Raw genomic sequence first — 57,671 nt, 5'->3', positions numbered from 1 at the left:
TGAAACAGTAACTGTACTGAACGGGGAATCGAAAGAAAAGATAGTTGCTCTATTAAAGAAAAAACATTATAGAATCAGAGAAAAAGAGGGCAGCATTCTTGCTGAAAAAGGACGCTTTTCCCGCTGGGGCCCGTATGTCAACCATATTGGATTGATCATCTTTTTGATTGGTGCGATGCTGAGATTTGTGCCTGGCATGTACGTCGATGAGACGCTTTGGGTCAGAGAAGGCGAAACCGCAGCAATTCCGGGTACAGACGGAAAATATTATTTGAAAAACAATCAATTCAGCGTAGAGACCTATAACAGCAAAACGGAAAAAAAGGTATTTGCAGATGCCATTGACAGAGTCGGGGACGGTAGAGTGGCAAAGAACTTTCAAACCGAGGCCGTACTCTACAAGAGAGAAGGAAAAATTGTTTATGGCGAGAAGCCGAAGCTGAAAAAAGTAACAGAAGAAGACATCCGTGTCAATCAGCCGCTGCGTTTTGATTCTTTTTCCGTTTACCAGGTGGATTATAAAGAGAATCAGCTTGACCAAATGGTGTTCCAGCTGATTGATAAAAAAACAAAAAAATCCTTTGGGAGCCTGAAGATCAACCTTCTGGATCCAGATTCGGTCTATGATCTTGGCAACGGTTACAAAGTGGAAATCGCCAGCTACCTGCCAGACTTCTATTTTAATCAGGACGGAGAGCCGAGCACAAAAACAAAGATCCCTAACAATCCGGCTTTTGTCTTTAATATTATAACGCCGGACAAACCGAAAGGCGAAAAGAGCTTTGTCGCCATCCAAGAAACCATCGAAGGATCAGGCAATAATAAATACAAGCTGAAATTTGACCATGTCGAAACGAAAAACATTACTGGACTTACAGTCAGAAAGGATCTGACACTCTGGGTGCTTGCTGTCGGCGGAGCCATTTTTATGATCGGTGTTATTCAAGGTATGTACTGGCAGCATCGAAGAATTTGGCTGCACTCACAGGACGGTGCAGTTATGGTAGCAGGGCATACCAATAAAAACTGGTTTGGCCTGAAGAAGGATTTAGCATTTATATTGGCTGATTCCGGACTGACTGAACCGGTGGACCAAAAAGAATTAATCAAAACACAGAAATAGGCGAAAAGGGAGTGATGTCATGGCAGAGCTGAGCGGAAATTTTCTTTATGCGGCCTTTCTTGTGTATTTAATCGCTGTCCCAATCTTCGGCGGGGCCATACGCGGGAATAAAGATAAAAAGGGCAGGCCAAACCGATGGGCCAACATTGGAATCACCCTTTCTATTGTCGGTTTTTTCTGCCACCTAGGATATTTCATCACAAGGTGGGCTGCCAGCGGCCATGCGCCTGTCAGCAATATGTTTGAATTCACCACCGCTTTTGGCATGATGCTTGTTTTGGCGTTTATCATTCTTTATTTTCTCTATAGATTGCCTTCATTAGGCCTGTTTACGCTGTCAATTGCTTTATTGCTGATTGCCTACGCCAGCATGTTTCCGACAGATATCTCGCCTTTAATTCCTTCGCTCCAAAGTAACTGGCTGTATATTCACGTAACAACGGCCGCGCTTGGGCAAGCTATACTTGCCATCAGCTTTGTCGCTGGTGTCATCTTTCTTTTGAAGCATGTAGACCAGACAAAGCCAAGCAAAAAGACCTTCTGGCTTGAAGCGATTATGTTTATCCTGGTCACAACCGTCGCCTTTATTGCAATCACATCGGCATTTCGTCTTGCAGGCTATGAAGCGGAGTTTAACTGGGTGGACAAAAGTAAAGAAAAAAGCGTGATGGTGTACGAAATGCCCGCGCTTGTCGGTCCGCATCAGGGAGAGCTTTTGACCGAAGGAAGAATGGAACCGCTTGTTGATCTTCCCGCGCTTTTCTCAGGCAGAAAAGTGAACACTGTCATTTGGTCATTTGGAGCAGGTCTTGTGTTGTATGGGGCTCTCCGTCTGATCATCAGAAAAAGAATCAGCGCTCTATTACATCCGCTGGTGAAAAACGTCAATCTTGATCTGGTGGATGAGGTTGGGTACAGGGCCGTATCAATCGGATTTCCGATCTTTACACTCGGCGCGCTGATCTTTGCAATGATTTGGGCTCAGCTCGCGTGGACCAGATTTTGGGGCTGGGACCCTAAGGAAGTATGGGCGCTGATCACGTTTTTGTTCTATGCCGCTTACTTGCACTTAAGACTGTCAAGAGGCTGGCACGGTGAGAAGTCAGCATGGCTGGCCGTAATCGGTTTTGCTATTATTATGTTTAATTTAATATTCGTAAATCTTGTGCTTGCCGGACTTCATTCTTATGCATAGTCCTTTGAAAGCGACACAGTTCTCAAACTTTCTCACGATTTGATAAAATGAAAGTAACAGAAGGAAAGCAGGGGGAAAACATGGACCAAACGAACGAAACAAAAATATTAGTAGTTGATGACGAAGCCAGAATTCGCCGCCTTTTAAGAATGTATCTTGAACGTGAAAATTATGCTATAGATGAAGCGGAAAATGGTGATGAGGCCATTGCCAAAGGGCTTGAAGCCAATTATGACTTAATTTTGCTTGATCTGATGATGCCGGGGACTGATGGAATTGAAGTGTGCCGGCAAATTCGTGAAAAAAAAGCGACACCCATTATTATGCTGACCGCAAAAGGAGAAGAAGCAAACCGGGTGCAGGGGTTTGAAGCGGGAACAGATGATTATATTGTTAAGCCGTTCAGCCCGAGAGAAGTCGTGCTGCGTGTAAAGGCCCTTTTGAGAAGAGCATCCCAAACCTCTTATTTCAATGCCAATACACCGACGAAAAATGTGCTCGTGTTTTCACATCTGTCCATAGACCATGATGCTCACCGCGTAACAGCTGATGGAACAGAAGTGAGCCTGACGCCAAAAGAGTATGAGCTTCTATATTTCTTAGCGAAAACGCCTGACAAGGTGTATGATCGGGAAAAGCTTCTGAAAGAAGTGTGGCAATATGAGTTTTTTGGTGATTTACGGACAGTGGACACTCACGTCAAACGCTTGAGAGAGAAGCTGAACAAGGTTTCTCCGGAGGCTGCGAAAAAAATTGTCACCGTATGGGGTGTAGGTTATAAATTTGAGGTCGGCGCTGAATGAAATTTTGGAAAAGCGTAGTAGGCAAGCTGTGGTTTACGATCCTTTCACTCGTCTTGATCGTATTGTTCATTTTAACGGTTCTTTTGCTGGAGTTTATTGAAAACTACCATGTGGAAGAAGCCGAGAATGATTTAACACAGCTTGCGAATAAAGTTGCTGTCATCCTAGAAAATCACGAGGACCAGGCACTGGCAAGGTCAATCACTTGGGAGCTCGCTGATAACTTAACAAGCATTGCCATCATCCAGGATGAGAAGAACCACTGGTATTCTCCGAATGATAAAAATCGCCTGTCGTCTATTACGGTTGAGCAAATACAGCATGACAAAGACTTAAATAAAGCTCTCCAAGACCATAAAAAAGTAAGCAAACGGACGGGACTGAGCGATACAGACACGGATAATGAACGCCTGATTGTAGGTGTCCCGTATGAAAAAGACGGAAAGAAAGGCATGGTCTTTTTATCCCAGTCTTTGCTTGCCGTTAAAGATACAACAAAACATACGACCCGCTATATTTTTCTTGCCGCTGGAATTGCGATTGTGCTGACCACATTTTTCGCATTCTTTTTATCAAGCAGGGTCACGTACCCTCTCCGAAAAATGAGAGAAGGCGCGCAGGATTTGGCGAAGGGCAAGTTCGATACAAAAATCCCGATTTTAACTCAGGATGAAATCGGTGAACTGGCGACCGCTTTTAATCAAATGGGCCGGCAGCTTAACTTTCATATCAATGCGCTCAATCAAGAAAAAGAGCAGCTTTCTAACATTTTGAGCAGTATGGCTGACGGGGTTATTACCATTAATATTGACGGTACGATTCTTGTGACCAACCCGCCGGCTGAACGTTTTCTTCAGGCTTGGTATTATGAACAGAACATGAATATCAAAGAAGGCGACAACCTTCCGCCTGAAGCAAAAGAGCTGTTTCAAAACGCTGTCAGCACTGAAAAAGAACAAATGATTGAGATGACGCTGCAAGGCAGATCATGGGTGCTTTTGATGTCGCCGCTTTATGCGGAATCGCACGTAAGAGGAGCGGTTGCCGTACTGCGTGACATGACAGAAGAACGCCGCCTTGATAAGCTGCGGGAGGACTTTATCGCAAATGTCAGTCATGAGCTGAGAACACCGATCTCCATGCTTCAGGGATACAGTGAAGCAATTGTCGATGACATTGCAAGCTCTGAAGAAGACCGGAAAGAAATTGCCCAAATCATTTATGACGAATCGCTCCGAATGGGCCGTTTAGTTAATGATTTGCTTGATTTAGCCCGAATGGAATCAGGCCATACAGGCTTACATTATGAAAAAATCAATGTGAATGAGTTTTTAGAAAAGATCATTCGGAAGTTTTCGGGTGTTGCGAAAGAAAAAAATATTGCTTTAGATCATGACATTTCTCTCACAGAAGAGGAATTTCTGTTTGATGAAGACAAGATGGAGCAGGTATTTACCAATTTGATTGATAACGCGCTGCGGCATACTTCAGCCGGCGGCAGTGTCTCCATTTCAGTCCATTCTGTGAAGGATGGATTGAAAATTGATATCAAAGACTCCGGGTCCGGCATACCGGAAGAAGATCTGCCATTTATCTTTGAGCGGTTTTATAAGGCAGATAAAGCGCGGACAAGGGGCAGAGCAGGAACCGGTTTAGGGCTGGCTATCGTTAAAAATATCGTGGAAGCCCACAACGGATCAATTACTGTGCACAGCCGAATAGATAAAGGAACAACATTTTCTTTTTATATTCCGACAAAACGGTAAAATCGAGTCTGAATTTGCCGAAGAATCTTGTTCCATAAGAAACACCCGCTGACTGAGCGGGTGTTTTTTTAATAGCCAACATTAATAAAATTTAAGGATATGTTAATATAAATTCCCTTCCAAATTCCAGTTACTCGTAATATAGTTGTAATGTAACTTTTCAAGCTATTCATACGACAAAAAAGTGAACGGAGGGGTTTCAAATGGAAGAAACCTTTCAATTATTATATGATACATATCATCAAGATTTGTACCAATTTTTATTTTATATGGTAAAGGATAAAAACCAGACAGAAGACCTTCTTCAAGAGGTTTATATCCGGGTATTAAATTCTTATCATACGTTTGAAGGAAGAAGCAGTGAAAAAACATGGCTTTTGTCTATCGCACGCCATGTTGCGATAGACTGGTTCCGTAAACAGCAAACAATCAGACAGCGTATACTCGGTACATTTGACTGGGATACACAGGATGTCAGGGATCAGCAATTGCTGCCGGACGAACTTGCGGTTCAACATGAAAATGTCCGGGAAATTTATGCTGCGCTTGATCAATGTACAATCGATCAAAGAGCTGTGATTATCTTGCGGTTTATTCAGGGATATTCAATACAGGAAACAGCCAAGGCTCTGCGCTTCTCGGAAAGCAAAGTAAAAACGACCCAACACAGAGGGCTCAAAGTACTTCGGAAACATATGGAGCTTTTGAGGGAGGAGCTAATGGATGATGAAGTCAGAATGGAACGAAGAACAGATAAAGGAGTTGTTAAGTCAACTTCCGGCAGTTAAAGACCATCGTTCGCCTCAGGATATTTACAAGCGGCTGACGATGGCAAAGCGTAAAAATAAGCCCGCTGTCAGGTGGATTGGCCCCGCGTGTGCCGCTGCAATTGCGGTTTATATCGCCTTCATTATTTCTCCTCATTTCTTTGATCAGGCACAGCCTCAACAAAAAGAAGCGTCCCAAGAGAACGCAGTAACGAAAACTGAGACAGAAGACAGCCCAAAAGCTGCATCGTCCTTGGATCATACATCGTTTGTTGTACCTGAAAAGGAACAAGACAATTACATCACTGTAGCAGTTGCTGATGCCGATACATCCGCAATCATACCCGTCAGCATCCAAAAAACAAATGCACACCAAACGATCCAGGATATGCTGTTTGAAAGTAGTGAATTGGGCATCCTTGATCATGCCATTACAATTCCATCCTTCATAGATGAAGTAGAAATAAAAGAAAAACCAAAGCAGAAGGAATTAAGTATACGAGTCCATCAGCCAGCTACGGCATTTTCTGTAAAAGATGATACACTGTTAAAAAAATTGCTTAAAGAATCCTTAAAATGGAGTCCTTATGAAAAAGTCAAATTTCTATCGGATCAAAATGAGAGTGGGGTTCAGATTGGCTCATATGGCACTTTTACGGAAATTTCGATTTCCAAACAGTCAAAACGATCCTACTACTTGTACCAAAATAAACAAGGACAAGACTTTCTCGTTCCGTCAAATCATTCTTTTGATACAGTAAAAGAAGCGATTAAGGAAATGGAATCGAGCAGTCAAAAAGATACAACACCGCTTATTCAAGCGGGTACTGTCCAATCTGTAACGAAGAAACAGAAGCACTTATATATCCGTTTCTCAAAGGACTCAGAAGTTGAGGATTCTATTGCCAGTATTTTAATGATTGAGGGACTTCTTTTAACCGCAAAAGAGTTTGGCTTCACAGAAGTGACCTTTACCGAAACCAGAACAAACAAAATCGGCAAATATGACGTATCAGATGCAATTCCGGTACCGGCTGCTCCAAATCCGATTTTCTTAAACTAAAATGGGCCCTTTGAGGCTCTTTTTTAGTTGCTATTCATATAATAGAAATTTTCAAAAAAAAGTTGTACGTGTATAATAAAACAAGGTAACGATTGAAAGGATTTGAGATGAGTGAACGTGTTAACAATTAAAGGAGTTTCCATCGGGGAAGGAATGCCGAAAATCATCGTTCCGCTGATGGGAAAGACGGAAAAACAAATTCTGAATGAAGCAGAGGCAGTAAAATTACTGAATCCGGACATTGTTGAATGGAGAGTCGACGTATTTGAAAAAGCGAATGACAGAGAAGCGGTCACAAAGCTCATTTCTAAGCTTCGTAAATCTTTAGAAGACAAGCTATTTCTATTTACATTCAGAACCCACAAAGAGGGCGGGAGCATGGAGATGGACGAAAGCTCCTATCTTGCTTTGCTAGAATCGGCAATCCAAACAAAAGACATCGATCTGATAGACATCGAATTATTTTCAGGAGATGCAAATGTAAAAGCGTTAGTATCGCTGGCGGAAGAAAACAACGTCTATGTGGTGATGTCAAATCACGACTTTGAAAAAACACCTGTAAAAGATGAAATTCTTTCCAGACTTCGAAAAATGCAGGACTTAGGCGCGCATATTCCAAAAATGGCTGTCATGCCGAATGATACTGGAGATCTCCTAACACTGCTTGATGCGACGTATACAATGAAAACAAAATATGCAGACCGCCCCATTATTACAATGTCAATGGCTGCAACAGGGCTCATCAGCAGGCTGAGCGGTGAGGTTTTTGGATCGGCTTGTACTTTTGGAGCTGGAGAAGAGGCGTCCGCACCAGGTCAAATACCTGTTTCTGAGCTAAGGAGTGTCTTAGACATTTTGCATAAAAACACACGAGGATAGAACAATAAAAAAACTCAAGCTTTATAGCTTGAGTTTTTTTGATTAGGGCAGATCAATGAGCTTCACAGACACAATATCAGGGACATTTGTTAGTTCTTTCACAATTTTATCTTCCAGATGTCTGTCAAAGGAAAGCATCATGATGGCTTCTCCACCTTTTTCCTTACGGCCAACCTGCATAGTTGCAATGTTAATATCATTATCTCCGAGAATACGTCCTACTCGGCCGATGACACCTGTTGTATCTTGATGCTGGATATACACCAAGTGACCAGTCGGATAAAAATCAATATTAAATCCATTGATCTCGACAATTCGTTCTCCGAAATGAGGAATATACGTAGCCGTTACAGTAAAGGTGCTGCGGTCACCTGTCACTTTTACGCTGATGCAGTTATCGTATCCAGATTCAGAAGAGGAAATTTTTTCACTGAAGCTGATGCCGCGTTCTTTTGCGACACCCCCGGCATTGACCTCATTAACAGTAGAGTCTACGCGCGGTTTTAAAAAGCCTGACAGAAGGGCTTTTGTAATGAACGATGTTTCAAGTTTAGCAATTGTGCCTTCATATTGAATGGCAACATCCTGTACTGGTTCTTTCATGCACTGTGATACAAGGCTGCCAATTTTTCCTGCAATTTGATGGTAAGGCTTAATTTTAGCAAATTCATCTTTTGTCATGGCAGGCAGGTTGATAGCTGACATGACAGGCAGGCCTTTTGCGAACTGCAGAACTTCTTCTGACACTTGGGCGGCGACATTGAGCTGTGCTTCTTTCGTTGATGCTCCCAAGTGAGGAGTGGCAATGACTAACGGATGATCAACAAGTTTGTTGTCAACTGGCGGTTCAACTTCGAAAACGTCAAGAGCCGCTCCCGCAACATGCCCGTTTTCCAAAGCTTCGAGAAGTGCTGCTTCATCGATAATTCCGCCTCGCGCACAGTTAATTAAGCGAACGCCTTTTTTCGTTTTTGCAATCGTTTCTTTATTCAATAAGCCTTTTGTTTCTTTTGTTAAAGGCGTGTGAACGGTAATGATATCCGCACTTTCAAGCACTTCTTCAAATGTACGGCTGTTTACGCCGATTTTTTTCGCTCTTTCTTCCGTTAAGAAAGGATCAAAAACGTGCACAGTCATACCGAATGCTCTCGCACGCTGTGCAATTTCACTTCCGATACGGCCTAATCCTACAATACCAAGCGTTTTTCCATAAAGCTCTGAACCGACATAAGCTGTGCGGTTCCACTCTCTGGATTTCACTGAGATATTAGCCTGCGGAATGTGTCTCATTAAAGAAGAGATCATTGCAAATGTATGCTCAGCTGTCGAAATGGTGTTGCCGTTCGGAGCATTGATCACGATTACCCCGTGTTTCGTAGCCTCATCAATATCGATATTATCGACACCGACACCGGCTCTTCCGACAATTTTTAAAGAAGTCATTTTGTTGAAAAGGTCTTCTGTTACTTTTGTCGCGCTTCGCACCAAAAGAGCATCAAAAGTATGTAATTCATCTTCTGCATCTGCTACGTTTTTTTGAACGATTTCAATAAAGTCTGATTCAATAAGTGGCTGTAAACCGTCGTTGCTCATTTTGTCTGAGACCAATACTCGAAACATCGTTAGATTTCCTCCTAAATTGACAAACTAAATATCTGATAATTTAACATATTCTCAAAAGAGTGTCAACGTGTATTGACGCAGTAAAGGATAAAAGTAAAGCCTAATAAATCAATGATCTGACAGCTTGCAGGTAATATATTTAATTTGAAGCAATTCTCTATACAGCAAACCAGTTATCGTTTATAATGTAATTAAATTTCATATGATCAATCTTCGGGGCAGGGTGAAATTCCCTACCGGCGGTGATGAGCCAATGGCTCTAAGCCCGCGAGCTGTCTTTACAGCAGGATTCGGTGAGATTCCGGAGCCGACAGTACAGTCTGGATGGGAGAAGATGGAGGTTCATAAGCGTTTTGAAATTGAATTTTTCAAACGTTTCTTTACCTAGCCTAATTTTCGAAACCCCGCTTTTATATATGAAGCGGTTTTTTTATTGGCTGGAAAAGAACCTTTCCGTTTTCGAGTAAGATGTGATCGAAAAGGAGAGAATGAAGTGAAAGTAAAAAAATTAGTTGTGGTCAGCATGCTGAGCAGCATTGCATTTGTTTTGATGCTGTTAAATTTCCCGTTTCCGGGTCTTCCGGATTATTTAAAAATCGATTTTAGCGACGTTCCCGCTATTATTGCCATTCTGATTTACGGACCTTTGGCGGGTATTGCCGTAGAAGCGATAAAAAATGTTCTTCAGTATATCATTCAGGGAAGCATGGCCGGAGTTCCTGTAGGGCAAGTTGCGAATTTTATTGCAGGAACGCTCTTTATATTACCGACTGCTTTCTTATTTAAAAAACTCAACTCAGCAAAGGGCTTGGCTGTCAGCCTGCTTTTGGGAACTGCAGCGATGACCATTTTAATGAGTATTTTAAATTATGTTCTGATTCTTCCGGCATACACGTGGTTTTTACATTCACCGGCATTATCCGACAGCGCGCTAAAAACAGCAGTCGTCGCAGGTATCCTGCCGTTTAACATGATAAAAGGTATTGTAATTACGGTTGTATTCTCACTAATTTTTATCAAGCTTAAGCCATGGATTGAGCAGCAGCGAAGTGCACATATCCATTAAATAAAAAAGCTCCCGTTCGGGAGCTTTTTTTAGTTACTTCTATTCAAATTTAAGCGGGTCGCCTTCAAATGGCTCATCCGCCACTTTGATGGAATCAGTAGGGCATCCTTCAAATGCGTCAATCATATCTTCTTCCAGTACCTCAGGAACTTCGACAACACCTTTGTTTTCATCAAGCGTTACGAACGCGATGCCTTCATCATCGTAATCGTAAATGTCTGGTGCAGCAGCTCCGCAAGCGCCGCATGCAATACATGTATCTTTGTCTACGATTGTGTACTTTGCCATGAATAAAACCTCCCAGATTGTTCTTGGTGGAACAAATGGATCAATCTTTATATTTAATCAATTTAACACCTATTCCTCTTACTTATTGTAATGATGTTGCTGCCACATTTCAACAGAAAAATGATTGAGAATGCTTATCACATAAGGGGTTATCTACATAACATCCCCCTTAATGATGACTTTAAACGTCGATTTCTGTTTGAAATCTGTTAAAATAAAAAGAGCAAATCAACGATTTTTGTCAGGAAGAATGTAGGTGGATAGGTTGTCATTAAATTACTTCGATATTATGGTTCTCGATTGTCTTTGCAAAATAAACGGGGAACGGTCGGGAAGCGCTGTTTTTCACCTATTCAAAGGCAAGAGATCGTCACAGACCATTCAAGATGCCGGCTTATTTCAGACTGCAAAATACTTTGGAATGGCGGCAAAATGTTCGAGAAGCGATATTTCTGCGTCGCTTGACAAGCTTGAAAAGCATTCATATCTCGCGCCAATGTCTGAATCAGATACATACAAAGTGACAGCCAGCGGCGCAGCAGTTTTGAGACATGCCCTTAGCGAGCGGCCTTGGCCCGTTCATTGTCACGGCGCTCATTATCAGCAGGCTGCCGGCGTGCTTTGGAAAAGGCTTTCGCTGCTTGTGCAGGTCCTATCCCATAAACAGCAAGGGAGCAGGCAGTATATCCCTGTCACAAAGGATCATAAGACACTTCACTGGGTAAAGAAATACCTGTCCCGGCATACGGATCATATAGAGATGGCAAAAAGCCTTTTTGCCATGCTTGAGGCGCATTTGAAAAAGATTGAAAACAAAGCAGCGCAAATTTTTGTCTACTCCTTAACCTCGCACCATCGGATAGGTTATACGAGCAGGCAGCTTGCTGATACGCTGAAAGAAGACGAATGGTATGTCTATATCATGTTTTGGGCTTCGGTACATTATTTTATTCATTCTCTTCCGGAGTGTGAAGATGCTTTGTTAAAGGATCTCCTTTCTGATGTGCGCTTAGATAATGCCCTGACAGAGTCGACGAGGAAAACATGGCAGATGGTCAAACAAGGGTTTCCGATACAGCGAATTGCTGAAATCAGAAAGCTGAAAACAGCGACGATTGAAGACCACATTGTCGAGATTTCTCTCCATGAGCCTGCGTTTATGATTAATGACTATGTATCAGCAGAAGACCAGCTTCAAATCGCAGAGTTTGCCAAACGGATGCGGACGAATAAAATCAAACAAATTCGCGACGGGCTGGAACAGCGGTTCAGCTACTTTCAAATCAGACTGGCATTGACAAAGCAGGTGCAGCAATATGACTAAATTACAGCAAACGTTATATCAGTTTTTTGGTTTTACTTCCTTTAAAAAAGGGCAGCAGGACATTATTGAAAGCATACTCAGCGGGAAGGATACCATTGCAATGCTCCCGACTGGGGGAGGGAAATCGCTTTGCTACCAGCTGCCTGGTTATATGCTTGACGGCATGGTATTAATCGTTTCTCCACTGCTTTCTTTAATGGAGGATCAGGTGCAGCAGCTCAAAGCCCGGGGGGAAAAGCGTGCTGCAGCTTTGAACAGCATGCTTAACAGGCAGGAAAGACAATTTGTTTTAGAACATATTCATCGATATAAATTTTTGTACTTGTCTCCTGAAGCTTTACAGTCTCCATATGTATTGGAAAAATTGAAAAGCGTTCCGATTAGCCTATTTGTTATTGACGAAGCGCATTGTATTTCTGAATGGGGACACGACTTCAGGCCTGATTATTCAAAGCTCGGACAGCTGAGAAAAAAACTTGGACACCCGCCCGTTCTGGCATTGACCGCCACGGCTACAAAGGAAACGCTGCAAGATGTCATGAACCTGCTGGAGCTGCAGCATGCTGTACGCCATCTCAACTCAGTCAACCGCCCAAACATCGCACTGAGGGTTGAAAATGCGGCGGATACTGCCGAAAAAATAGATAGGGTCATTCAGCTGGTTGAAAACCTGCAAGGTCCGGGAATTGTTTATTGTCCAACACGGAAATGGGCCGAGGAATTAGCGGGTGAAATTAAAAGCAAAACGAGCAGCAGAGCCGACTTTTACCATGGCGGTTTGGAGTCAGGGGACAGGATTTTAATTCAGCAGCAGTTTATTCATAACCAGCTTGATGTGATATGTTGTACGAATGCGTTTGGAATGGGTGTCGATAAACCTGATATCAGATATGTAATTCATTTTCACCTCCCGCAGACGGCAGAAGCTTTTATGCAGGAAATCGGCAGAGCGGGACGCGACGGAAAGCCGAGTGTCAGCATTTTGCTGCGGGCGCCAGGGGATTTTGAATTGCAGGAACAAATTATCCAGATGGAGAGTGTCACAGCTGAAGAAATCGCCGACGTAATCCGTGTGCTAGAGAAGACGGAGGAGCGGGATGAGAGAAGGCTGCGTGACGTATTACTTCAGTATGGCGTCGGAGAGACACAGGCCCGTATGATGATTCATCTCTTTATGCAGGGAAAAACATCAGTTGAACTGATGAAGAAAGAAATTTCATATCGCATGGAGCTGAAGCTGGAAAAAATGCACCGTGTATCATTTTTGCTTCAGCGTGACGGCTGTTTAAGGCAGGCACTGTTAACCTACTTTGATGAATCATACGAGCCTGATGACGGAAACCTCCCGTGCTGTTCACATTGCGGTTTTGATTTATCCTTGTATGAACAAAAAGGGGAACGGAGTAAAATGGCGCCATTAGACAGCTGGAGTTCGGAATTGCACCGGATATTCAGCTTGCAGACTGTAGGTGAGCTGAACTGAAACAGCAAAAAGATTATATTCAGCATATGACTGACCATGATATGCTGAAGCAGTTATATTTGACGCAGCTACTCATCATCTTTGCCGCTGCTGCAGCAGGACTGTTCTTTTTTGAGGATGTACGGGACGTATTAAAGCTCTGGGACATTCGCGATATGCGAATCATCTGGTATGGTGTTTCTATAGCTGTTATTGTTATTTTAGCCGATATGGCAGTAATGAAATGGTTTCCGTCTCATTTATATGATGACGGCGGAATCAATAAAAAAATATTCAGTAAGAGGTCAATCCCTCATATTATATTTTTAACGCTTCTGATTGCTTTCGCGGAAGAAATGTTATTCAGAGGAGTGCTGCAGACTCATATCGGTTTATGGGCGGCCAGCCTTATATTTGCCGCTCTGCACTTTCGGTATTTGTCAAAATGGCTGTTATTTATTATGGTGACAGCAATCAGCTTTTTGCTCGGTCTGATGTATGAATGGACCGGCAACTTATTTGTTCCGATGACGGCGCATTTTATCATTGATGCCGTGTTTGCCTGTCAGATTCGTTTTGAACATGTGAGGAGGGATAAACATGACGAACATGTCGAGAGTAGAGAGAAGAAAAGCCCAGGATCTTTATGAAGATCAAAACGCCGCATTGGCGGACGATTATGTCGATGATGGAGAAAGCCTTCCGACAAGACAATCTGTAAAAAATCAAAGAGAACAGAAAAAAAAGCAAGGCAAAACAAAAACGCCATTATTCACAGTACTCGCAGTAATATTTGTATTTGTGCCGGTTATCGTTTTAGTCACCTTATTTTATCTAAAGAGCCACCCGGATAATCATGACGATTATGAAGATGTTTTTATTGACAGCAGCCAAAGCAAATATGAGGTTGTCCCGAAATCAGAGGATAAAAACGATACCGCAGACACTAAAGAGACCGCACTGCAGAAGGAGTCAAAAAAAGAGCCTGAAGATTCCAAGCCAAAAGAGCCGGCAAAAACCGCTGATGATAAGAAACAGACTGCTGTAGCAGAAAAAGAAGACTCGGCAAATAAGGAGGAAGCAACCGCCGCGGCTGCTTCCTCTTCCCAATCAACAGTACAACAGCAAGAACAGCAACAGCAGCCGGCTGAGCCAGTTCAAAATGTGCCGAATCGCGTTGTTAAGCACACCGTCCAAAAGAAAGAAACGCTATACCGCATTTCCATGAAGTATTATAAAAGCCGGACAGGAGAAGAAAAAATTCGAGCATATAATCATCTGAATGGAAATGATGTTTACACCGGACAAGTTTTGGACATCCCTTTAATGGATGAATAGGGTATTATTTTTATTTTACGTTCATATATTGTAGCAATGAAAATGGACAAGGTGTGAAGCGTATGGAATCCTTATGGAATCAGCTGGATCAGTTTACAGACGCGCCGACCAAACAGATGCTCCAAGCGCTGGTAAAACGAAAACAAAAATTCGAAAATTATGCAGCACAATGCCGCAGATGGCGATGGGCTTCACTTATCTGCCTAGGCTTATTATGTGTTATGATCATGATCAAAAGCCCGGAGCCTCAGCTTATACTTCAAGAAATACTTAGCCATACCTTTTATTTATTTTGGATGCTGGCAACCGCTTTTGCCTACTGCACTTCATATTATTTCAAGAAAAAGGAAGAAAAATCCGAGACCGATTTCCATAAACTGAGATGTGAAATTATTCAGAAAAGCACTGATCTCTGGCCGCAGCCCGATAAATGGAAGGCGAGAGAGTCTGTTTTTCATATGATGAAGCACAAATATGACATTAATCTATATTTTGAAAGTAAATAAAATGGGGCGTTTTCTCAAACGATAGAAACGTCTTTTTTTATTGTCCGTCTTATTGATAAGTTCTAAAAAGAATGGAGAGTTTTTTATGAAGCTATCAGTGAAAATTGCCGGTGTACTAACTGTTGCGGCAGCGGCAATGACGGCAAAAATGTATGCAACAGCAAAAGGCAATCATTTGAAGACACATACGTTTCCTTTATCAAAGATGAAGGGCAAGCCGCCTCTGACAATCTTTTTTATTTCAGACATTCACAAACGTCTCATCGATCAAGACCTTTTAGAAAAAGCGCGAAGCCATGCCCCCCACTTGGTTATAATCGGCGGTGATTTAGCTGAGGGCGGGGTGCCCAGTGCGAGAATCGAGGAAAACATCAAAAGGCTCGTACATTTCGGGGTCCCTATCGTGTTTGTGTGGGGGAATAATGATTATGAAGTCAGGCAGCATAAGCTGTATTCCATATTTAAAGCGCACGGCGTCATCACTCTGAGAAATGAGTCAGTCCCGTTTTCATACAATGGGCATACGATTGCGATTGCGGGGGTTGATGATATCAGGATGGAGATGGATCATTATGAGGAAGCCATCAAAGAACTTGATGAAAGCCAGCTGAATATTCTGGTTTGCCATAATCCGGAGATTCATGAACAAATCAATGAAGATGACGGTATTGATGTGATACTCAGCGGACATACCCATGGAGGCCAGATCAGGTTTGGAAAATTCGGCCCTTATGAACTGGGGAAAACAGGTATTGTTAAAAACGCGGCATATCTAATCAGCAACGGCTACGGCACGACAAAAGTGCCTCTTCGTTTAGGTGCTGAGCCTGAAACTCACATTGTGACTCTTTGCGGGCCAGAATAACTTCTAAAAAGCAAAAATCCGTATGGCAATAAAAACTGCATTGTGCTTGTCTTACTAGTGAACTCAGTGTAAACTGATAACAATTAAGAACCTATGACTCATCATCTCATATAATGTGTTATATGATTTGTGTGCAAGTAGAGGCAGGAGGGAACGTTATGCGGCTTGAGCGTCTGAATTATAATAAGATCAAAATCTTTTTAACCCTCGATGATTTGACAGACCGGGGATTGACAAAAGAAGACCTCTGGAAGGACTCATTTAAAGTCCACCAGTTATTTAAAGATATGATGAATGAAGCAAATACAGAGCTCGGCTTTGAAGCGAATGGACCGATTGCAGTGGAAGTGTATTCTCTCCAAGCACAAGGGATGGTCGTGATTGTAACAAAGAACCAAGACGCCGATTCAGAAGACGATGAGTATGATGATGATTACATCGAAATGCAAGTCAAGCTTGATGAAAGCGCGGACATCATATATCAATTCCATTCCTTTGAAGATATCATTCAGCTTTCAGAAAGCTTACAGCGAATCGGTATCACAGGGGGAACTGTCTACCACTATGACGGGCAGTACTTTTTAAGCCTTGAAGATCTAGGGTCACATACGGCTGAAGGGGTTGTGGCGGTTCTGGCTGAATACGGCAATCCGACAACTTTAACGATTTATCGCCTGCAAGAGTATGGTAAGCTCATTATGGACGGTAATGCCGTAGAAACGATACAAACTCATTTTTCATAAGAATGCAACGGAAAACTGCTGATTTCAGCAGTTTTTTTTCGTTAAAAAACATGGAAAAACATAACGTTTATTCTATGCACAGATCATATGAAGGTGTATACTATTCTCTGAAAGGGAGCATGTGAGAAACAGAAGATTCTAGGAGGTTAACTCAAATGGCAGCCGATCGAAACACCGGTCATACAGAAGAGGACAAACTTGATGTATTAAAATCAACCCAAACCGTAATACATAAGGCTCTGGAAAAATTGGGATATCCCGAAGAGGTATACGAATTGTTAAAAGAGCCGATGAGATTATTAACGGTAAAAATACCTGTTCGTATGGACGACGGTTCAGTTAAGATTTTCACAGGATATCGTGCGCAGCACAATGACTCTGTCGGTCCAACGAAAGGCGGGATACGTTTTCACCCGAATGTAACAGAAAAAGAGGTGAAGGCGCTTTCAATTTGGATGAGTTTAAAATGCGGCATAATTGATCTTCCATATGGCGGTGGTAAAGGCGGAATTGTTTGTGATCCAAGGGATATGTCGTTTAGAGAGCTGGAGCGTCTGAGCAGAGGGTATGTCAGAGCGATCAGCCAAATTGTCGGCCCGACAAAAGACGTGCCGGCACCGGATGTATTTACAAACTCACAAATCATGGCTTGGATGATGGATGAGTATTCAAGAATTGATGAATTTAATTCGCCTGGATTTATTACAGGCAAACCGCTTGTGCTTGGCGGATCTCACGGGAGAGAATCTGCGACAGCAAAAGGTGTTACCATCTGTATTAAAGAAGCGGCTAAGAAGAGAGGCATCGATATTAAAGGTGCGCGTGTCGTTGTCCAAGGCTTCGGAAACGCGGGAAGCTATTTGGCAAAATTTATGCATGATGCGGGGGCAAAAGTTGTCGGCATCTCAGATGCGTATGGCGGACTTTATGATCCGGAAGGCCTTGATATCGATTATTTACTCGACCGACGCGACAGCTTCGGTACCGTAACAAAGCTTTTCAACGATACCATTACCAACCAAGAGCTGCTGGAGCTGGATTGTGATATTCTCGTTCCTGCTGCGATTGAAAATCAAATTACAGAAGAAAATGCCCATAATATCCGGGCTAAAATTGTCGTTGAAGCAGCGAACGGACCAACAACGCTTGAAGGAACAAAAATTCTTTCAGACCGGGACATTCTGCTTGTACCAGACGTGCTGGCAAGTGCCGGTGGCGTAACAGTTTCTTATTTTGAATGGGTTCAGAATAACCAAGGCTTCTACTGGAGTGAAGAAGAGGTAGAAGAAAAATTAGAAAAAATGATGGTCAAATCATTTAACAATATTTACGAAATGGCTAACAACCGAAGAATTGACATGAGGCTCGCTGCATATATGGTCGGCGTTCGCAAAATGGCTGAAGCTTCGCGTTTTAGAGGCTGGATATAAGTTGATGATTTGCATAAAAATAAAAAATCTCCTATGATAAAATAGGAGATTTTTTTATTCGGAAATAGAAAATATGAAGTGAAATGCCAATCGCAGGAGTTGACAGAAATGATTCAAGAAAAAGCAATTATTATAGGCGGAGGACCTTGTGGACTATCTGCTGCCATTCACCTAAAACAAATTGGCATTGATGCCCTCGTCATCGAAAAAGGCAATGTCGTTAACAGTATTTACAATTACCCGACGCATCAAACCTTTTTCAGTTCAAGTGAAAAGCTCGAAATCGGAGATGTGGCATTTATTACAGAGAACAGGAAGCCTGTCAGAATTCAGGCTTTATCGTATTACCGGGAAGTCGTTAAACGGAAAAACATCCGTGTTAATGCGTTTGAAATGGTGCGTAAAGTGACGAAAACGCAAAATAACACATTCGTTATTGAGACGTCAAAAGAGACCTACACGACGCCATATTGTATCATCGCCACAGGCTATTATGATCATCCAAACTATATGGGCGTACCCGGTGAGGATTTGCCGAAAGTATTTCATTATTTTAAAGAAGGCCACCCGTATTTTGATAAAGATGTTGTTGTCATCGGCGGGAAAAATTCAAGCGTGGACGCCGCCCTTGAACTCGTGAAATCTGGGGCGCGTGTCACAGTTTTATATAGGGGCAATGAGTATTCTCCGAGCATTAAGCCGTGGATTCTGCCGGAATTTGAAGCTCTCGTCAGAAACGGTACAATCCGTATGGAATTTGGCGCTTGTGTCGAAAAAATCACCGAGAATGAAGTTGTGTTTCGCTCCGGAGAGAAAGAACTCATTGCCATTAAAAATGATTTTGTATTTGCCATGACAGGCTATCATCCCGATCATCAATTTCTTGAAAAAATTGGTGTTGAAATTGATAAAGAAACAGGGCGTCCATTTTTCAACGAAGAAACGATGGAAACGAACGTTGAAGGTGTCTTTATTGCCGGTGTTATTGCTGCGGGAAACAATGCAAATGAAATATTTATTGAAAACGGCAGGTTTCACGGGGGGCATATTGCAGCGGAAATCGCCAAAAGAGAAAACCATTAAAGATGAGGAGCATATGATGCATTCGTATGCTCTTTTTGTTTTTTTAAGTGCAGACAGATGTAAAATTTTAAACAACATGGTAGGATAGACGTAGGAATATAAAGGAAAGAGGTTGCCTGATGTTTGCAATCATCTCTGCAGGAATTGCCCCCGGCATCGCGTTATTAAGTTATTTTTATTTAAAAGATCAGTATGATAATGAACCTGTACATATGGTGCTACGGTCGTTTTTTCTCGGGGTTGTTCTTGTATTTCCCATCATGTTTATCCAGTATGTACTTGAAAAAGAGAATGTAGGAGGCGGAAGCTTTTTCGTTTCTTTTTTATCTTCGGGGTTTTTGGAGGAATCATTAAAATGGTTTATACTGATGATCAGTGTTTACCCGCACGCCCACTTTGATGAGCATTATGACGGGATTGTGTACGGTGCAAGTGTATCACTCGGTTTTGCAACCCTCGAAAATATTCTTTATTTAATTGGCCACGGCGTGGAGCATGCGTTTGTCAGGGCGCTGCTGCCTGTTTCATGCCATGCCTTGATTGGCGTTATAATGGGATTTTACCTTGGAAAAGCCCGTTTTTCCGCCGATAAGGCGCGTGTAAAGTGGCTTACTCTTTCTTTAGTTGTCCCATCCCTTTTGCATGGATCATATGATTTTATCCTAACAGCGCTTAGCAATTGGATTTATTATATGCTTCCATTTATGGTATTTTTATGGTGGTTTGGTTTGCGTAAAGCGAAAAAAGCCCGTTCCGTTAATATGATGCAAGTATAGAAGCCGCACAGCAACCGTGCGGCTTTTTTGTGTGCAGTTTTTACAAAAGAGTTTTTATGTTCTGAGGGATAACAAGGAAAGAGTGTATAAAAATAACCTCGTTACAGAAAATACGATTACACTTAAAAATTTGCAGTAGGAGGCTTGAAAAGATGAAGTCCAAAGGATCGATTATGGCATGTCTCATCCTTTTTTCCTTTACAATAACGACGTTTATTAATACTGAAACGATCTCTGCCTTTTCGAATCAGGTCATTCAAAGAGGGGCAACCGGGGATGATGTGGTCGAGCTTCAGGCGCGTCTTCAATACAACGGATATTATAACGGAAAAATTGACGGGGTTTATGGATGGGGGACGTACTGGGCAGTTCGAAATTTTCAGGATCAATTCGGGTTAAAAGAGGTTGACGGCCTTGTAGGAGCTAAAACAAAGCAAACCTTAATATGTAAATCAAAATACTATCGTGAATATGTCATGGAACAGCTCAATAAAGGGAATACATTCACGCATTACGGAAAAATTCCGCTAAAGTATCAGACGAAACCATCAAAAGCAGCAACACAAAAGGCAAGACAACAAGCAGAAGCACGGCAGAAACAGCCTGCGGAAAAAACAACGCAGCAGCCTAAAGCGAATGCGAATAAACAGCAAAACAATACACCAGCAAAAGCAAGAAAACAGGACGCGGTAGCAGCGAACATGCCTGGTGGATTTTCCAACAACGATATCAGGCTGCTTGCTCAAGCGGTTTATGGCGAAGCGCGGGGCGAGCCGTACGAGGGGCAGGTTGCTATTGCAGCAGTCATTTTAAACCGTTTGAACAGCCCGTTATTTCCAAATTCAGTAGCGGGGGTTATTTTTGAGCCGCTTGCCTTCACAGCAGTAGCCGACGGACAAATTTACATGCAGCCGAATGAAACGGCCCGAGAAGCAGTGCTGGATGCCATCAATGGCTGGGACCCATCAGAGGAAGCACTTTACTACTTTAATCCGGATACGGCTACAAGTCCGTGGATTTGGGGGCGTCCGCAGATTAAAAGAATCGGTAAACACATTTTCTGTGAGTAGCAGATATGAGAAAGCATAAAAAGAGGTGTGATAAATGATCAGAGGAATTTTAATCGCCGTGCTTGGTATTGCAATAGTCGGTACAGGCTACTGGGGATACAAAGAACACCAGGAAAAAGACGCAGTTCTTCTTCATGCTGAAAATAACTATCAGCGGGCGTTTCATGAGCTTACCTATCAGGTGGATCAGCTTCATGATAAAATCGGAACAACACTTGCCATGAACAGCCAAAAATCACTGTCGCCTGCATTGATCGATGTGTGGAGGATTACATCAGAAGCTCATAACAGCGTCAGTCAGCTGCCGCTTACATTAATGCCGTTTAATAAAACTGAAGAGCTATTATCAAAGATCGGCGATTTCAGCTATAAAACGTCAGTCAGAGATTTGGACCAAAAGCCGCTTGATAAAAACGAGTATACATCACTAAATAAGCTATATCAGCAGTCCGAAGATATACAAAATGAATTGCGTCATGTTCAGCACCTTGTCATGAGCAAAAACCTTCGTTGGATGGACGTAGAAATGGCCCTGGCTTCTGACGAAAAACAAAGTGATAATACGATTATCAACAGCTTTAAAACAGTCGAAAAAAATGTTGGTGCATTCTCCACTGGCACTGATCTTGGCCCGAGTTTCACCAGTACGAAAAAAGAAGAGAAAGGCTTCAGCCATCTGAAGGGAAAACAAATTTCCGAACAGGAAGCAAAACAAATTGCTGAGCGCTTTGCCCCAGATGACAATTATTCAATTAAAGTGGTAAAGAGCGGAAAAAAAACAAATCGCGATGTATATAGCATCAGCATGAAAGACCCAGACCATAAAGCAGTGATTTATATGGATATTACGAAGAAGGGCGGGCATCCGGTATACTTGATCCAAAACAGAGAAGTGAAAGATCAGAAAATCAGTTTAAATGACGGATCGAACCGAGCGCTTGCATTTTTAAAGAAAAACGGATTTGAAACAGATGATTTGGAAATTGATGAAAGTGCCCAATATGATAAAATCGGTGTATTTTCATATGTTCCTGTTGAAAATAAAGTCCGGATGTACCCCGAGGCAATTCGTATGAAAGTGGCCTTGGATGACGGTGAGGTTGTCGGCTTTTCAGCAAGAGACTTCCTCACATCTCACAGAAAAAGAACCATACCTAAGCCTGCAATTACTGAAGCAGAGGCAAAGTCTAAATTAAATAAAAATGTACAAGTGAGAGAAACAAGGCTCGCTTTGATTACAAATGAACTAGGTCAAGAAGTGTTATGCTACGAAATGCTTGGGACAATTGAAAATGACACATTCAGAATGTATATCAATGCCAAAGACGGATCGGAAGAAAAGGTTGAAAAACTAAAAAATGCAGAACCTATATATAAAGACCTATAAAAAACAGGAGGAAAGGACTAAATGTCTTTTCCTTTTTTTCATTACGTGCTTTAATAAAAACGTGAGTATATTGAATGCGAAAGAGTGAAGTCGATGATAGAGATTGGAGAAAATGTACTTTTAGAATATATAGAAGAAAATGAATTGAAAAAGGCAAAAAGCAAGGCGGTCAGCATTGAAAACAATGAACTTTTGATCGCGTATCCTGTTGATATAGTTACAGGGCGAACTGTGATTTTACATAACGATATGGAAGTAACGGTAGAGTTTGTGGGAAAAGACGAAGTTCCTTATCGCTTTACAAGCCGTATAAAAGGTAAAGTGAAGGACAAACTTCAAATGATCTGTCTTGAAGTGCCTCCACGTGAAAAAATGAAAAGAATCCAGCGCCGCCAATATGTAAGAACTGATGCGGTATTAGATGTGCAAATTCAGCCGGGAAATGAAGAAGAGATCCGCACACTATCCTATAACATCAGTGCAGGCGGCATCTCCGTGGTTTTAGCTGATGGCCTTTCTTTTCAATCGGGGGAATCATTGCGCCTGATCATCCGTCTTCCTGAAGAGGAGCACACACGTCAAATAGAAACAGAAGCAGTTGTCAGACGAATCTTTAATGACCCCAAGTCAGAAAAACGAAAAATGACTTTAGAGTATTCAGAAATTGCAGCAGGTGACCAGCAGGCTTTGCTTCAATACTGCATCAGGCGCCAGTTAAATAAGAGAAGAAAGGCCCGAATGGAATAAACATCGGCAAACACTTCCATACTATTTGTAATGGAGGTGCTCCAATGAAAACATTTGAACGGCTGCTGATCAAATTATTGTTCATTCAGGCCATCATTTTACTTGGTGTCCAATTTCTTTTTCACTATCAGCATATTGAACCATACGTATCAAAAGTGATTCAATATGAAGGGGTGGATAAAATGGAGGAAAACAATAGGATTGAAACCTTCAAACATTAATTATTCATCAATTTTTCACCCTTTTTCATAAAGTTCGTGATACAATCCATAGAGGAGAAAAGAGCAAGGAGAGGAATTATGGAAAAGAAATTATCGATTGCAATCGACGGCCCGGCAGCTGCGGGGAAAAGCACCGTTGCCAAAATTGTGGCTGAGAAAAAATCGTACATATATATTGATACAGGAGCGATGTATCGGGCGATTACGTACGCGGCTTTACAGGAAAACGTTGATCTGACAGATGAAGAAAAACTGGCTGAGCTGCTAAAGCGGACAGACATTGAGCTGATTACAACAAAAGATGGACAAAAAGTGCTTGTAAACGGCACCGATGTAACTGAGGCGATCAGAACAGATGAAGTCAGCAACCAAGTTTCAATTGCGGCCAAGCACAGAAGTGTCAGAGAAGAGATGGTGAAACGCCAGCAGCAGCTTGGGGAAAAAGGCGGCGTCGTCATGGATGGTCGTGACATCGGGACGCATGTGCTGCCAAATGCAGAAGTAAAAATCTTTCTTTTGGCATCTGTTGAAGAGAGAGCGAAACGTCGTTATGAAGAAAATGTGAAAAAAGGCTTTGATGTCAACTTCGAAACATTAATTGAGGAAATTGCAAGAAGAGACAAGCTTGATTCAGAGCGCGAAGTATCTCCGTTGCGTAAAGCAGAAGACGCTCTTGAAATCGACACGACATCGCTTTCCATTCAAGAGGTAGCTGATAAAATCCTCGAGGCTGTGGAGCAAAAGTCCCGCTGAGGATGGCAAATGCCACTTTTTTTGAATTTTTCAACGAAGATAGAATGTTATTGCTTGACAAACCTGTCCTTTTATTAGAAGTTAATACTAATAAAACTTTTTATTGATCATTCAAAAAACTTTTTTGGATGATTCTTTAATACATATTCGGCTAAAAGCGGGCATGTTATATGTTCAGCTTTCAAACCGTTTTAATTAAGCTGTGTAGGTTTGGACCAAGGAGGTTATTCAAATGACAGAGGAAATGAATCAAATTGATGTTCAAGTGCCAGAGGTTGGAGATGTAGTTAAAGGGATTGTGACAAAGGTAGAGGACAAACATGTAGATGTAGAAATCATCAATGTTAAACAATCCGGTATTATTCCAATCAGTGAATTATCAAGTCTTCATGTAGAGAAAGCATCGGATGTTGTTAAAGTAGACGACGAGCTTGACCTGAAAGTAACAAAAGTGGAAGACGATGCTTTGATTTTATCTAAACGTGCTGTTGATGCAGACCGCGCTTGGGAAGACCTTGAGAAAAAATTTGAAACAAAAGAAGTGTTTGAAGCTGAAGTGAAAGATGTCGTGAAAGGCGGCCTTGTCGTTGATATCGGCGTTCGCGGTTTTATTCCGGCATCACTTGTTGAAGCACATTTCGTTGAAGACTTCACTGACTATAAAGGAAAAACACTGTCACTGCTCGTTGTAGAGCTTGACCGTGATAAAAACCGCGTGATCCTTTCACACCGTGCTGTTGTTGAAAGTGAGCAAGCGAATAAAAAACAAGAACTTCTTCAGTCTCTTGAAGTTGGAAGTGTACTTGATGGCAAAGTACAGCGCCTGACTGATTTTGGCGCGTTTGTTGATATTGGCGGCATTGACGGACTTGTACACATTTCACAGCTTTCCCACTCTCATGTAGAGAAGCCGTCTGACGTTGTTGAAGAGGGACAAGAAGTAAAAGTGAAAGTGTTATCGGTTGACCGTGATAATGAACGTATTTCTTTATCGATCAAAGATACACTGCCTGGACCTTGGAGCCAAATCGGCGAAAAAGTGAAGCCTGGCGATGTGCTTGAAGGAACTGTACAGCGTCTTGTAAGCTTCGGTGCCTTTGTTGAAATCCTTCCAGGTGTTGAAGGTCTCGTTCATATTTCTCAAATTTCCAATAAACACATCGGCACGCCGCATGAAGTCCTTGAAGAAGGACAGACTGTAAAAGTGAAGGTACTTGATGTGAATGAAAATGAGGAGCGCATTTCATTAAGCATGCGTGAACTTGAAGAAACGCCTAAAGCTGATCAGGAAGATTACCGTCAATATCAAGCGAAGGAAGAAACAAGCACTGGCTTCCAGCTTGGAGATCTGATCGGAGATAAGCTGAATAAACTAAAATAATTGGTGATAAACGTGACTCGAGCAGAACGAAAAAGACAACACATCAATCATGCCTTGTCCACCGGCCAGAAGCGGGAAACAGGTCTTGATGATATTACGTTTGTTCACGTCAGTCTGCCCGATCTTGCATTAGAACAAGTAGATATTTCCACAAAAATCGGCGAACTTTCAAGCAGTTCGCCGATTTTTATCAATGCAATGACTGGCGGCGGCGGAAAACTTACATATGAGATTAATAAATCGCTTGCGCGAGCGGCTTCTCAGGCTAGAATTCCCCTTGCTGTGGGATCGCAAATGTCAGCATTAAAAGATCCATCAGAGCGTCTTTCCTATGAAATTGTTCGAAAGGAAAACCCAAACGGGCTGATTTTTGCCAACCTGGGAAGCGAGGCAACGGCTGCTCAGGCAAAGGAAGCCGTTGAGATGATTGGAGCAAACGCACTGCAGATCCACCTCAATGTGATTCAGGAAATTGTGATGCCTGAAGGGGACAGAAGCTTTAGCGGCGCATTGAAACGCATTGAACAAATTTGCAGCCGGGTCAGTGTACCGGTCATTGTGAAAGAAGTCGGCTTCGGTATGAGCAAAGCATCAGCAGGAAAGCTGTATGAAGCTGGTGCTGCAGCTATTGATATTGGCGGTTATGGGGGAACAAATTTCTCGAAAATCGAAAATCTCCGAAGACAGCGGCAAATCTCCTTTTTTAATTCATGGGGCATTTCGACAGCTGCAAGTTTGGCGGAAATCCGCTCTGAGTTTCCTGCAAGCACCATGATCGCCTCTGGCGGTCTGCAAGATGCGCTTGACGTGGCAAAGGCAATTGCGCTGGGGGCCTCTTGCACCGGAATGGCAGGGCATTTTTTAAAAGCGCTGACTGACAGTGGTGAGGAAGGACTGCTTGAGGAGATTCAGCTGATCCTTGAGGAATTAAAGATGATTATGACCGTGCTGGGCGCCAGAACGATTGCCGATTTACAAAAGGCGCCCCTTGTGATCAAAGGTGAAACCCATCATTGGCTCACAGAGAGAGGGGTCAATACATCAAGCTATAGTGTGCGATAAATGATAAAAGCCCAAAACCATATGTGGTTTGGGCTTTTTGTATTATGATTTTCGCTTTTTGAATTTTCCGTTTTGTTCAAGGCTTGTCGCCCCGTCATAGTGAATGGACTGGTCGCGGTCTGATTCGACTCTGCCTGAAGCTTTGAGTTTTTTCTCTTGTCTGTCTTTTCCCATGATCATACTCCTTAATGTGAGATCGATTGTTTAAAAAATGTGCTTGAACTCCATACTGGGAATATGGAGGAAGTAAAATGGAACAATTTTATTACTATTGGTCAATGTGGTTTCTGTGGGTTTTGACAACATTTATTTTTGAAAAGACGAAAAGACGAATTGCCGTCTCTGTCTTTATTTTAACTAATATTATTCTAAGCATACATGACATTGCTTTATATTTTTCCCTGAATGCTGCATATATGATGTTTTTCGTTTGCGGATGTGTCTATGCCGGGTATTTGGGAATGTATCGTTTTCGTTACATCATGGTCTATCTGACGCTTGTTGCCGCGTATGCGTTTGTTTATCTTTTTGCATTATATGACCCGGTTTGGTTCATCATAAAACCTGAGTGGGCTGCTGTTATATTAATAGTGCTTTTAACAGCTTCTGTTGAAAGGAATTTTGAGAAGCAGCTTGTCTTATTTGTCCTAGGGATGTGCCAAGGCGAACTGGTGTATTCATTTGTGATCCAGAAGTTGGCCGGGGCTATGGCTGTCGGCGGCTTTCAATGGCTGAATGCGTGTTCTGCGGGGATGATATTGCTGTTTGGCATATCTAAATACGAACACCTCGCAAGCCAGATTGGTCAGAAAAGCAAAAGATCAAACAAAGGAGCTACCAAAATGTCATGAGTGATTACATCTATCCGATTATTGCTGGGGTCATTGCCGGAATTGCGACAAGGCTTTATATGCTGAAAACGGATTACCGCCAGTATCCGACCTATGTTCATGGGAAAGTGATTCACATCGCACTGGGGTTGATAGCGGCTGGTTTAGGTGCAATTATTATGCCGGCGCTTTTGCAGGAGGAATTTACGGCCATCACATTTTTAACATTGGCAGCGACGCAATTTAGAGATGTCCGAAACATGGAGCGGAACACATTGACGCAAATGGATTCGTATGAACTTGTCTCAAGGGGAAGCACATATATTGAGGGGATTGCCATTGCGTTTGAAAGCAGAAATTATATTGTGATCTTTACAGCGCTTTTGACAACCTCTGCGTATGTGTTTTTATCCATCTGGGCTGCTGTCATAGCGGCTGTCGTTTGTTTTTTACTGGCCATGAAGTTTATGTCGGGCAGTGTGTTGAAGGATATTGTAGATATCGAGTACATAAAGCCGCGCTTTGACGGTCCGGGACTGTTTGTTGATAATATTTATATGATGAATATCGGGCTTCCAGAGAAACAGGAACTGATTTTAAAGCATGGCATGGGCTTTATTTTGACGCCGAAAAACTTTAATTCAGCAGCGACGATAGCAAATTTAGGGCAGCGTCAGGCCATTTTATTTGATGTTTCCAATGTGCTCGGGGTTTATCGGGATTCAGGAGAGCCATCTTTGACACCAATTGCAAAACGGGATTTAAATGATGGGAGAGTGGCAGTATTTGTTCTCCCGCAAATTCACCATCCCGAAACGGCTGTTCAAATTATTAGCAATGTTCCAACCCTGGAAAATGCGATTAGAATGCCGACTGAATTTATCAAGAATCAGGATAAGGTGATAGGATGAGTGAATCTCTTACGAAAGTGATTTTGTCTGTAATCACGACAAATCGAAATCGGGTTGCAGGGGGAGCACCTGTCTTTTTTTGCAATGACCAAAAGGAGATGGAGCTTTTCGCTAAAAATCTTGAGGCGATCCTTGATGGAATAGCTCACAGAATCGGAGATGACGTGTATTTGATCGTGAAACATTTTTAAGAATAGTTGTGATCCCAGTAAAAACTGATATAATAAATGAGTTAAGCCCTTCCTCTGAAGGGTTTCTTTTCATAAAAGTGAATGAAATGATTTTAATAACCGGTTGAAAATTTATGTAAAAATGAAAGCGGCTGGATTGAAAGGAAGGGTACTATGGGTAAACCTGTCGTAGCCATTGTCGGGAGACCAAATGTAGGAAAATCCACAATCTTTAACCGGATTGCGGGAGAAAGAATTTCAATAGTAGAAGATACCCCTGGCGTGACAAGGGATCGGATATACAGCTCGGCTGAATGGCTGAATTATGATTTTAATTTGATTGATACGGGCGGTATTGATATCGGTGATGAGCCGTTCTTAGCGCAGATTCGCCAGCAGGCTGAAATCGCCATGGATGAAGCGGACGTGATTATTTTTATGGTGAACGGCCGTGAAGGCGTGACAGCTGCTGATGAAGAAGTGGCGAAAATTTTGTACCGCACAAAAAAGCCTGTTGTTTTAGCGGTTAATAAACTGGATAACACAGAAATGAGAGCGAATATTTATGATTTTTATTCGCTAGGCTTTGGCGAGCCGTATCCAATTTCGGGAACACACGGACTCGGACTGGGTGATTTACTGGATGCCGTTGCAGAGCATTTTAAAAACATTCCAGAAACGAAATACAATGAGGAAGTTGTTCAATTCTGTCTGATCGGACGTCCGAATGTCGGAAAGTCCTCACTTGTGAATGCGATGCTCGGCGAAGAACGCGTTATTGTCAGCAACGTGGCTGGAACGACAAGAGATGCTGTTGATACGTCATTTACTTACAACCAGCAGGAGTTTGTCATTGTCGATACTGCAGGTATGCGAAAAAAAGGGAAAGTCTATGAAACGACTGAGAAGTATAGTGTACTGCGGGCGCTAAAAGCGATTGACCGCTCAGAAGTCGTGGCGGTTGTGCTGGATGGCGAAGAAGGCATTATTGAACAGGACAAGCGTATCGCCGGTTATGCACACGAAGCGGGCAAGGCCGTCGTCATCGTCGTAAACAAATGGGATGCTGTTGACAAAGATGAGAGCACGATGAAAGAATTTGAAGAAAATATTCGCGATCATTTTCAATTTCTGGATTATGCGCCAATCCTATTTATGTCTGCCTTAACGAAAAAACGGATTCATACGCTGATGCCTGCGATTATTAAAGCGAGTGAAAATCATTCACTTCGAGTTCAGACGAACGTCTTAAATGATGTCATCATGGATGCTGTGGCAATGAACCCGACACCGACTCATAACGGTTCTCGTTTGAAGATTTACTATGCGACTCAAGTGTCGGTAAAGCCGCCAAGCTTCGTTGTGTTTGTAAACGATCCGGAATTGATGCATTTTTCATACGAACGGTTTTTAGAAAACCGAATCAGAGACGCGTTCGGTTTTGAGGGGACACCAATCAAAATATTTGCAAGAGCTAGAAAATAAAAAGGTGTGAAGCAAATATGAAAAAAGTCACAATGCTCGGAGCGGGGAGCTGGGGAACAGCACTGGCTTTAGTGTTAGCTGATAATCATCACGGTGTAACCATGTGGGGGCACCGTGATGATCTGATCCATCAAATCAATGATCAGCATGAAAATAAAGATTATTTGCCGAACGTCAAGCTTCCAGAATCAATAGAGGCAACAACGGATATGAAGACAGCTGTTTCAGACGCGGATTTCATTATCGTTGCTGTTCCAACAAAAGCAATTCGGGAAGTGCTGAGACAGGCTGTCCCTTTTATAACGAAAAAGGCAGTCTTTGTTCATGTCAGCAAGGGTATCGAGCCAGATTCACTTCTGCGCATTTCTGAAATTATGGAAATTGAGCTCCCGAGTGATGTCAGAAAAGATATTGTTGTCCTTTCCGGCCCGAGTCATGCGGAAGAAGTAGGGCTGCGGCACCCCACAACTGTTACTGCATCTTCAAAGAGCATGAGGGCAGCAGAAGAGGTGCAGGATCTATTTATTAATCACAATTTTCGGGTATACACAAATCCTGACATTATCGGAGTTGAAATCGGAGGGGCTTTAAAAAATATTATTGCCCTTGCTGCAGGAATTACAGATGGTTTAGGGTACGGCGACAATGCCAAAGCTGCTTTGATTACACGCGGACTTGCTGAAATCGCGAGACTCGGAACGAAAATGGGCGGAAATCCCTTGACGTTCTCTGGATTGACAGGAGTAGGCGATCTGATTGTGACGTGCACAAGTGTTCATTCCAGAAACTGGCGCGCGGGCAATTTGCTCGGAAAAGGGTACAAGCTTGAAGATGTTCTTGAAGAGATGGGAATGGTAGTCGAAGGCGTTCGCACGACGAAAGCGGCTTATCAGCTTTCGAAGAAATATGATGTTAAAATGCCGATTACAGAAGCTCTCCATCAGGTTCTATTCAATGGACAAAAAGTGGAAACCGCTGTTGAATCTTTAATGGCGAGAGGGAAAACCCACGAGATGGAGGATTTGGTAAATACGTTTGAAAATCAGTGAAGTAAAAGTGTCAATCAAATGATGGATCGCATATCCTAATTGAACGAAAGCCCGAAAAACAGAAGAACACCCAAGTCTTGGGATCTCCTGAAACATTTTGCCGATTTAGGCAATAGAGGATGCATCTGTATGCCAAGTCGCATACTATAGCATCGAAGTCCAAGAGAGTGTTTCTTAAACGTGCAGGTGAATATAGTCAAGTTGACTGAAGCGAAGGTCCCCCTCTTTGCTTCAGTTTTTTTTGTTCTATCAAAGGATGGAAAATCTGGTTGATCTTTTCCGGCGCTGTATATTAAAATATAATATAACGCTTACATCATACATATCGGGGAGGCGCACGTCATTGAGTCTGGCATTGATGAAAATGTGGTTTGCTCTAGGGTCCATGGGTCTGATGTTTTTGGCTGTAGCTTCCATCTATTTAAGCCGCTTTAAGTGCCAAAACCGTTTTTTGAAGATTGCGATTTCATCATTCGCATACATGTGTATGCTCATATCTGGAATTATTGTGTTTGTCGTGGTTTTTAGCGGCCCTGTCAATGAATAAAGCTGTAAAAGGAAGTGCTGTATGGGTAAACTGAAGTGCGCAATTATTTTTGCGGCAGTCGTGTTTTTATCCGGATGTTTATATCCAAATGAACGGAAAAGCAGTGTGCATGCCATTCCTTATCAAGACCAGCTAAAGCAGGTTCAATCTGCTGTTGATGAATTTCAAAAGGCAAATGGAGGCCTGCTTCCCATTCAAACCAAAGATATGTCGACACCGCTATATCAAAAATATCCGATAGACTTTAATCGGTTAGCGCCAAGGTACATAGCTGAACCTCCAAGTACGGCATTTGAAAGCGGGGGAGACTATCAATACGTGCTTGTTGACGTAGAGAACGATCCGACTGTTAAATTAATTGATCTAAAGATGGCAGAAAAAATTCGCGATGTGAAATTGCGCATCCAAATGTACCGTCAGGAGCATCAATATCCGCCTTACAAGGATGTGCTATCTCGTGATTTATTTACACTCGATGAGAAGAAGCTTGGGGATGGAAGCTCTCTTGCAGTGACAAGCCCAATCTCAGGGAATTCCTTGCCGCTTATGATTGACGGAGACGGAGAAATATATGCCGATTACCGGACTGAGCTGGCTGCTTGCCTCAAAAAGAGCAAGAAAACGTTTAAACCCGGGACTGAAATCCAGGATATGATTTGGCAGGAAACCCCCTTTGTCCCCGCGTTTTCTGTAAAATATACGGTAAATGACAAACAGGAACCTGTTTTTTTAGAAAATGATATGAAAAAGGAATGAACCTTTCTCCCTTGCATACAAATAGGGAGAAAGGTTTTTTATATTAATAGATTGAGGATGAGAAATTTTCTAAAGATGTCATATTCAAATAGGACAACGTCATACACATATAGTGTCCTGTGTTTGATTGAAAGAGCTTAATAAAATTGAAAAGGATAGGAAGTCCGGGAGGGGATCACTTGGAAAAGGTCGATATTTTCAAGGATATCGCTGAACGAACAGGAGGCGATATATACTTAGGAGTCGTAGGTGCTGTCCGTACAGGAAAATCCACGTTCATTAAAAAATTTATGGAGCTTGTGGTGCTCCCGAATATCAGTAACGAAGCAGACCGGGCCCGAGCGCAGGATGAACTGCCGCAGAGCGCAGCCGGCAAAACCATTATGACTACAGAGCCTAAATTTGTTCCGAATCAGGCGATGTCTGTTCATGTGTCAGACGGACTCGATGTGAATATAAGATTAGTAGATTGTGTAGGTTACACAGTGCCCGGCGCTAAAGGATATGAAGATGAAAACGGGCCGCGGATGATCAATACGCCTTGGTACGAAGAACCGATCCCATTTCATGAGGCTGCTGAAATCGGCACACGAAAAGTCATTCAAGAACACTCGACCATCGGAGTTGTCATTACGACAGACGGCACCATTGGAGATATCGCCAGAAGTGACTATATAGAGGCTGAAGAAAGAGTCATTGAAGAGCTGAAAGAGGTTGGCAAACCTTTTATTATGGTCATCAACTCAGTCAGGCCGTATCACCCGGAAACGGAAGCCATGCGCCAGGATTTAAGCGAAAAATATGATATCCCGGTATTGGCAATGAGTGTAGAGAGCATGCGGGAATCAGATGTGCTGAGTGTGCTCAGAGAGGCCCTCTACGAGTTTCCGGTGCTAGAAGTGAATGTCAATCTCCCAAGCTGGGTAATGGTGCTGAAAGAAAACCATTGGCTGCGTGAAAGCTATCAGGAGTCCGTGAAGGAAACGGTTAAGGATATTAAACGGCTCCGGGACGTAGACAGGGTTGTCGGCCAATTCAGCGAGTTTGAATTCATTGAAAGTGCCGGATTAGCCGGAATTGAGCTGGGCCAAGGGGTGGCAGAAATTGATTTGTACGCGCCTGATCATCTATATGATCAAATCCTAAAAGAAGTTGTGGGCGTCGAAATCAGAGGAAGAGACCATCTGCTTGAGCTCATGCAAGACTTCGCCCATGCGAAAACAGAATATGATCAAGTGTCTGATGCCTTAAAAATGGTCAAACAGACGGGATACGGCATTGCAGCGCCTGCTTTAGCTGATATGAGTCTCGATGAGCCGGAAATTATAAGGCAGGGCTCGCGATTCGGTGTGAGGCTGAAAGCTGTCGCTCCGTCGATCCATATGATCAAAGTCGATGTCGAAAGCGAATTCGCCCCGATTATCGGAACGGAAAAACAAAGTGAAGAGCTTGTACGCTATTTAATGCAGGACTTTGAGGATGATCCGCTCTCCATCTGGAATTCCGATATCTTCGGAAGGTCGCTGAGCTCAATTGTGAGAGAAGGGATTCAGGCAAAGCTGTCATTGATGCCTGAAAACGCACGGTATAAATTAAAAGAAACATTAGAAAGAATTATAAACGAAGGCTCTGGCGGCTTAATCGCCATCATCCTGTAATACCGGTAGACCTCTTTATAGAATGGGAGGTCTTTTTTCTTTGCTCTTAATAATGGAAAAGGATCAAGGAATAGGATGAAAAAAGGAAAAAAAGGAATATTTGTTCGGTAAATCACCTTAAATCCTTGACGAGCAAGGGATTGACGCTTTAAAATGCTTGATATGGCTTTTTATATGTGTTACTCTACATACAGAAATTCTTCACTTTGTTGGACAAACATTCCTCAGAGTGCAGTTTTTCTTAAAAAGCCGTTTAATTGTCTTTCTCTTACTTGCTCTCATTTTTTTCTGAGACAGGTTTAGAATCAGACTGAACTGTGAAGAAATGATAATAAACGAACTGAATGTATCCTTTTGGGAGGAGGTGAAAGGCATGAACAAAACAGAACTTATCAATGCGGTTGCAGAAGCAAGCGAATTGTCTAAAAAAGACGCTACAAAAGCAGTTGACTCTGTTTTTGATACGATCTTAGATGCACTTAAAAACGGTGATAAAATCCAACTGATCGGTTTTGGTAACTTCGAGGTGCGTGAACGTTCTGCACGTAAAGGACGCAACCCTCAAACAGGTGAAGAAATCGAAATTCCAGCAAGCAAAGTACCTGCTTTCAAACCAGGTAAAGCGCTTAAAGACGCAGTTGCCGGAAAATAATTGTGAATATAGATCGTGTATGCATCTAGCTTACATACACTTTATTTCTTCACAGAAAAGCCCCTTTCTAAGGGGCTTTTCATATTTCAAGAGCATGGGCTTCCTGACAGGGCATTCACTTTGCTTTTAGCGGGGCATATGTGCTAGAATCGAAATTAAATGTATTCATTGGTGGAGGACATAGAACATGAAAGAAGTTAATAAAGAGCAAATCGAACAAGCTGTTCGTCAAATTTTAGAAGCGATCGGAGAAGACCCGAATAGAGAAGGGCTTCTTGATACTCCGAAAAGAGTCGCAAAGATGTATGCCGAAGTATTCTCCGGCTTGAATGAAGATCCAAAAGAACATTTCCAGACTATCTTCGGTGAAAACCATGAGGAGCTTGTTCTTGTAAAAGATATCGCGTTTCATTCTATGTGTGAGCATCACCTTGTTCCCTTTTATGGAAAAGCACATGTTGCATATATCCCGCGAGGCGGAAAGGTCACAGGACTCAGCAAACTGGCCCGTGCCGTTGAAGCCGTTGCAAAGCGCCCGCAGCTTCAGGAACGCATCACTTCTACAATTGCAGAAAGCATCGTAGAAACGCTTGATCCGCATGGCGTAATGGTAGTGGTTGAAGCGGAACACATGTGCATGACGATGCGCGGTGTAAGAAAACCGGGTGCGAAAACTGTGACTTCAGCAGTCAGAGGCGTTTTTAAAGATGATGCCGCTGCCCGTGCAGAAGTATTGGAACATATTAAACGCCAGGACTAATAAAGATAGAGGGTGCTATAAATGAACCAAAAGCATTCAAGTGATTTTGTCGTCATTAAAGCCGTTGAGGACGGAGTGAATGTGATCGGCCTGACAAGAGGAACAGACACAAAGTTTCACCATTCCGAAAAACTCGACAAGGGAGAAGTGATCATCGCTCAGTTTACAGAGCATACTTCTGCCATTAAAGTCAGAGGAGAGGCACTGATTCAAACCGCGTACGGAGAAATGAAAAGCGAAAAAAAATAAGCTGGCTGTCCCCGCTGTTAAAAGCAAATGCTCGCAAACAGCGGGAGGATACAGCCAATTTCTTTTTTTTATGCTATAATGATACCTGCGTAAGCGAATGAAAAGATAAAACTCATACATAGATTAAGAAATAAATGTGAATTTGGGGACAAGGGTGATATTTTTGCAAGACATCTACGGAACTTTAGCCAATCTGAACACGAAATTAAAACAAAAGCTGTCTCATCCTTATTTAGCGAAGCATATTTCCGCGCCGAAAATTGATGAGGATAAGCTTCTTCTTTTTCATGCTTTATTTGAAGAAGCTGACATAAAAAACAACGACAGAGAAAATTATATTGTAACAGCGATGCTTGTACAAAGCGCCCTTGATACCCATGATGAAGTGACGACAGCTAGAGTCATAAAACGAGACGAAAACAAAAACCGCCAATTGACTGTTCTCGCGGGCGATTATTTCAGCGGGCTGTACTACTCTTTACTATCTGAAATGAAGGATATCTACATGATTCGGACGCTTGCTACAGCCATTAAAGAAATCAACGAACATAAAATTCGTCTGTATGACCGTTCTTTCAAGGACGAAAACGATTTTTTCGAAAGTGTCGGCATCGTTGAATCAGCTTTATTCCATCGTGTGGCGGAACACTTCAACCTTCCGCGCTGGAAAAAGCTGTCGAGTGATTTTTTTGTATTTAAGCGGCTTATGAACGGGAATGATGCATTTCTGGATGTGATCGGCAGTTTTATACAGCTGGGAAAAACAAAAGAAGAGATATTAGAAGATTGTTTTAAAAAAGCGAAAAACAGCATTGAGTCACTTCTGCCTCTAAATTCACCTATTCAGAACATTTTAATAAACCGTCTGAAGACAATCAGCCAAGATCAAACCTATCATCAGAAAGTGGAAGAAGGGTAAACCATTATGCAGGACTCAAAAGAACAGCGCGTACACGGAGTATTTGAAAAAATATATAAAAATTATGACCAAATGAACTCTGTCATCAGTTTTCAGCAGCATAAAAAATGGCGCGACAAAACGATGCGCATCATGAATGTAAAAGAAGGCGCAACAGCACTTGATGTCTGCTGCGGAACGGCTGACTGGACGATCGCTCTTGCAAAAGCGGCCGGCAAAAGCGGCGAGATCAAGGGCTTGGATTTCAGTGAAAATATGCTGAGTGTCGGCGAGCAGAAAGTAAAAGACGGCGGATTCAGCCAAATTGAACTGCTGCACGGAAATGCGATGGAGCTTCCTTTTGATGATGATACATTTGATTATGTCACCATTGGCTTCGGGCTCCGCAATGTCCCTGATTACTTGACTGTACTGAAAGAGATGAGACGTGTAGTGAAGCCGGGCGGGCAGGTGGTATGTCTGGAAACGTCCCAGCCGGAAATGTTCGGATTCAGACAGGCTTACTTTATGTACTTTAAGTATATTATGCCGTTTTTCGGGAAACTGTTTGCGAAGAGCTATAAAGAATATTCTTGGCTTCAAGAATCAGCCAGAGATTTCCCTGGAATGAAGGAACTGGCAGGCCTGTTTGAAGAGGCGGGCCTGAAAAATGTTAAATATCATTCGTTTACTGGCGGAGTCGCTGCCACGCATATCGGATGGAAATGAAAACACAGATGTTTGGGTGAATGATATGAAATTTAAAATGGCCTACTCTTTTTTAAATGACGATATTGATGTAATCGAAAGAGAACTTGAACAAACCGTACGTTCCGATTACCCGCTTTTAAGCGAGGCAGGTCTTCACCTGCTGCAGGCCGGAGGGAAACGTATTCGGCCTGTTTTCGTGCTGCTTTCTGGCATGTTTGGCGATTACGATATTAATAAGATTAAATATGTCGCCGTCACTCTGGAAATGATTCACATGGCATCTTTGGTTCATGATGATGTCATTGATGATGCGGAGCTTCGCCGAGGAAAACCGACAATCAAAGCAAAGTGGGACAATCGTATTGCGATGTACACAGGCGATTATATGCTTGCGGGATCTCTTGAAATGATGACGAGAATTAACGAACCGAAAGCCCATAGGATTTTGTCACAGACGATCGTTGAAGTTTGTCTAGGGGAAATTGAGCAGATCAAAGACAAATACAACATGGAACAAAATCTCAGAACGTATCTCCGCCGTATCAAAAGAAAAACGGCTCTCTTGATCGCGGTCAGCTGCCAGCTTGGTGCTATTGCGTCTGGAGCTGATGAGAAGATTCATAAGGCATTGTACTGGTTTGGGTATTACGTCGGCATGTCTTATCAGATTATTGATGATATTCTTGATTTTACTTCAACTGAAGAAGAACTGGGTAAACCCGTTGGAGGAGATTTGCTTCAAGGAAACGTCACATTGCCAGTGCTGTATGCCCTGAAAAATCCTGCATTAAAAAACCAGCTTAAATTGATTAACAGTGAGACAACGCAGGAACAGCTTGAACCAATCATTGAAGAAATCAAAAAAACAGATGCAATTGAAGCATCTATGGCAGTAAGCGAAATGTATCTGCAGAAAGCTTTTCAGAAATTAAACACGCTTCCTCGAGGGCGCGCACGCTCGTCTCTTGCAGCCATCGCAAAATATATCGGTAAAAGAAAATTTTAATTTTTGTAGATATTAAGAAATTTCTCCGCCCCGGATTGATTAATTATCAGAAAGATGTTACGATTTCGGTGTGCAGTGTGAAAGCCTATACATACATAATGATGGGGTGGAGAATATGATGGAAAAGACTTTTATCATGGTGAAACCAGACGGTGTCCAACGTCAGCTCATTGGGGACATTTTATCTAGATTCGAACGTAAGGGCTTACAATTAGCTGGCGCCAAGTTAATGAGAGTGACTGAACAAATGGCTGAGAAACACTACGCCGAACATCAAGGAAAGCCTTTCTTCGGAGAGCTCGTTGAGTTTATTACTTCAGGACCTGTATTCGCAATGGTGTGGGAAGGCGAAAATGTCATTGAAGTGACGAGACAGCTGATCGGGAAAACAAACCCTAAAGAAGCTTTACCTGGTACGATTCGTGGGGATTATGGCATGTTTGTCGGAAAAAACATCATCCACGGCTCTGATTCTCTCGAAAGTGCAGAACGCGAGATTAACATTTTCTTTAAGAATGAAGAATTAGTATCATATCAGCAGCTTATGGCAGGCTGGATCTATTAATCATTGTGAAAATAAGTAACAGAGCCGGCATCATATAACGCCGCCGGTTTTTGATCTGTTTTGTAAAGGTTTACATTAAAGTGAATAAAGGGTTGAATGGTAGTGTGCATCAGACCTCTGCCTTTCCCAACGATCTAAAATCAGCTGAAAAGCTGATTTTTTTATTGAAACAATACAATTTCCTGATAAAACAAGCTATACTAGGACAAAAAGACAGCGAGACTGGGAGAGTAGAGATGGATACATACAGCGTATTTACAACGAAATGGAAACAATTAACCGGAGTCGATTTAACACTATATAAAGAAGCACAAATGAAGAGAAGGCTAACGTCACTTTATGAGAAAAAGGGGTTCCAAAGCTTTAAGGACTTTGCTGCGGCATTGGAAAAGGATCAAGCTCTCTTAAATGAAACATTGGACAGAATGACGATCAATGTTTCAGAATTTTATCGTAATTATAAAAGATGGGAAGTTCTTGAGACTGCAATTCTGCCGTTAATCAAGACCTCTAGACCTTTAAAGATTTGGAGTGCCGCCTGCTCAACGGGGGAGGAGCCATACACGCTTGCCATGCTTTTGGACCAGCAAAAAGGTCTTCCGGGCTATCAGATTTTGGCGACGGATATTGATGAAAAAGCATTGGAAAAAGCGAAAAAAGGTGTTTATCAGGAGCGGTCTTTACAGGAAGTGCCGCTATCTGTGAAAGATCGTTATTTTACGCAAAACGCAAATAGAAGTTATGAAGTGAAACCGGAAATCAAAAAGAATATTACATTCAAAAAGCACAATTTGCTGGCGGATCGTTATGAACAAGACTTTGACTTAATCGTGTGCCGCAATGTATTTATTTATTTTACAGAAAGCGCGAAGGAAGAGCTGTATTTAAAAATGGCACATAGCTTGAAGAAGAATGGAGTTCTTTTTGTCGGCAGCACCGAGCAAATCTTCAATCCCGAGAAATTTGGCCTAGTCCCAGCCGATACATTCTTTTATCAAAAAAGATAGACTGACTTTTTGCTGAAAAATATGTTATAGTAGTCTTACTTAAAAGCGTTAATGCGATGAAGGGAGAAGAAGTCATGAGATATTTAACAGCCGGAGAATCACACGGCCCCCAACTGACAACCATTATTGAGGGTGTACCTGCCGGGCTTTACATAACGGAGGAAGATATCAATTTTGAGCTTGCCAGACGCCAAAAAGGACACGGCCGCGGCCGCCGCATGCAGATCGAAAAAGACCAGGCCAAAATTATGAGCGGGGTGCGCCATGCACGTACACTCGGTTCACCAATTGCTCTCGTAGTTGAAAATAACGATTGGAAGCATTGGACAAAAATCATGGGCGCCGCTCCAATTACAGAAGATGAAGAAAAGGAAATGAAGCGCCAGATTTCCAGACCTAGACCTGGGCACGCTGACTTAAACGGTGCAATTAAATATAATCATCGTGATATGAGAAATGTGCTTGAGCGTTCTTCAGCAAGGGAAACAACTGTCAGAGTGGCGGCAGGGGCTGTAGCTAAAAAGATTCTTTCTGAGCTTGGCATTAAGGTGGCGGGCCACGTGTTGCAAATTGGCGCTGTTAAAGCTGAAAAAACAGAATATACGTCAATTGAAGACCTGCAGCGCGTAACGGAAGAGTCTCCTGTCAGATGCTACGATGAAGAGGCAGGCAAAAAAATGATGGCTGCCATTGATGAAGCAAAGGCAAACGGAGATTCCATCGGCGGAATAGTAGAAGTCATTGTCGAGGGAATGCCGGTAGGCGTGGGCAGCTATGTCCATTATGACCGCAAGCTGGATAGCAAGCTTGCTGCCGCTGTACTGTCAATTAATGCATTTAAAGGTGTGGAATTCGGGATCGGATTTGAGGCGGCAGGCCGAAATGGAAGCGAAGTCCATGACGAGATCATTTGGGACGAGGAAAAAGGATACACTCGTGCTACTAACAGACTTGGCGGACTGGAAGGCGGCATGACGACAGGGATGCCGATTGTTGTCCGCGGAGTCATGAAGCCGATTCCGACTTTGTATAAACCGCTGAAAAGTGTCGATATTGAAACGAAAGAACCGTTTTCTGCCAGCATTGAACGTTCAGACAGCTGTGCTGTTCCTGCGGCAAGTGTAGTCGCTGAAGCGGCTGTCGCTTGGGAAATTGCGAACGCAGTCGTTGAACAATTCGGATTAGATCAAATTGACCGCATTAGAGAAAATGTGGAGAATATGAGAAAACTGTCGAGGGAATTTTAATGAAGACACTGCATGTTCAAACTGCTTCCTCGTCATATCCTGTTTTTATCGGACAAGGTATCAGAAAAAAGGCTTGCGAACTATTAACCTCTTTAAACAGGCCTTTAACAAGGATTATGCTTGTTACGGATGAAGAAGTGGACCGCCTGTATGGTGATGAAATGCTCCATTTGCTGCAAGAAAAATGGCCTGTGAAAAAAGTGACGGTACCGAGTGGAGAGCAGGCAAAATCCATGGACATGTACACAAAATTGCAGAGTGAAGCGATTCGATTTCATATGGATCGCTCCTCATGCATCATCGCTTTTGGAGGCGGTGTTGTAGGAGATCTTGCCGGTTTTGTGGCTGCCACTTTTATGCGCGGCATTGATTTCATCCAAATGCCTACGACGCTCTTGGCGCATGACAGCGCAGTCGGAGGAAAAGTAGCCGTGAACCATCCGCTTGGAAAAAATCTAATCGGTGCGTTTTATCAGCCGAAAGCCGTGCTCTATGATACAGATTTCCTGCGTTCCCTGCCTGAAAAAGAGCTTAGGTCCGGAATGGCAGAAGTGATTAAACACGCTTTTATCTATGACAGAGCGTTTCTGGAGGAGCTGCTGAATATCCACTCACTGCGTGATATCACTAATGATCAGATGAATGACATGATTTTTAAAGGTATTTCAATTAAAGCGTCTGTCGTTCAGCAGGATGAAAAAGAAGAGGGGATAAGAGCTTACTTAAACTTCGGGCACACGCTCGGTCATGCCGTTGAGGCGGAATATGGATACGGGCAGATCACTCACGGTGATGCCGTAGCCCTCGGAATGCAGTTTGCTTTATATATAAGCGAAAAGACTGTAGGCTGTGAAATGGACAGAAAACGTTTGGTCAGCTGGCTAAAAAGCCTGGGTTATCCAAGTCAAATCAGAAAAGAGACGGAAACTTCGGTTCTCTTGGACCGTATGATGAATGATAAGAAAACCCGTGGCGGGAAGATTCAGTTTATTGTGCTCAACGAATTAGGAAAAGTTGCTGATCATACATTTTCCAGAAATGAACTTGAGAGCTGGCTGAACAAATGGCGATTGGAGGAGACATCATGATGATTCGCGGAATTCGCGGAGCAACTACAGTTGAACGGGATACTGAAGAAGAAATTTTACAAAAAACAAAACAGCTGTTAGAGAAAATCATAGAAGAAAATCATACAAAACCGGAAGATGTTGTTCAAATGCTTCTGTCGGCTACACCTGATTTGCACGCTGTTTTCCCGGCAAAAGCTGTTCGCGAGCTTTCAGGATGGCAGTATGTACCGGTAACATGTATGCAGGAAATGGACGTAACAGGCGGTCTGAAAAAGTGCATAAGAGTCATGATGACGGTCCAGACAGATGTCCCTCAGGATCAGATCAGACATGTATATTTAGAAAAAGCCGTCGTATTAAGGCCCGATTTATCATTGACAAAAAATACTGAATTGTAATACGATAAGAACAGCTTAGAAATACACAAGAGTGTGTATAAAGCAATTAGAATGAGTTGAGTTAGAGAATAGGGTAGCAGAGAATGAGTTTAGTTGAGCTGAGACATTATGTTTATTCTACCCAAAAGAAGTCTTTCTTTTGGGTTTATTTGTTATATAGTATTTTATCCTCTCATGCCATCTTCTCATTCTCCTTGCCATAAGGAGTGAGAGCAATGAATTTCCAATCAAACATTTCCGCATTTTTAGAGGACAGCTTGTCCCACCACACGATACCGATTGTGGAGACCTTCACAGTCGATACACTGACACCCATTCAAATGATAGAGAAGCTTGACAGGGAGATTACGTATCTTCTTGAAAGCAAGGACGATACATCCACTTGGTCCAGATATTCATTTATCGGCCTGAATCCATTTCTTACAATTAAAGAAGAGCAGGGCCGTTTTTCGGCCGCTGATCAGGACAGCAAATCTCTTTACACAGGAAATGAACTAAAAGAAGTGCTGAACTGGATGAATACCACATACAAAATCAAAACACCTCAGCTTGGCATTCCTTTTGTCGGCGGAGCTGTCGGGTACTTAAGCTATGATATGATCCCGCTGATTGAGCCTTCTGTTCCTTCGCATACAAAAGAAACAGACATGGAAAAGTGCATGCTGTTTGTTTGCCGGACATTAATTGCGTATGATCATGAAACCAAAAACGTCCACTTTATCCAATATGCAAGGCTTAATGGAGAGGAAACAGAAAACGAAAAAATGGATGTATTCCATCAAAATCATCTGGAGCTCCAAAATCTCATCGAAAAAATGATGGACCAAAAAAACATAAAAGAGCTGTTTCTCTCTGCTGATTCATACAAGACACCCAGCTTTGAGACGGTATATTCTAATTATGAAAAATCGGCTTTTATGGCTGATGTAGAAAAAATCAAAAGCTATATAAAAGCAGGCGATATCTTCCAGGGTGTTTTATCACAAAAATTTGAGGTGCCGATAAAAGCAGATGCTTTTGAGTTATACCGAGTGCTTAGGATCGTCAATCCTTCGCCGTATATGTATTATATGAAACTGCTAGACAGAGAAATAGTCGGCAGCTCTCCGGAACGGTTAATACACGTTCAAGACGGGCACTTAGAAATCCATCCGATTGCCGGTACGAGAAAACGCGGTGCAGACAAAGCTGAAGATGAGAGACTGAAGGTTGAACTCATGAAGGATGAAAAAGAAAAAGCGGAGCATTACATGCTCGTTGATCTTGCCCGAAACGATATCGGCAGAGTAGCAGAGTATGGTTCTGTTTCTGTGCCGGAGTTCACAAAAATTGTTTCCTTTTCACATGTCATGCACATTATCTCGGTGGTTACAGGCCGATTGAAAAAAGGGGTTCATCCTGTCGATGCACTGATGTCTGCTTTCCCGGCGGGGACTTTAACAGGCGCACCCAAAATCCGTGCCATGCAGCTTTTGCAAGAGCTCGAGCCAACACCGAGAGAGACATACGGAGGATGTATTGCCTACATTGGGTTTGACGGGAATATCGACTCTTGTATTACGATTCGCACGATGAGTGTAAAGAACGGCGTTGCATCGATACAGGCAGGTGCTGGCATTGTTGCTGATTCTGTTCCGGAAGCCGAATACGAAGAAAGCTGTAATAAAGCCGGTGCGTTGCTGAAAACGATTCATATTGCAGAAGACATGTTTCATAGCAAGGAGGATAAAGCTGATGAACAGATTTCTACAATTGTGCGTTGATGGAAAAACCCTTACTGCCGGTGAGGCTGAAACGCTGATGAATATGATGATGGCAGCGGAAATGACTCCTTCTGAAATGGGTGGTATATTGTCTATTCTTGCTCATCGGGGGGAGACGCCAGAAGAGCTTGCGGGTTTTGTGAAGGCCATGCGGGCACACGCTCTTACAGTCGATGGACTTCCTGATATTGTTGATACATGCGGAACAGGGGGAGACGGTATTTCCACTTTTAATATCTCAACGGCCTCGGCAATTGTTGCCTCGGCAGCTGGCGCGAAAATCGCTAAGCATGGCAATCGCTCTGTCTCTTCTAAAAGCGGAAGCGCTGATGTTTTAGAGGAGCTAGAGGTTTCTATTCAAACGACTCCCGAAAAGGTCAAAAGCAGCATTGAAACAAACAACATGGGATTTCTTTTTGCGCCGCTTTACCATTCGTCTATGAAACATGTAGCAGGTACTAGAAAAGAGCTAGGTTTCAGAACGGTATTTAATCTGCTTGGGCCGCTCAGCAATCCTTTACAGGCGAAGCGTCAGGTGATTGGGGTCTATTCTGTTGAAAAAGCTGGACTGATGGCAAGCGCACTGGAGACGTTTCAGCCGAAGCACGTCATGTTTGTATCAAGCCGTGACGGTTTAGATGAGCTTTCAATTACAGCACCGACCGACGTGATTGAATTAAAGGACGGAGAGCGCCGGGAATATACCGTTTCACCCGAAGATTTCGGTTTCACAAATGGCAGACTTGAAGATTTACAGGTGCAGTCACCGAAAGAGAGCGCCTATCTCATTCAGAATATTTTTGAAAATAAAAGCAGCAGTTCCGCTTTATCTATTACGGCTTTTAATGCGGGAGCTGCGATTTACACGGCGGGAATTACCGCCTCACTGAAGGAAGGAACGGAGCTGGCGTTAGAGACGATTACAAGCGGAGGCGCTGCCGCGCAGCTTGAACGACTAAAGCAGAAAGAGGAAGAGATCTATGCTTGAAAAAATCATCAAACAAAAGAAAGAAGAAGTGAAAACACTGGTTCTGCCGGTAGAGCAGCCTTTCAAGAAACGTTCATTTAAGGAGGCGCTGGCAAGCCCGAATCGGTTTATCGGGTTGATTGCCGAAGTGAAGAAAGCATCGCCGTCAAAAGGGCTTATTAAAGAGAATTTTGTGCCTGTGCAGATTGCAAAAGACTATGAGGCTGCGAAGGCAGATGCGATTTCCGTTTTAACAGACACCCCGTTTTTTCAAGGGGAAAACAGCTATTTATCAGACGTAAAGCGTGCTGTTTCGATTCCTGTACTTAGAAAAGATTTTATTATTGATTCTCTTCAAGTAGAGGAATCAAGAAGAATCGGAGCGGATGCCATATTGTTAATCGGCGAGGTGCTTGATCCCTTACACCTTCATGAATTATATCTTGAAGCAGGTGAAAAGGGGATGGACGTGTTAGTGGAGGTTCATGATGCATCAACGCTAGAACAAATATTGAAAGTGTTCACACCCGACATTCTCGGCGTAAATAATCGAAACCTAAAAACGTTTGAAACATCTGTAAAGCAGACAGAACAAATCGCATCTCTCGTTCCGAAAGAATCCTTGCTTGTCAGCGAAAGCGGAATCGGTTCTTTAGAACATTTAACATTTGTCAATGAACATGGGGCGCGAGCTGTACTTATCGGTGAATCATTGATGAGACAAACTTCTCAGCGTAAAGAAATCCATGCTTTGTTTGGGGAGTGAGGTTGTGAAGAAACCGGCATTAAAATATTGCGGTATTCGGTCACTAAAGGATTTGCAGCTTGCGGCGGAATCACAGGCTGATTACCTAGGATTTATTTTTGCTGAAAGCAAACGAAAAGTATCTCCGCAAGATGTGAAAAAATGGCTGAACCAAGCTCGTGTCGAAAAACAGGTTGCAGGTGTTTTTGTTAATGAATCAATAGAGACGATGTCACGTATTGCCAAGAGCTTGAAGCTCGACGTCATTCAGCTTCACGGTGATGAAAAACCGGCGGATGCTGCTGCTCTTCGCAAGCTGACAGGCTGTGAAATATGGAAGGCGCTTCACCATCAAGGTAACACAACTCAAGAAATAGCCCGCTTTAAAGATAATGTTGACGGCTTTGTGATTGATTCATCTGTAAAAGGGTCTAGAGGCGGAAATGGTGTTGCATTTTCTTGGGAATGTGTGCCGGAATATCAGCAGGCGGCTATTGGTAAACGCTGCTTTATCGCTGGCGGCGTGAATCCGGATAGCATCACCAGCCTATTGAAATGGCAGCCAGAAGGAATTGACCTTGCCAGCGGAATTGAAAAAAACGGACAAAAAGATCAGAATCTGATGAGTCTTTTAGAAGAAAGGATGAACCGATATGTATCCATATCCGAATGAAATAGGCAGATACGGTGATTTTGGCGGAAAGTTTGTTCCGGAAACACTCATGCAGCCGTTAGATGAAATAGAAACAGCATTTAAACAAATCAAGGATGATCCCGCTTTTCGTGAAGAGTATTATAAGCTGTTAAAGGACTATTCCGGACGGCCGACTGCATTAACATACGCTGATCGAGTCACTGAATACTTAGGCGGCGCGAAAATCTATTTGAAACGAGAAGATTTAAACCATACAGGTTCTCATAAAATCAATAATGCGCTAGGTCAAGCGCTGCTTGCTAAAAAAATGGGCAAAACGAAAATCATTGCTGAAACCGGTGCCGGCCAGCATGGCGTTGCCGCTGCAACAGTTGCAGCCAAATTCGGCTTTTCCTGTACTGTGTTTATGGGTGAAGAGGATGTTGCCCGCCAGTCTCTGAACGTTTTCCGCATGAAGCTTCTTGGAGCGGAGGTAGTGCCTGTAACAAGCGGAAACGGAACATTGAAGGATGCCACAAATGAGGCGATCCGGTACTGGGTTCAGCATTGTGAGGATCACTTTTATATGATTGGATCAGTTGTCGGCCCGCATCCTTATCCGCAAGTGGTCCGTGAATTTCAAAAAATGATCGGAGAGGAAGCGAAGGATCAGTTGAAACGTATTGAAGGCACTCTGCCTGATAAAGTAGTGGCATGTGTAGGCGGAGGAAGCAATGCGATGGGTATGTTTCAGGCATTTTTAAATGAAGATGTTGAACTGATCGGCGCTGAAGCAGCAGGAAAAGGAATTGATACGCCTCTTCATGCCGCCACTATTTCGAAAGGAACCGTAGGGGTTATTCACGGTTCATTGACTTATCTCATTCAGGATGAATTCGGGCAAATTATTGAGCCCTACTCTATTTCAGCCGGTCTCGACTATCCTGGAATCGGTCCGGAGCACGCATACTTGCATAAGAGCGGCCGTGTCACTTATGACAGTATCACTGATGAAGAAGCGGTGGATGCATTAAAGCTTTTGTCAGAAAAAGAGGGGATTTTGCCGGCAATCGAATCTGCCCATGCGTTAGCGAAAGCATTCAAACTCGCCAAAGGAATGGATCGCGGTCAACTCATTCTCGTCTGTTTATCAGGCCGGGGAGACAAGGATGTCAACACATTAATGAAGGTATTGGAAGAAGAGGTGAAAGCCCATGTTTAAATTGGATCTTCAACCATCAGAAAAATTGTTTATCCCGTTTATTACGGCGGGCGATCCAGTTCCTGAGGTTTCGATTGAACTGGCGAAGTCACTCCAAAAAGCAGGCGCCACTGCATTGGAGCTTGGTGTTGCATACTCTGACCCGCTTGCAGACGGTCCGGTGATCCAGAGGGCTTCAAAGCGGGCACTTGATCAAGGAATGAATATCGTAAAGGCAATCGAATTAGGCGGAGAAATGAAAAAAAACGGAGTGAATATTCCGATTATCCTCTTTACGTATTATAATCCTGTGTTACAATTGAACAAAGAATACTTTTTCGCTTTACTGCGGGAAAATCATATTGACGGTCTGCTTGTTCCGGATCTGCCACTAGAAGAAAGCAACAGCCTTCAAGAGGAATGTAAAAGCCATGAGGTGACGTATATTTCTTTGGTTGCGCCGACAAGCGAAAGCCGTTTGAAAACCATTATTGAACAAGCCGAGGGCTTCGTCTACTGTGTGTCTTCTCTGGGTGTGACCGGTGTCCGCAATGAGTTCAATTCATCCGTGTACCCGTTCATTCGGACAGTGAAGAATCTCAGCACTGTTCCGGTCGCTGTAGGGTTCGGTATATCAAACCGTGAACAGGTCATAAAGATGAATGAAATTAGTGACGGTGTCGTAGTGGGAAGTGCGCTCGTCAGAAAAATAGAAGAATTAAAGGACCGGCTCATCAGCGCTGAAACGAGAAATCAGGCGCTGCAGGAGTTTGAGGATTATGCAATGGCGTTTAGCGGCTTGTACAGTTTAAAATGAGGTGACTGATTTGCGTATCAAAGAACATTTAAAACAGCTGAAGCCTTATCAGCCTGGAAAGCCGATTGAAGCAGTGAAATCAGAATATGGCTTGGATAAAGTTGTGAAGCTTGCTTCAAACGAGAATCCTTACGGCTGTTCAGAGGCTGCAAAAGAGGCGCTTCATCATGAGATTCAACAGCTAGCCCTTTACCCGGACGGGTATAGCGCCGCTTTGCGGACAAGGCTCAGTAAGCACCTCAATGTCAGCGAAACATCACTTATTTTCGGCAACGGTTCTGATGAAATCATTCAGATCATCTGCCGGGCATTTCTAAACAATAAAACCAATACGATCACTGCTGCCCCGACTTTTCCGCAATATAAACATAATGCGGTTATTGAAGGTGCTGAAGTGCGTGAAATTGCACTTCGTCCCGACGGCTCACATGATTTAGACGCCATGTTAGAAGCCATCGACGAACAGACACAAGTCGTTTGGATATGCAGCCCGAATAATCCGACTGGCACTTATACATCTGAAGGAGAATTACTCGCATTTCTGGAGCGCGTTCCTTCACGTGTCCTTGTTGTTCTTGACGAAGCATATTATGAATATGTAACAGCAGAGGATTACCCGGAAACCGTGCCGCTCTTAAGCAAGTATTCCAATTTGATGATTTTGCGCACATTTTCAAAGGCATACGGTCTGGCAGCGCTCAGAGTCGGATACGGAATTGCTGACGAGAGCCTGATTCGCCAGATTGAGCCGGCGAGAGAGCCGTTTAATACGAGCCGTCTGGGCCAGGCTGCGGCGATTGCAGCACTTGATGATCAAGCGTTTATTGCTTCCTGTGTCGAGCAAAATAATGCAGGCCTTCAGCAGTATTATGATTTTGCGAAAACTCATGGTTTAAAGTGTTACCCTTCACAGACAAATTTTGTGTTAATTGACTTTAAACGTCCTGCTGATGAACTGTTTCAGGCTCTGCTGGAAAAAGGCTATATCGTCCGGTCAGGAAACGCATTAGGTTTCCCGACATCACTCCGGATTACGATCGGAACAAAAGAGCAAAATGAAGAAATACTTGCCATTTTAGCTGAAATTTTATAAGAGGTGATCAAATATCACCTCTTTAGTCTATAAACCAGGTGATGACGTATGAATCAAATGAAAGATACAATATTGCTCGCCGGTCTCGGATTGATAGGCGGTTCGATTGCCCTAGCCATCAAAAAAAATCATCCCGGCAAATGGATTATCGGAATCGACATCTCTGATGAACAGGCGGTAGCGGCATTAAAATTAGGTGTGATAGACGATCGTGCTGATTCGTTTATTAGCGGTGCGAAAGAGGCAGCTACAGTAATCATTGCGACACCTGTCGAACAAACACTGGTTATGCTTGAAGAGCTGGCTCATTCAGGAATTGAACATGAGCTTTTGATTACGGATGTAGGAAGCACAAAGCAAAAAGTGGTTGATTACGCTGATCAAGTGCTGCCTAGCCGCTATCAATTTGTCGGAGGGCATCCGATGGCGGGTTCACATAAATCAGGAGTGGCCGCTGCGAAGGAGTTCCTGTTTGAAAATGCATTTTATATTTTAACGCCAGGCCAGAAAACGGACAAACAAGCTGTGGAACAGTTAAAAAACCTGCTGAAGGGGACGAATGCCCATTTTGTGGAAATGTCGCCAGAGGAGCATGATGGTGTTACAAGTGTAATCAGTCATTTTCCGCATATTGTAGCAGCTAGTCTTGTTCACCAAACCCATCATTCGGAAAACCTGTATCCGCTTGTTAAACGTTTTGCTGCCGGCGGATTCAGAGATATTACAAGGATTGCATCAAGCAGCCCGGCAATGTGGCGGGATATTTTATTACATAATAAAGATAAAATCTTAGACCGTTTTGATGAGTGGATTCGTGAAATTGACAAGATCCGTACATATGTAGAACAAGAAGATGCGGAAAATCTATTTCGTTATTTTAAAACCGCCAAGGATTATCGTGACGGGCTGCCGCTTCGGCAGAAGGGAGCGATACCTGCATTTTATGATTTATATGTGGATGTACCCGATCATCCGGGTGTAATATCCGAGATAACAGCGATCTTAGCTGCGGAGCGCATCAGTATCACGAATATCCGCATTATCGAAACACGAGAGGATATTAACGGGATTTTAAGGATCAGTTTTCAGTCTGATGACGACCGCAAAAGGGCAGAACAATGCATTGAAGCCCGGGCGGAATATGAAACTTTTTATGCTGATTGAGGTGGAAAAAATGAAACGAGAAAAGGTGCAGACCTTACATGGAGAAATACATATTCCCGGTGATAAATCCATTTCTCACCGCTCTGTTATGTTTGGCGCGCTAGCGGCAGGCACAACAACAGTTAAAAACTTTCTGCCGGGAGCAGATTGTCTGAGTACGATCGATTGCTTTAGAAAAATGGGTGTTCACATTGAGCAAAGCGGCAGCGATGTCGTGATTCACGGAAAAGGAATCGATGCCCTGAAAGAGCCAGAAAGCCTTTTAGATGTCGGAAATTCAGGTACAACGATTCGCCTGATGCTCGGAATATTGGCGGGCCGTCCTTTTTACAGCGCGGTAGCCGGAGATGAGAGCATTGCGAAGCGCCCAATGAAGCGTGTGACTGAGCCTTTGAAAAAAATGGGGGCTAAAATCGACGGCAGAGCCGGCGGAGAGTTTACACCGCTGTCAGTGAGCGGCGCTTCATTAAAAGGAATTGATTATGTATCACCTGTTGCAAGCGCGCAAATTAAATCTGCTGTTTTGCTGGCCGGATTACAGGCTGAGGGCACAACAACTGTCACAGAGCCCCATAAATCTCGGGACCATACTGAGCGGATGCTTTCTGCTTTTGGCGTTAAGCTTTCTGAAGATCAAACGAGTGTTTCCATTGCTGGTGGCCAGAAACTGACAGCTGCTGATATTTTTGTTCCTGGAGACATTTCTTCAGCCGCGTTTTTCCTTGCTGCTGGCGCGATGGTTCCAAACAGCAGAATTGTATTGAAAAACGTAGGTTTAAATCCGACTCGGACAGGTATTATTGATGTCCTTCAAAACATGGGGGCAAAACTTGAAATCAAACCATCTGCTGATAGCGGTGCAGAGCCTTATGGAGATTTGATTATAGAAACGTCATCTCTAAAGGCAGTTGAAATCGGAGGAGATATCATTCCGCGTTTAATTGATGAGATCCCTATCATCGCGCTTCTTGCGACTCAGGCGGAAGGAACCACCGTTATCAAGGACGCGGCAGAGCTAAAAGTGAAAGAAACAAACCGTATTGATACTGTTGTTTCTGAGCTTCGCAAGCTGGGTGCTGAAATTGAACCGACAGCAGATGGAATGAAGGTTTATGGCAAACAAACGTTGAAAGGCGGCGCTGCAGTGTCCAGCCACGGAGATCATCGAATCGGAATGATGCTTGGTATTGCTTCCTGTATAACGGAGGAGCCGATTGAAATCGAGCACACGGATGCCATTCACGTTTCTTATCCAACCTTCTTCGAGCATTTAAATAAGCTTTCGAAAAAATCCTGAAGTTTTACTTCAGGATTTTTTATGCAGATCATAATTTGAGGCAAAAAAACATAGCTTGTCTTATAGAGGGGATAGAAAAACGAAAAGGGGGGATGTGCTTTACTTACAAGCCGGCAGGTCAAAGAGCTGCTTTACTGTACAGAGGGCGATCTTCCTTTTTTCATTTTCTATCTCAAGATCTTTTGGTAAACTAATAAGACTCAATAATTCCCTTCCGTACAGAAGCATCTTATTTGCCGGAGGCATTCGTCTGAATTATGATAAGATTAACCCGAACAAATAAAGCTTTTTTGTATGGTTGATGTTGTATAGGAAAAGAAAGGACCGGTCCGATTTGAATACATTGATTCAAGAAGCCATAAAATTAGTTGAAGCAGGTGAAACAGAAAAAGGCCTCAACACACTCTCGAAGGCTGAAAAACAGCTGCATGATGAAGATAAAGCCATTGCAGCCCAGCTTTATTACGAGTGGGGCGATGTAGAAAAAGCAATTTCACTGATTAGTGATCTACATGATTTATATCCAAATGAAACAGAACTGACGAATTTCTACGCTGAACTTTTAATAGATATTGACGAAGAAGAAAAAGCCCTCGCTGTGCTGGAGACTATTCCGGAAACAGATCCATCATATCCGGAAAGTTTGCTGCTTATGGCGGATCTTTATCAGATGCAGGGGTTATTCGAAGTCAGTGAACAAAAGCTTTTACAGGCAAAGTCCATTCTGGACAATGAACCTGTTATTGATTTTGCACTGGGAGAACTTTACTTTGCTCAGGGAGCCTATGCAAAAGCGGTTCAATATTTTAAAACAACGGCTGAGGAGCAGAGTGAGATCGGAGGCGTTAATGTCCATCAAAGACTGGCAGAATCGTTAAGTGCCTCAGGTGAATTTGAGGATGCCATTCCATGGTATGAGAAAGCTGTTGATGAGAATCCTGATCCTAATACGATTTTCGGCTATGGTTTTACAGCCTTACAGGCGGGGCTTGTGAAAACAGCTATTAAGCAGCTGTCTGATTTAAAGGAGCTTGATCCATCTTATACTTCACTTTATATGCCGCTCTCGAAAAGCTATGAAGCTGAAGGAATGTATGAAGAGGCATTAAAAACGGCAAAAGAGGGGATCAGATATGATGAATATAACAAAGAACTTTTCCTTTATGCCGCCAAAATGGCCTTAAAAATCGGGAAGTCAGAAGAGGGGAAAAAGCTGCTTCAGGAGGCGCTTGCGCTTGATCCGGGCTTTGTCGAGGCGCTTCATACACTTCTTGCCGTGTATCACAAAGAAGAGGATTATGATCAGATCATTGATCTTATTCAAGAGGTTCGAAGCTACGGTGAAGAAGATCCGAAATACAATTGGTATCTTGCAAGCGCATATACTGAATTAGAGCAATACGAGGAAGCAAAACAATCCTTTGAGGCTGCCTATCTTCATTACCGGGAGGATAGAGATTTCTTATATGAATACGCAAGCTTCCTATTAGAAGAAGGTCTTCAAAAAGAAGCGCTGCCGCTTTTGAAAAAGGTTCTTGAAATGGACGGAGCCAATGAAGAGCTGGAAGAAACGATTTTGCGAATCGAGGATGAATTTTCTAGATAAGCAGGAATATTAACCATTCATGTGGAACATATAAGTATATAGATTATACGAACGATAGAGGAGGGAATTACATGCAGACCCCTGTTTCTGTCAATGAGAAAAAAGATTTTATCCGTTGGTTTTTAAACCATTATCAGTTAAAGCGCCGAGAGTGCGTTTGGATCTTGAACTACTTAATGAGCCATGATTCTCTCATGGAGAAGGTTCATTTTGTGGAGCAGGCTGAATTTTGCCCGAGAGGCATTATAATGTCAACACATTGTGTTGAAGAAGTTCCGTTCCGGTTCTATAAAGAGAATGTCATGACTACCGACGCGGAAAAATCTTTTCATGATATTAGATTAAATAAACAGCAGGATTTGTTTATCCAGCTTAATTTCCGTTCGGCTTACAGCTCACCTGAATATGCGGCGGTGCTGGAGTCCAACCCGCATATTCCGAAAGATCTTTTTGAGAATAAAAAAGATCAGGGATTGGCGGAACAGATTTTAGAGCACGCTATTTCCACATTCCAAAGAGAAAAATTATTAAAAGACATTGACGACGCGTTAGATCGTCATGATAAAGAGGCATTTGAACAATTATCGCGCCAATTAAATCAGCTCACATAATATGACCAGCCTTGCAGTGAATTGCAAGGCTTGTTGCCGTAAAGGGGGAGAACGATGAGGTGGAGAATCACTGATGCCAAGGACTATTTACAAGCTAAGGATTACATTGATACCGCTGTCATACCATTAATTAACATAAGGGTTAATAACCATTTTAAAATGGCGGCGGAGAAAGGCGAGTTTACGCAGCTGATCTCAGAAGAACTTGAAAGGCAATTAAAGGGACGGGTATATTTACTTCCGCCTTATACATATGTTGATAGAAATGAAATAACCGTTCAAGGGCTTAAGGATTTGCGGGAAGAGCTGATAACGGAATTTCCGCATGTTGTCCTGCTCACATCTGACGAAAGTTGGAGAGCTGAGGAGGCGTTAGGCAAAATGATTGTTACACCGTCTGTTCCATTAGAGCATTTAAATGACTCTTTAAAAAGAAAAATATTGGATGAACGCACTGCTGAAATTTTGAACGTTTTGTTACAGTTATGGAGCACTTCATAAAAACACTTACATTTCCTTATAAACAATATTTTGGCTATATTGACCTTGCTGAGAGATTCATATATTATGAGGGTGTCTAGAGTTATTGCAATATTTTCTATTTTAGTCAGTTTGCAGGGGTGACCTAGAGGGGGGAGAAGAGATGGGCGGAAAACATGATATATCCAGACGTCAATTTTTGAATTACACGCTCACAGGCGTAGGTGGTTTTATGGCGGCTAGTATGCTCATGCCTATGGTTCGCTTCGCACTCGACCCGGTATTAAAATCGACGGGGAAGCAGGATATGGTTCAGGTTGTCAGCGTTGATGAGTTGACAAAAGAGCCGCAGCGCTTTGATTTTAAAATTAATCAAGTCGATGCCTGGTATGAGTCAGAAGAGTCAAGATCAGCCTGGGTCTTCAAAAACGGGGATGAAATTGTAGCACTTTCGCCAATTTGTAAACATTTAGGGTGTACGGTGAACTGGAATAGTGATCCTAAAAACCCGAATAAATTCTTTTGTCCATGCCATTACGGACTCTATGAAAAGGACGGCACCAATGTCCCTGGCACGCCGCCGCTTGCGCCTCTTGATCATTATGAGCAAGAAGTAAAAGACGGCTTCCTGTATCTTGGAAAAGCAAAGCCTAAGGGGGAAGGGTGACATGCTGAACAAAATTTATGACTGGGTAGACGAGCGGCTTGATATTACACCGATGTGGAGGGATATTGCCGATCACGAAGTACCGGAACATGTGAATCCCGCCCATCATTTCTCTGCGTTTGTGTATTGCTTTGGGGGACTGACGTTTTTTGTAACCGTTATCCAAGTATTATCTGGAATGTTTTTAACGATGTATTATGTGCCTGATATCAAAAATGCCTGGGAATCGGTATATTATTTGCAAAATGAAGTGGCATTCGGCCAGATTGTCAGGGGGATGCACCACTGGGGTGCGAGCCTGGTCATTGTGATGATGTTTTTACATACGCTGAGGGTCTTTTTCCAAGGCGCGTATAAAAAACCGCGCGAGCTGAACTGGATTGTCGGTGTGCTGATCTTTTTTGTTATGCTCGGTCTTGGCTTTACAGGCTACTTGCTTCCTTGGGATATGAAGGCTCTGTTTGCAACAAAAGTCGGGCTGCAGATCGCCGAAGCCACGCCTTTGATCGGAACGCAAGTTAAAACGCTCCTTGCAGGGCATCCGGATATTGTAGGCGCCCAAACGCTGACTAGGTTTTTTGCGATCCATGTATTTTTTCTTCCTGCCGCATTGTTCGGGCTGATGGCTGCACATTTTATTATGATCCGGAAGCAGGGGATTTCAGGACCGCTTTAAACTCTTGATCTGCGAATAAAAGGGAGGGGATGACATGCACCGGGGCAAAGGGATGAAATTTGTAGGCGACTCAAGGATACCGGCTGAAAAAAAGCCGAATATACCGAAGGATTATTCGGAGTATCCCGGTAAAACAGAGGCTTTCTGGCCAAATTTCTTGTTAAAGGAATGGATGGTTGGAGCTGTCTTTCTCATCGGTTTTCTCGTTTTGACGATTGTGCATCAGCCGCCTTTGGAGCGGATGGCGGACCCGACTGATACTGGTTATATTCCGCTGCCGGATTGGTATTTTCTTTTCTTATACCAGCTGTTGAAGTATGAATACGCCGCTGGAAGCTTTACAGTGGTCGGCGCCATGATTATGCCAGGTCTCGCTTTTGGGGCCCTGCTTTTGGCTCCATTCCTGGACAGAGGGACAGAAAGAAGGCCGTGGAAGCGTCCGGTCGCTGTCGGTATGATGCTTCTGGCCATTTCCGCTGCTGTATTTTTGACGTGGCAGTCAGTTGCTACTCATGATTGGGCCAAGGCAGAGGAACAGGGGAAAATTACAAAAGAAGCCGACATTGACACCAATGCAGAAGGATATAAGGTTTTTAAGGAACAGGGCTGTATTTCTTGCCATGGGGATAACCTTCAGGGAGGAGCGGCCGGACCTTCATTGGTTGACAGCGGGCTGAAACCGGATGAAATCAAAAAAATCGCTGTAGAAGGGAAAGGCAAAATGCCGGCGGGTGTGTTCAAAGGAAATGATAAGCAGCTCGAAGAACTTGCAAAATTTATTTCTGAAACAACCGCAAAATAACGTATTGTGAATTGTCAAATGGAAGGATATACTTTTAATATCAAAAGCTGACCCGGCGTCAGCTTTTTTATATGGACTTATTATTTTTACAGACTGAGAGTTGATTCGATGTGAAATGGTTTCAATATGTATTAGGGCAGCGGCCGATGCTTATTCTTGTCTTAGCCATTAATTTTCTGGGAACGGTTTACGGCTACTATTGGTACTTGCCGCAGCTTTTGGAGACACCGGCACGTTTCCTGATTTTTGTTCCGGACAGTCCGACAGCAACGTTTTTCTTTCTGTTTGTGCTGCTTGCTTTTCTCATGAAACGGAATGCTCCGTTCTTTGAGGCGCTTGCGCTAGTTACCCTCGTAAAGTATGGCCTATGGGCGGTGGCTATGAATTTTCTTGTGCTTGCAGTAACTGGTGACTTGCCGTGGGAGGGCTACATGCTAATTGCTTCGCATTTTGCAATG

General features: G+C 42.9%; 63 protein-coding genes and 1 riboswitch (2 of these 64 only partly in view). Of the genes, 60 read left to right on the top strand and 3 right to left on the bottom strand.

Going from position 1 to position 57,671, the window contains the following annotated elements; translation table 11 throughout:
- From resB to aroD, 7 genes are all read left to right on the top strand, one after another.
- Window positions 1–1,123, top strand: partial view of a cytochrome c biogenesis protein ResB gene (gene resB / locus NSQ83_RS11695; RefSeq protein ID WP_086344030.1) — the 3' portion only. The gene continues 506 nt to the left of window position 1, outside the view; 1,123 of the gene's 1,629 nt are visible here — the last part of the coding sequence; the start codon falls outside the window, past its left edge; its stop codon occupies window positions 1,121–1,123.
- A 19-nt stretch (window positions 1,124–1,142) separates the two neighbouring features.
- Window positions 1,143–2,318 carry a cytochrome c biogenesis protein ResC gene (gene resC / locus NSQ83_RS11690; RefSeq protein WP_004398799.1) on the top strand — a complete coding sequence of 392 codons (1,176 nt, stop codon included), beginning with the start codon at window positions 1,143–1,145 and terminating at the stop codon, window positions 2,316–2,318.
- Between the two features lie 80 nt (window positions 2,319–2,398).
- Window positions 2,399–3,121 (top strand): DNA-binding response regulator ResD, encoded by a 723-nt coding sequence (gene resD, locus NSQ83_RS11685; protein ID WP_003246107.1) that lies wholly within the window; start codon window positions 2,399–2,401, stop codon window positions 3,119–3,121.
- The gene (resE, locus tag NSQ83_RS11680; RefSeq protein ID WP_339238425.1) at window positions 3,118–4,887 is read left to right on the top strand and encodes a sensor histidine kinase ResE; all 1,770 of its coding nucleotides are present in this window, start codon (window positions 3,118–3,120) and stop codon (window positions 4,885–4,887) included. Before resD ends, resE begins: the two co-directional genes overlap by 4 nt.
- Before the next feature lie 203 nt (window positions 4,888–5,090).
- Window positions 5,091–5,675, top strand: coding sequence for an RNA polymerase sigma factor SigX (sigX, locus tag NSQ83_RS11675; protein ID WP_003230521.1), 585 nt, complete (start codon window positions 5,091–5,093; stop codon window positions 5,673–5,675).
- Window positions 5,611–6,717, top strand: coding sequence for an anti-sigma-X factor RsiX (gene rsiX, locus NSQ83_RS11670; protein ID WP_217024376.1), 1,107 nt, complete (start codon window positions 5,611–5,613; stop codon window positions 6,715–6,717). The genes sigX and rsiX overlap by 65 nt, the downstream gene beginning before the upstream one ends.
- 111 nt (window positions 6,718–6,828) lie before the next feature.
- Complete coding sequence (gene aroD / locus NSQ83_RS11665) at window positions 6,829–7,596, top strand: type I 3-dehydroquinate dehydratase (RefSeq protein ID WP_015714185.1); 768 nt, start codon at window positions 6,829–6,831, stop codon at window positions 7,594–7,596.
- A gap of 42 nt (window positions 7,597–7,638) precedes the next feature.
- On the opposite strand, the gene serA is transcribed toward aroD, so the two are convergent.
- Window positions 7,639–9,216 carry a phosphoglycerate dehydrogenase gene (serA, locus tag NSQ83_RS11660; RefSeq protein WP_004398713.1) on the bottom strand — a complete coding sequence of 526 codons (1,578 nt, stop codon included), beginning with the start codon at window positions 9,214–9,216 and terminating at the stop codon, window positions 7,639–7,641.
- A 208-nt stretch (window positions 9,217–9,424) separates the two neighbouring features.
- Window positions 9,425–9,559, top strand: a riboswitch (FMN riboswitch).
- A 153-nt stretch (window positions 9,560–9,712) separates the two neighbouring features.
- Here serA and fmnP point away from each other — a divergent pair.
- Window positions 9,713–10,285, top strand: a complete 573-nt coding sequence (gene fmnP / locus NSQ83_RS11655) for a riboflavin transporter FmnP (RefSeq protein WP_004399159.1) — start codon at window positions 9,713–9,715, stop codon at window positions 10,283–10,285.
- 39 nt (window positions 10,286–10,324) lie between these two features.
- On the opposite strand, the gene NSQ83_RS11650 is transcribed toward fmnP, so the two are convergent.
- Complete coding sequence (locus NSQ83_RS11650; protein ID WP_003225461.1) at window positions 10,325–10,573, bottom strand: ferredoxin; 249 nt, start codon at window positions 10,571–10,573, stop codon at window positions 10,325–10,327.
- Window positions 10,574–10,838: 265 nt separating this feature from the next.
- Here NSQ83_RS11650 and NSQ83_RS11645 point away from each other — a divergent pair, with 265 nt between their 5' ends.
- From NSQ83_RS11645 to fni, 17 genes are all read left to right on the top strand, one after another.
- Window positions 10,839–11,897, top strand: coding sequence for a helix-turn-helix domain-containing protein (locus tag NSQ83_RS11645; protein WP_217024492.1), 1,059 nt, complete (start codon window positions 10,839–10,841; stop codon window positions 11,895–11,897).
- Window positions 11,890–13,380 carry an ATP-dependent DNA helicase RecQ gene (locus NSQ83_RS11640; RefSeq protein WP_015251799.1) on the top strand — a complete coding sequence of 497 codons (1,491 nt, stop codon included), beginning with the start codon at window positions 11,890–11,892 and terminating at the stop codon, window positions 13,378–13,380. The genes NSQ83_RS11645 and NSQ83_RS11640 overlap by 8 nt, the downstream gene beginning before the upstream one ends.
- A gap of 26 nt (window positions 13,381–13,406) precedes the next feature.
- Window positions 13,407–14,009, top strand: a complete 603-nt coding sequence (locus tag NSQ83_RS11635) for a CPBP family intramembrane glutamic endopeptidase (RefSeq protein WP_198298753.1) — start codon at window positions 13,407–13,409, stop codon at window positions 14,007–14,009.
- Complete coding sequence (locus NSQ83_RS11630; RefSeq protein WP_198878663.1) at window positions 13,960–14,697, top strand: LysM peptidoglycan-binding domain-containing protein; 738 nt, start codon at window positions 13,960–13,962, stop codon at window positions 14,695–14,697. Before NSQ83_RS11635 ends, NSQ83_RS11630 begins: the two co-directional genes overlap by 50 nt.
- A 62-nt stretch (window positions 14,698–14,759) precedes the next feature.
- Window positions 14,760–15,203, top strand: coding sequence for a YpbF family protein (locus NSQ83_RS11625; RefSeq protein ID WP_003230531.1), 444 nt, complete (start codon window positions 14,760–14,762; stop codon window positions 15,201–15,203).
- Window positions 15,204–15,288: 85 nt separating this feature from the next.
- Complete coding sequence (locus NSQ83_RS11620) at window positions 15,289–16,068, top strand: metallophosphoesterase (RefSeq protein WP_003230532.1); 780 nt, start codon at window positions 15,289–15,291, stop codon at window positions 16,066–16,068.
- A gap of 158 nt (window positions 16,069–16,226) precedes the next feature.
- The gene (locus tag NSQ83_RS11615) at window positions 16,227–16,811 is read left to right on the top strand and encodes a genetic competence negative regulator (protein WP_003230533.1); all 585 of its coding nucleotides are present in this window, start codon (window positions 16,227–16,229) and stop codon (window positions 16,809–16,811) included.
- Window positions 16,812–16,966: 155 nt separating this feature from the next.
- A complete protein-coding gene (gene gudB, locus NSQ83_RS11610; protein WP_003230536.1) occupies window positions 16,967–18,241 on the top strand; it encodes an NAD-specific glutamate dehydrogenase in 1,275 nt (424 codons plus the stop codon).
- Between the two features lie 108 nt (window positions 18,242–18,349).
- Window positions 18,350–19,324, top strand: a complete 975-nt coding sequence (locus NSQ83_RS11605) for a YpdA family putative bacillithiol disulfide reductase (protein ID WP_129092503.1) — start codon at window positions 18,350–18,352, stop codon at window positions 19,322–19,324.
- A 119-nt stretch (window positions 19,325–19,443) separates the two neighbouring features.
- Window positions 19,444–20,100, top strand: a complete 657-nt coding sequence (prsW, locus tag NSQ83_RS11600) for a glutamic-type intramembrane protease PrsW (protein WP_003230542.1) — start codon at window positions 19,444–19,446, stop codon at window positions 20,098–20,100.
- A 152-nt stretch (window positions 20,101–20,252) separates the two neighbouring features.
- A complete protein-coding gene (gene sleB / locus NSQ83_RS11595; protein ID WP_015714181.1) occupies window positions 20,253–21,170 on the top strand; it encodes a spore cortex-lytic enzyme in 918 nt (305 codons plus the stop codon).
- A gap of 34 nt (window positions 21,171–21,204) precedes the next feature.
- A complete protein-coding gene (ypeB, locus tag NSQ83_RS11590) occupies window positions 21,205–22,557 on the top strand; it encodes a germination protein YpeB (RefSeq protein ID WP_003230547.1) in 1,353 nt (450 codons plus the stop codon).
- Window positions 22,558–22,650: 93 nt separating this feature from the next.
- Entirely contained in the window at window positions 22,651–23,304 is a 654-nt protein-coding gene (dgrA, locus tag NSQ83_RS11585; protein ID WP_339238415.1) for a cyclic di-GMP receptor DgrA, read from the top strand.
- A gap of 44 nt (window positions 23,305–23,348) precedes the next feature.
- Window positions 23,349–23,525, top strand: coding sequence for a YpfB family protein (locus tag NSQ83_RS11580; protein ID WP_003230553.1), 177 nt, complete (start codon window positions 23,349–23,351; stop codon window positions 23,523–23,525).
- Window positions 23,526–23,603: 78 nt separating this feature from the next.
- Window positions 23,604–24,278 carry a (d)CMP kinase gene (gene cmk, locus NSQ83_RS11575; protein WP_024572170.1) on the top strand — a complete coding sequence of 225 codons (675 nt, stop codon included), beginning with the start codon at window positions 23,604–23,606 and terminating at the stop codon, window positions 24,276–24,278.
- Window positions 24,279–24,510: 232 nt separating this feature from the next.
- Complete coding sequence (gene rpsA, locus NSQ83_RS11570; RefSeq protein WP_014477197.1) at window positions 24,511–25,659, top strand: 30S ribosomal protein S1; 1,149 nt, start codon at window positions 24,511–24,513, stop codon at window positions 25,657–25,659.
- A 12-nt stretch (window positions 25,660–25,671) separates the two neighbouring features.
- Window positions 25,672–26,721, top strand: coding sequence for a type 2 isopentenyl-diphosphate Delta-isomerase (gene fni / locus NSQ83_RS11565; protein WP_046663913.1), 1,050 nt, complete (start codon window positions 25,672–25,674; stop codon window positions 26,719–26,721).
- Between the two features lie 42 nt (window positions 26,722–26,763).
- On the opposite strand, the gene NSQ83_RS11560 is transcribed toward fni, so the two are convergent.
- Entirely contained in the window at window positions 26,764–26,895 is a 132-nt protein-coding gene (locus NSQ83_RS11560; RefSeq protein WP_010334754.1) for a YpzI family protein, read from the bottom strand.
- A 77-nt stretch (window positions 26,896–26,972) separates the two neighbouring features.
- Between NSQ83_RS11560 and NSQ83_RS11555 the strand changes: the two genes are divergently transcribed.
- The 35 genes from NSQ83_RS11555 to NSQ83_RS11385 form a co-directional block, all read left to right on the top strand.
- Window positions 26,973–27,572, top strand: coding sequence for a hypothetical protein (locus tag NSQ83_RS11555; RefSeq protein WP_032726048.1), 600 nt, complete (start codon window positions 26,973–26,975; stop codon window positions 27,570–27,572).
- Window positions 27,569–28,462, top strand: coding sequence for a YIEGIA family protein (locus NSQ83_RS11550; protein WP_003230562.1), 894 nt, complete (start codon window positions 27,569–27,571; stop codon window positions 28,460–28,462). The genes NSQ83_RS11555 and NSQ83_RS11550 overlap by 4 nt, the downstream gene beginning before the upstream one ends.
- On the top strand, window positions 28,459–28,653 hold the full coding sequence (locus NSQ83_RS11545) for a hypothetical protein (RefSeq protein ID WP_003230563.1): 195 nt from the start codon (window positions 28,459–28,461) through the stop codon (window positions 28,651–28,653). The genes NSQ83_RS11550 and NSQ83_RS11545 overlap by 4 nt, the downstream gene beginning before the upstream one ends.
- 153 nt (window positions 28,654–28,806) lie before the next feature.
- Window positions 28,807–30,117, top strand: coding sequence for a ribosome-associated GTPase EngA (gene engA / locus NSQ83_RS11540; protein WP_014480134.1), 1,311 nt, complete (start codon window positions 28,807–28,809; stop codon window positions 30,115–30,117).
- A 17-nt stretch (window positions 30,118–30,134) separates the two neighbouring features.
- Entirely contained in the window at window positions 30,135–31,166 is a 1,032-nt protein-coding gene (locus NSQ83_RS11535) for an NAD(P)H-dependent glycerol-3-phosphate dehydrogenase (RefSeq protein ID WP_029317981.1), read from the top strand.
- 343 nt (window positions 31,167–31,509) lie between these two features.
- Window positions 31,510–31,713 (top strand): DUF2768 domain-containing protein, encoded by a 204-nt coding sequence (locus NSQ83_RS11530; RefSeq protein ID WP_029317982.1) that lies wholly within the window; start codon window positions 31,510–31,512, stop codon window positions 31,711–31,713.
- Window positions 31,714–31,734: 21 nt separating this feature from the next.
- The gene (locus NSQ83_RS11525; protein ID WP_198878664.1) at window positions 31,735–32,469 is read left to right on the top strand and encodes a hypothetical protein; all 735 of its coding nucleotides are present in this window, start codon (window positions 31,735–31,737) and stop codon (window positions 32,467–32,469) included.
- 179 nt (window positions 32,470–32,648) lie between these two features.
- A complete protein-coding gene (spoIVA, locus tag NSQ83_RS11520) occupies window positions 32,649–34,127 on the top strand; it encodes a stage IV sporulation protein A (protein ID WP_003230572.1) in 1,479 nt (492 codons plus the stop codon).
- Window positions 34,128–34,500: 373 nt separating this feature from the next.
- Window positions 34,501–34,779, top strand: coding sequence for a non-specific DNA-binding protein Hbs (hbs, locus tag NSQ83_RS11515; RefSeq protein ID WP_003153447.1), 279 nt, complete (start codon window positions 34,501–34,503; stop codon window positions 34,777–34,779).
- 187 nt (window positions 34,780–34,966) lie between these two features.
- Entirely contained in the window at window positions 34,967–35,539 is a 573-nt protein-coding gene (folE, locus tag NSQ83_RS11510; RefSeq protein WP_003225516.1) for a GTP cyclohydrolase I FolE, read from the top strand.
- A gap of 21 nt (window positions 35,540–35,560) precedes the next feature.
- On the top strand, window positions 35,561–35,788 hold the full coding sequence (mtrB, locus tag NSQ83_RS11505) for a trp RNA-binding attenuation protein MtrB (protein ID WP_003230576.1): 228 nt from the start codon (window positions 35,561–35,563) through the stop codon (window positions 35,786–35,788).
- A gap of 163 nt (window positions 35,789–35,951) precedes the next feature.
- Window positions 35,952–36,707: a heptaprenyl diphosphate synthase component 1 gene (hepS, locus tag NSQ83_RS11500; protein ID WP_004398550.1), complete on the top strand. Its 756-nt coding sequence runs from the start codon at window positions 35,952–35,954 to the stop codon at window positions 36,705–36,707.
- 6 nt (window positions 36,708–36,713) lie between these two features.
- A complete protein-coding gene (gene menG, locus NSQ83_RS11495) occupies window positions 36,714–37,415 on the top strand; it encodes a demethylmenaquinone methyltransferase (RefSeq protein WP_041053214.1) in 702 nt (233 codons plus the stop codon).
- 25 nt (window positions 37,416–37,440) lie between these two features.
- Window positions 37,441–38,403 (top strand): heptaprenyl diphosphate synthase component II, encoded by a 963-nt coding sequence (gene hepT / locus NSQ83_RS11490; RefSeq protein WP_003246013.1) that lies wholly within the window; start codon window positions 37,441–37,443, stop codon window positions 38,401–38,403.
- A gap of 115 nt (window positions 38,404–38,518) precedes the next feature.
- A complete protein-coding gene (ndk, locus tag NSQ83_RS11485; RefSeq protein ID WP_010886554.1) occupies window positions 38,519–38,968 on the top strand; it encodes a nucleoside-diphosphate kinase in 450 nt (149 codons plus the stop codon).
- 236 nt (window positions 38,969–39,204) lie between these two features.
- Entirely contained in the window at window positions 39,205–39,975 is a 771-nt protein-coding gene (gene cheR, locus NSQ83_RS11480) for a protein-glutamate O-methyltransferase CheR (protein ID WP_014477188.1), read from the top strand.
- 74 nt (window positions 39,976–40,049) lie between these two features.
- Window positions 40,050–41,222, top strand: coding sequence for a chorismate synthase (gene aroC, locus NSQ83_RS11475; protein ID WP_004398727.1), 1,173 nt, complete (start codon window positions 40,050–40,052; stop codon window positions 41,220–41,222).
- On the top strand, window positions 41,222–42,310 hold the full coding sequence (gene aroB, locus NSQ83_RS11470; protein ID WP_198878665.1) for a 3-dehydroquinate synthase: 1,089 nt from the start codon (window positions 41,222–41,224) through the stop codon (window positions 42,308–42,310). Before aroC ends, aroB begins: the two co-directional genes overlap by 1 nt.
- On the top strand, window positions 42,307–42,690 hold the full coding sequence (gene aroH, locus NSQ83_RS11465) for a chorismate mutase (RefSeq protein WP_004398675.1): 384 nt from the start codon (window positions 42,307–42,309) through the stop codon (window positions 42,688–42,690). The genes aroB and aroH overlap by 4 nt, the downstream gene beginning before the upstream one ends.
- A 215-nt stretch (window positions 42,691–42,905) precedes the next feature.
- On the top strand, window positions 42,906–44,453 hold the full coding sequence (gene trpE / locus NSQ83_RS11460; protein WP_046663474.1) for an anthranilate synthase component I: 1,548 nt from the start codon (window positions 42,906–42,908) through the stop codon (window positions 44,451–44,453).
- The gene (gene trpD, locus NSQ83_RS11455) at window positions 44,425–45,441 is read left to right on the top strand and encodes an anthranilate phosphoribosyltransferase (RefSeq protein ID WP_003245959.1); all 1,017 of its coding nucleotides are present in this window, start codon (window positions 44,425–44,427) and stop codon (window positions 45,439–45,441) included. The genes trpE and trpD overlap by 29 nt, the downstream gene beginning before the upstream one ends.
- Entirely contained in the window at window positions 45,434–46,186 is a 753-nt protein-coding gene (gene trpC, locus NSQ83_RS11450; protein ID WP_046663471.1) for an indole-3-glycerol phosphate synthase TrpC, read from the top strand. Before trpD ends, trpC begins: the two co-directional genes overlap by 8 nt.
- Window positions 46,187–46,190: 4 nt before the next feature.
- The gene (locus NSQ83_RS11445) at window positions 46,191–46,838 is read left to right on the top strand and encodes a phosphoribosylanthranilate isomerase (protein WP_046663469.1); all 648 of its coding nucleotides are present in this window, start codon (window positions 46,191–46,193) and stop codon (window positions 46,836–46,838) included.
- Window positions 46,819–48,021 (top strand): tryptophan synthase subunit beta, encoded by a 1,203-nt coding sequence (gene trpB, locus NSQ83_RS11440; protein WP_015383968.1) that lies wholly within the window; start codon window positions 46,819–46,821, stop codon window positions 48,019–48,021. The genes NSQ83_RS11445 and trpB overlap by 20 nt, the downstream gene beginning before the upstream one ends.
- Window positions 48,014–48,817: a tryptophan synthase subunit alpha gene (gene trpA / locus NSQ83_RS11435; RefSeq protein ID WP_003230608.1), complete on the top strand. Its 804-nt coding sequence runs from the start codon at window positions 48,014–48,016 to the stop codon at window positions 48,815–48,817. The genes trpB and trpA overlap by 8 nt, the downstream gene beginning before the upstream one ends.
- Before the next feature lie 10 nt (window positions 48,818–48,827).
- Complete coding sequence (hisC, locus tag NSQ83_RS11430; RefSeq protein ID WP_046663465.1) at window positions 48,828–49,910, top strand: histidinol-phosphate transaminase; 1,083 nt, start codon at window positions 48,828–48,830, stop codon at window positions 49,908–49,910.
- A 48-nt stretch (window positions 49,911–49,958) separates the two neighbouring features.
- Window positions 49,959–51,074 carry a prephenate dehydrogenase gene (locus NSQ83_RS11425; protein ID WP_046663463.1) on the top strand — a complete coding sequence of 372 codons (1,116 nt, stop codon included), beginning with the start codon at window positions 49,959–49,961 and terminating at the stop codon, window positions 51,072–51,074.
- A 10-nt stretch (window positions 51,075–51,084) separates the two neighbouring features.
- Window positions 51,085–52,371 carry a 3-phosphoshikimate 1-carboxyvinyltransferase gene (gene aroA, locus NSQ83_RS11420; protein WP_032722382.1) on the top strand — a complete coding sequence of 429 codons (1,287 nt, stop codon included), beginning with the start codon at window positions 51,085–51,087 and terminating at the stop codon, window positions 52,369–52,371.
- Between the two features lie 334 nt (window positions 52,372–52,705).
- Window positions 52,706–53,977: a tetratricopeptide repeat protein gene (locus tag NSQ83_RS11415; protein ID WP_021481536.1), complete on the top strand. Its 1,272-nt coding sequence runs from the start codon at window positions 52,706–52,708 to the stop codon at window positions 53,975–53,977.
- 71 nt (window positions 53,978–54,048) lie between these two features.
- Window positions 54,049–54,588, top strand: a complete 540-nt coding sequence (locus NSQ83_RS11410; protein WP_003225551.1) for a ReoY family proteolytic degradation factor — start codon at window positions 54,049–54,051, stop codon at window positions 54,586–54,588.
- A gap of 54 nt (window positions 54,589–54,642) precedes the next feature.
- Window positions 54,643–55,089, top strand: a complete 447-nt coding sequence (locus tag NSQ83_RS11405) for a YpiF family protein (protein WP_128480807.1) — start codon at window positions 54,643–54,645, stop codon at window positions 55,087–55,089.
- 142 nt (window positions 55,090–55,231) lie between these two features.
- Entirely contained in the window at window positions 55,232–55,735 is a 504-nt protein-coding gene (locus tag NSQ83_RS11400) for a ubiquinol-cytochrome c reductase iron-sulfur subunit (RefSeq protein ID WP_003230627.1), read from the top strand.
- Between the two features lies 1 nt (window position 55,736).
- Window positions 55,737–56,411: a menaquinol-cytochrome c reductase cytochrome b subunit gene (qcrB, locus tag NSQ83_RS11395; protein WP_003225560.1), complete on the top strand. Its 675-nt coding sequence runs from the start codon at window positions 55,737–55,739 to the stop codon at window positions 56,409–56,411.
- A 34-nt stretch (window positions 56,412–56,445) separates the two neighbouring features.
- Complete coding sequence (locus NSQ83_RS11390; RefSeq protein WP_003225562.1) at window positions 56,446–57,213, top strand: menaquinol-cytochrome c reductase cytochrome b/c subunit; 768 nt, start codon at window positions 56,446–56,448, stop codon at window positions 57,211–57,213.
- A 110-nt stretch (window positions 57,214–57,323) separates the two neighbouring features.
- Window positions 57,324–57,671 carry the 5' portion of a DUF1405 domain-containing protein gene (locus NSQ83_RS11385; protein ID WP_053581891.1) on the top strand. 246 nt of this gene lie beyond the right edge of the window, so only the first 348 of its 594 coding nucleotides appear in the window; its start codon is at window positions 57,324–57,326; its stop codon lies off the right edge, out of view.

The organism is Bacillus sp. PS217 (genome assembly GCF_037963535.1).
Taxonomy (GTDB): Bacteria; Bacillota; Bacilli; order Bacillales; family Bacillaceae; genus Bacillus; species Bacillus subtilis.
The sequence above is the reverse complement of the archived record's forward strand: the minus strand, read 5'-3'. Positions and strand labels throughout refer to the sequence as shown.

Excerpts from the sequence above, each read along its gene's own strand:
- NSQ83_RS11620 (WP_003230532.1), top strand. The coding sequence starts at position 15,289 with ATGAAGCTATCAGTGAAAATTGCCGGTGTACTAACTGTTGCGGCAGCG.
- sleB (WP_015714181.1), top strand. The coding sequence starts at position 20,253 with ATGAAGTCCAAAGGATCGATTATGGCATGTCTCATCCTTTTTTCCTTT.
- trpE (WP_046663474.1), top strand. The coding sequence starts at position 42,906 with ATGAATTTCCAATCAAACATTTCCGCATTTTTAGAGGACAGCTTGTCC.
- trpC (WP_046663471.1), top strand. The coding sequence starts at position 45,434 with ATGCTTGAAAAAATCATCAAACAAAAGAAAGAAGAAGTGAAAACACTG.
- NSQ83_RS11605 (WP_129092503.1), top strand. The coding sequence starts at position 18,350 with ATGATTCAAGAAAAAGCAATTATTATAGGCGGAGGACCTTGTGGACTA.
- engA (WP_014480134.1), top strand. The coding sequence starts at position 28,807 with ATGGGTAAACCTGTCGTAGCCATTGTCGGGAGACCAAATGTAGGAAAA.
- qcrB (WP_003225560.1), top strand. The coding sequence starts at position 55,737 with ATGCTGAACAAAATTTATGACTGGGTAGACGAGCGGCTTGATATTACA.
- NSQ83_RS11555 (WP_032726048.1), top strand. The coding sequence starts at position 26,973 with ATGGAACAATTTTATTACTATTGGTCAATGTGGTTTCTGTGGGTTTTG.
- aroH (WP_004398675.1), top strand. The coding sequence starts at position 42,307 with ATGATGATTCGCGGAATTCGCGGAGCAACTACAGTTGAACGGGATACT.
- hepT (WP_003246013.1), top strand. The coding sequence starts at position 37,441 with ATGAAATTTAAAATGGCCTACTCTTTTTTAAATGACGATATTGATGTA.
- rsiX (WP_217024376.1), top strand. The coding sequence starts at position 5,611 with ATGATGAAGTCAGAATGGAACGAAGAACAGATAAAGGAGTTGTTAAGT.
- NSQ83_RS11615 (WP_003230533.1), top strand. The coding sequence starts at position 16,227 with ATGCGGCTTGAGCGTCTGAATTATAATAAGATCAAAATCTTTTTAACC.
- NSQ83_RS11640 (WP_015251799.1), top strand. The coding sequence starts at position 11,890 with ATGACTAAATTACAGCAAACGTTATATCAGTTTTTTGGTTTTACTTCC.
- NSQ83_RS11400 (WP_003230627.1), top strand. The coding sequence starts at position 55,232 with ATGGGCGGAAAACATGATATATCCAGACGTCAATTTTTGAATTACACG.
- NSQ83_RS11550 (WP_003230562.1), top strand. The coding sequence starts at position 27,569 with ATGAGTGATTACATCTATCCGATTATTGCTGGGGTCATTGCCGGAATT.
- gudB (WP_003230536.1), top strand. The coding sequence starts at position 16,967 with ATGGCAGCCGATCGAAACACCGGTCATACAGAAGAGGACAAACTTGAT.
- NSQ83_RS11405 (WP_128480807.1), top strand. The coding sequence starts at position 54,643 with ATGAGGTGGAGAATCACTGATGCCAAGGACTATTTACAAGCTAAGGAT.
- NSQ83_RS11635 (WP_198298753.1), top strand. The coding sequence starts at position 13,407 with ATGACTGACCATGATATGCTGAAGCAGTTATATTTGACGCAGCTACTC.
- NSQ83_RS11535 (WP_029317981.1), top strand. The coding sequence starts at position 30,135 with ATGAAAAAAGTCACAATGCTCGGAGCGGGGAGCTGGGGAACAGCACTG.
- trpB (WP_015383968.1), top strand. The coding sequence starts at position 46,819 with ATGTATCCATATCCGAATGAAATAGGCAGATACGGTGATTTTGGCGGA.
- aroC (WP_004398727.1), top strand. The coding sequence starts at position 40,050 with ATGAGATATTTAACAGCCGGAGAATCACACGGCCCCCAACTGACAACC.
- resD (WP_003246107.1), top strand. The coding sequence starts at position 2,399 with ATGGACCAAACGAACGAAACAAAAATATTAGTAGTTGATGACGAAGCC.
- dgrA (WP_339238415.1), top strand. The coding sequence starts at position 22,651 with ATGATAGAGATTGGAGAAAATGTACTTTTAGAATATATAGAAGAAAAT.
- rpsA (WP_014477197.1), top strand. The coding sequence starts at position 24,511 with ATGACAGAGGAAATGAATCAAATTGATGTTCAAGTGCCAGAGGTTGGA.
- menG (WP_041053214.1), top strand. The coding sequence starts at position 36,714 with ATGCAGGACTCAAAAGAACAGCGCGTACACGGAGTATTTGAAAAAATA.
- NSQ83_RS11625 (WP_003230531.1), top strand. The coding sequence starts at position 14,760 with ATGGAATCCTTATGGAATCAGCTGGATCAGTTTACAGACGCGCCGACC.
- NSQ83_RS11390 (WP_003225562.1), top strand. The coding sequence starts at position 56,446 with ATGCACCGGGGCAAAGGGATGAAATTTGTAGGCGACTCAAGGATACCG.
- resC (WP_004398799.1), top strand. The coding sequence starts at position 1,143 with ATGGCAGAGCTGAGCGGAAATTTTCTTTATGCGGCCTTTCTTGTGTAT.
- NSQ83_RS11410 (WP_003225551.1), top strand. The coding sequence starts at position 54,049 with ATGCAGACCCCTGTTTCTGTCAATGAGAAAAAAGATTTTATCCGTTGG.
- serA (WP_004398713.1), bottom strand. The coding sequence starts at position 9,216 with ATGTTTCGAGTATTGGTCTCAGACAAAATGAGCAACGACGGTTTACAG.
- sigX (WP_003230521.1), top strand. The coding sequence starts at position 5,091 with ATGGAAGAAACCTTTCAATTATTATATGATACATATCATCAAGATTTG.
- aroB (WP_198878665.1), top strand. The coding sequence starts at position 41,222 with ATGAAGACACTGCATGTTCAAACTGCTTCCTCGTCATATCCTGTTTTT.
- NSQ83_RS11425 (WP_046663463.1), top strand. The coding sequence starts at position 49,959 with ATGAATCAAATGAAAGATACAATATTGCTCGCCGGTCTCGGATTGATA.
- trpD (WP_003245959.1), top strand. The coding sequence starts at position 44,425 with ATGAACAGATTTCTACAATTGTGCGTTGATGGAAAAACCCTTACTGCC.
- mtrB (WP_003230576.1), top strand. The coding sequence starts at position 35,561 with ATGAACCAAAAGCATTCAAGTGATTTTGTCGTCATTAAAGCCGTTGAG.
- hbs (WP_003153447.1), top strand. The coding sequence starts at position 34,501 with ATGAACAAAACAGAACTTATCAATGCGGTTGCAGAAGCAAGCGAATTG.
- ypeB (WP_003230547.1), top strand. The coding sequence starts at position 21,205 with ATGATCAGAGGAATTTTAATCGCCGTGCTTGGTATTGCAATAGTCGGT.
- NSQ83_RS11650 (WP_003225461.1), bottom strand. The coding sequence starts at position 10,573 with ATGGCAAAGTACACAATCGTAGACAAAGATACATGTATTGCATGCGGC.
- aroA (WP_032722382.1), top strand. The coding sequence starts at position 51,085 with ATGAAACGAGAAAAGGTGCAGACCTTACATGGAGAAATACATATTCCC.
- cmk (WP_024572170.1), top strand. The coding sequence starts at position 23,604 with ATGGAAAAGAAATTATCGATTGCAATCGACGGCCCGGCAGCTGCGGGG.
- NSQ83_RS11580 (WP_003230553.1), top strand. The coding sequence starts at position 23,349 with ATGAAAACATTTGAACGGCTGCTGATCAAATTATTGTTCATTCAGGCC.
- NSQ83_RS11560 (WP_010334754.1), bottom strand. The coding sequence starts at position 26,895 with ATGGGAAAAGACAGACAAGAGAAAAAACTCAAAGCTTCAGGCAGAGTC.
- trpA (WP_003230608.1), top strand. The coding sequence starts at position 48,014 with ATGTTTAAATTGGATCTTCAACCATCAGAAAAATTGTTTATCCCGTTT.
- prsW (WP_003230542.1), top strand. The coding sequence starts at position 19,444 with ATGTTTGCAATCATCTCTGCAGGAATTGCCCCCGGCATCGCGTTATTA.
- NSQ83_RS11545 (WP_003230563.1), top strand. The coding sequence starts at position 28,459 with ATGAGTGAATCTCTTACGAAAGTGATTTTGTCTGTAATCACGACAAAT.
- ndk (WP_010886554.1), top strand. The coding sequence starts at position 38,519 with ATGATGGAAAAGACTTTTATCATGGTGAAACCAGACGGTGTCCAACGT.
- cheR (WP_014477188.1), top strand. The coding sequence starts at position 39,205 with ATGGATACATACAGCGTATTTACAACGAAATGGAAACAATTAACCGGA.
- NSQ83_RS11630 (WP_198878663.1), top strand. The coding sequence starts at position 13,960 with ATGACGAACATGTCGAGAGTAGAGAGAAGAAAAGCCCAGGATCTTTAT.
- folE (WP_003225516.1), top strand. The coding sequence starts at position 34,967 with ATGAAAGAAGTTAATAAAGAGCAAATCGAACAAGCTGTTCGTCAAATT.
- resE (WP_339238425.1), top strand. The coding sequence starts at position 3,118 with ATGAAATTTTGGAAAAGCGTAGTAGGCAAGCTGTGGTTTACGATCCTT.
- NSQ83_RS11525 (WP_198878664.1), top strand. The coding sequence starts at position 31,735 with ATGGGTAAACTGAAGTGCGCAATTATTTTTGCGGCAGTCGTGTTTTTA.